We start from the raw sequence: 56,415 nt of genomic DNA, 5'->3' as shown, positions 1-56,415 counted from the left end.
ACCGAGGAGTTCCGCAACGACGGCTTCCGCGGGGGCCGGCTGACCGCGGTCGTCGCGGGCGCCAGTCAGATCGGGGCCGGCCTGTTCCTGACCGCCGGTCTGCTCACGCCCCTGGCGGCGATGGCCGCCATGGGCGTGATGACCGTCGCGGGCACCGTCAAGCGGCCCAAGGGCCTGTGGGTGCAGAACGACGGCTACGAGTACCCCCTGGTGCTCGTCGTCGTCTCCGCGGCGCTGGCCCTGACCGGGCCCGGCCGGTGGTCTCTCGACCGGGTGCTGGGGGTCACCCCGTGGCCGGTGTGGATCGCCGTGGCCGCGATCGTGATCGGCCCCGCCAGCGGGCTGCTGACCCGTCTGGTGCTGCACCGCGCTCCCACGGCCGCGGCGAGGAGGCCCGATGCGCAACTTGCTGACTGACGCCGCACGCACGCTGGTACCGCCCCGCGGCGACCGCCACGGGCCGCTGCCTCCGCTGATGCTGACGCTGACCCTGGTCACCGGTCTGGTCGACGCGGTGAGCTATCTGGCGCTGGGCCATGTCTTCGTCGCCAACATGACCGGCAACGTGGTCTTCCTGGGGTTCGCACTGGGAGGTGCCCAGGGCCTGTCCGCGCTCGCCTCCGTCGTCGCGTTGGCGGTGTTCCTCCTCGGCGCGCTGGCCGGGGGCCGGCTGGGCACGCGGTTCGCGGGGCACCGCGGCCGGCTGCTGACGACGGCCACCGCCGCGCAGACGCTCCTGGTCGCCGTCAGCGTGTTGGTCGCGGCGATCGCCGACGGCCGGGTGACCACCGGTGTCCAGTACACGCTGATCGTGTGCCTGGGGCTCGGCATGGGGCTGCAGAACGCGGTCGCCCGGCGGCTCGGGGTCCCGGACCTCACCACGACCGTGCTGACGCTGACCCTCACCGGTCTGGCGGCGGACTCCCCGGCGGCGGGCGGCGCGGCGCCGAGGCCCGGCCGCCGGATCCTGTCCGTGCTCACCATGCTGCTCGGTACCTTCGTCGGAGCGGAACTCGTCCTGCACGGCCACCTCGTGCTCACGCTGGGGCTCATGCTGCTGCTCCTCGCGGTGGTCTCGGTGGTGGCACACCGCCTGTCCACGACCGACGCGGCCTGGACCCGGCCGCCGTCCTGACGGACCGCGCCCTCCGGCGACGGAGGCGCGTCCGTACCGCACCGGCCGAGGCTTCCCGATGTCCGGGGGAGCCTCGGCCGGTGCCGTTCGTTTCCCGGCGGTGCCGGCCGCCCCGGCGGTGGGCGGACGCCGGGGCGGTCACGTTCGCCCGGCACCGCGGGTGTGCGGGCGCGCCGGCACTCGGCCGGCACGGCACCACCGGATCACACCCCGTGCGCTCACGGGCAAGACCCGGTCGCCGACGGCTCCTACGGTCGTGAGCGACTGCACCCAGGGAGCAGGCGTCCCCGGACCGTCCGGACCGTCGCCGCTCCCCCGCACCCGGTCTGGACGAGCATGAGCATCGCACCGTCGTCATCCGCACCCGCGCCCGCCGCGACCGACTCGCCGTGGGCGCCGCTCGCGGCACGTGTGTTCCGGGCGTTGTGGATCGCCCAACTGGTGTCGAACATCGGCAGCTGGATGCAGACGGTGGGCGCTCAGTGGCTGCTCGTCGGGCACGGTGCCGCGCTGGTGACGCTCGTGCAGACCGCCGCGAGCCTGCCCGTCGTCCTCCTGGCCCTGCCGTCCGGAGTGATCGCCGACCGCTTCGACCGGCGTTCGGTGCTGCTGGCCGCGCAGTTCACGATGCTCGCGGTGTCCACGACCCTGGCCGTGCTGGCGTTCGCGGACGCCCTGACCCCGACGGTGCTGCTCGTCCTCACCTTCCTGCTGGGCTGCGGCACGGCGCTGATGGGGCCGGCCTGGCAGGCGATCCAGCCGGAGCTGGTGGAGCGCCGGCGGCTCGGTCAGGCGGCGGCGCTCGGCGCGGTGAACATGAACCTGGCCCGTGCCGTCGGCCCGGCGATCGGCGGGGCGGTGGTCGCGGCGGCGGGCGCGGGGTGGGTGTTCGCCTTCAACGCGGCCTCCTACCTGGGCATCGCGGCCGTCCTCGTGGCCTGGCGGCGACCGGAGCCGGCCACCGCCCCCGCCGCGGGCGGCGAAGGGCTGCTGGCGGCCCTGCACGCCGGGCGCCGCTACGTGTGGAACGCGCCCGGGGTCCGCCGGGTCCTGCTGCGTACGATCCTGTTCATTCCCGGCGGCGCCGCCTTGTGGGCGCTGCTGCCCCTGACCGCGAGCCGTACCCTCGGCCTCGGCTCCGGCGGATACGGACTGCTGCTGACGGCGGTCGGCGTGGGGGCCGTGGCGGGGGCCTTCGCCCTGCCCCGCCTCCGGAAGGCGCTGGGTGCCAACGGCATGCTCGCCGCCGGTGCGCTGGTGTTCGCCGGGGTGCTCGCGGTGCTGGCGACGGTTCGCTCACCGTGGCTGGTCACGATCGCCCTGCTGCCCGCGGGCCTCGCCTGGATCGCCGTACTGTCCACGCTCAACGCGGCCGTGCAGACACGGCTGCCGGGCTGGGTCAGGGCGCGTGGGCTCGCCGTCTACCTCCTGGTCTTCCAGGGCGGCCAGGCGCTGGCGGCACCCTTGTGGGGTGCGGTGGCGGACCGGGCCGGGCTCAGGGCGTGTCTTCTGACGGCCGGCGGCGTGATGCTGCTCAGCGCCGCGAGTGTGCGCCGGTGGCCGCTGCGGGACGCCGAGGGCATCGATCCCGAGCCGTCCGACCACTGGCCCGCTCCTCCCCTGGTGTTCGAGCCCGGGGAGGCCGACGGCCCGGTCCTGGTCTCGGTCGTCTACCGCGTACCGGTGGACCACCGCGCCGCGTTCACGGACCGGATGAACCACGTCGCTCGCTCCCGGCGCCGCACCGGAGCCCTCTCCTGGGGGCTCTACCAGGACGGCAACGACCCGGAACGCTTCATCGAGAACTACCTCGTCTCCTCCTGGGCGGAGCACCGCGCCCAGCACCATGTCCGGCTGACGGCCACCGACCGCCGCTTCGAGGAGGAGGCCCGTGGGCTGCTCACCCCGGGCACACGGCCCGAGGTGATCCATGCCTTCGACTCGTCGGCGGGGCCGGCGGTGCCGAGCTGAGCGCCCGAGGGCTCAGGGGCGGGGGATGTTGCGGAGGTTGGCCCGGGCCAGGTGGACCATGCGCCCGACGCCTCCGCTGAGGACCGTCCGGCTCGCGGACAGGGCGAAGCCGCTGAGCTGCTCGGCGGTGATCTTCGGCGGCACGGCCAGCGCGGCCGGGTCGGTGACGACGTCCACCAGGGCGGGTCCGTCGTGGGCGAAGGCCTCGCGCAGCGCGTCACGCACCTGGTCCGGCTTCTCCACGCGGATGCCGAGCGCCCCGGACGCCCTGGCGATGGCGGCGTAGTCGGCGTGCGGATACGTCGTGCCGTGCGGGGGCAGGCCGTCGACCATCATCTCCAGGTCGACCATGCCGAGGGAGGAGTTGTTGAAGACGACGACCTTCACCGGCAGGTCGTACTGGACGAGCGTGAGGAAGTCGCCCATGAGCATGGAGAACCCGCCGTCGCCGGAGAGGGAGACGACCTGCCGGCCGCGGTCCAGGAACTGGGCGCCGATGGCCTGGGGCAGCGCGTTGGCCATCGAACCGTGCACGAACGAGCCGAGGATGCGACGGCGGCCGTTCGGCGTCAGATAGCGCGCCGCCCACACGCAGCACATGCCGGTGTCCACGGTGAACACGGCGTCGTCCGCGGCCTCTTCGTCGAGCACCGAGGCCACGTACTCGGGATGGATCGGGGTGTGCCGGCCGACGTCACGGGTGTAGGCGTTCACGGCGCCTTCGAGCGCGTGCGCGTGCCGCTCCAGCATGCGGTCGAGGAACCGGCGCGACGGCTTCTCCCGCACCGCGGGCGTGAGACACCGCAGGGTCTCGCGTACGTCTCCCCAGACGGCGAGGTCGAGCGGGGTGCGCCGCCCCAGCCGTTCGGGCTGCACGTCGACCTGGACGGTGCGCACATCGCGGGGCAGGAAGTCGCTGTACGGGAAGTCGGTGCCGAGGAGCAGCAGCAGATCGCACTCGTGCATGGCCTCGTACGCGGCTCCGTAGCCGAGGAGACCGGACATCCCGACGTCGTACGGGTTGTCGTACTGGATGTGCTCCTTGCCGCGCAGCGCGTGGCCCACCGGGGCCTTGACCTTGCCGGCGAACTCCATGACCTCGGCATGGGCTCCGGCGACGCCCCGGCCGCAGAACACCATGACGCGTTCGGCGGCGTCCACCAGTTCCGTGAGGCGGGCCAGTTCCTGGTCGCTGGGCCGGATGGCGGGCCGGTCCAGCGGCATGGCGAGTTCGGGGGCGGCGTCCGGGGAGTCCTCGGCGGCGGTGTCGCCGGACAGGGCGACGACCGAGACGCCGCGCCGGCCTACGGCGTGCTGGATCGCCGTCTGCACCACGCGCGGCATCTGCCGGGGCGAGGAGATCAGCTCGGAGTAGTGGCTGCACTCGGCGAAGAGCCGGTCGGGATGGGTCTCCTGGAAGTAGCCGGTGCCGATCTCGCCGCTGGGTATGTGGGCGGCCAGCGCCAGCACGGGCGCCATGGAGCGGTGGGCGTCGTACAGTCCGTTGATCAGATGGAGGTTGCCCGGTCCGCAGGACCCCGCGCACGCGGCCAGCCGGCCGGTGAGCTGGGCCTCGGCTCCGGCGGCGAACGCCGCGACCTCCTCGTGGCGGACCTGGATCCACTCGAGGTCGGCGTGGCGTCTCACCGCGTCCACGACGGGGTTCAGGCTGTCACCGACCACGCCGTACATGCGGCGCACACCGGCGCGCGCCATGAGGTCGACGTACTGTTCGGCGATGGTCTGCTTGGCCATGGCACTCCTCGGATTCCGGCATCGCGCACGGCCCTCCGGGCGAGGGCACGGCGCGTCCGCCTCGCGTCCCGGTCACGTTATGGAGGAGTGAGCACGGCACTTGCCCGTCCGCGCACGGGATCGGTTCCGGGAGCGCACCGGTGCATCTCGGCGCCGGGCGATCCGTGGCCGTGGTCGTGGTGCGCGGGAAGTGACGGAATGAAATCCGGGAACGGCACCGCAAGCCGTACGGAATACGGCTCACCGAATATGTGCCCCGTCGCGAGGGAATCCACTCCGGCGAAATGCGGAATGCCCGGGATTCACGCTCGGCGGTGGCTGCGGAGCGAGTGCGACGGGCGCGCATCGTGCACGGATGGAACAGGAGCAGTGCGCTGGGTGCACAGCCGGCCGTCACCGGGGGGCGACGGCCGGCCGGGGCGATCGTCAGCCCAGTTCGCGCTCCAGCCACTGAAGGATCTCGGGCGTCACGGTGTCGACCAGGTCGGCGAACTCGTCATGCCGCTTCAGGAACTTGGCCACGTACGGGCAGACGGGCACGATCCGCTTCCCGGAGGCGCGTACGTCGGTGAGCGCCTCCTGGACCAGCTGGGAGGCCAGGCCCTGGCCGGCGAAGGCGTCGTCGATCTCGGTGTGGTAGAAGACGCGCTGCGCGTCGCGGTCGCGGTAGGCGGTCAGCCCGGCTCGTTTGCCGTCGACGGAGATCTCATAGCGGTTCTTTGCATCTATGCGCTCGACGACCGGAGCGACGGAAGGCTGGCTCATGGGGTGCCTTTCGGATGAAGTCAGTGACGCGGCGGATTGCGGCGCGGAGTGATGATGGCATGCGGCAGGGCGGGCGCGGGAAGACGGTCTCCCGGATATCCCTCCACGGCGCCGAAACGGTCGGAAGAGTTTTGCCAGTCCTCCCGGGCTTTGGCAATGTCCTCGTGGCTCCGGCCGATGAAATTCCACCACATGACGATCTCTTCCTCGAAGGGGGTTCCGCCGAGGAGGACCGTCCGCGCGATCTCGTCCGACTCGTTCGTCAGGGTCAGCGTGCCGGGACCCGGGTGGACGTAGCCCAGTTCGGCGGGGCCGAGGACGGCGTCCGCGAGGCGGACGGTGCCCTGGTCGACCAGGAGGCCGTGCTCGAAGGCGGGGTCCACGGCGAGGGTGACGGCCGCGTGGGGCCGGAGCAGGATCTCGGCGCCGAGCAGGGGGGTGAAGGTCGGCACCGGGGAGGCGGCCCCGGCGAGGGAACCCAGGAAGACACTGATCTCGGCGTCCCCGGTCCGTACGGGTTCGGGGACGTAGTGCTGGAAGTTCCGTGCGGTGTCGCGGTGCTGTTCCGGCAGTGCCACCCACAGCTGGACGCCGTGCAGGATCGTGGTCCGCGCAGTGGAGACCTCCGTGTGACTGATGCCGTGGCCGCCGGTCATCAGGTTCAGCTCGCCGGGCCGGACGAAGGCATGGCTGCCCAGGCTGTCGCGGTGCTCGATCTCGCCGCTGAAGAGCCAGCTCACCGTCTGCAGGCCGGTGTGGGGGTGCGGGGCCACGTCCATGCCACCGGTCGCGGCGACGTCGTCGGGGCCGTAGTGATCGGCGAAGCACCAGGCACCGATCAGGGTCCGGGAGCGCTGCGGCAGCGTGCGCCGCACGGTCATCGCGCGCGGGCCGCCCAGGGGCACATCACGCGGGGTCAGCACCTCGACCCGCGCGGTCCCGGCCGGCGGCTCGGCGTCCGTCTCGCTGCCGCAGCGCACTTCCGCGGGTTCCGTCTCGACATTGCTCATCGTGGATCACCTCTCAGGCCACACAGCGACACTAATTGTTTCACATTCAACCATCTCGCGTCCGGGCGGGCGCGGGGTGCCCTCGCACTTCTTCTGCGGACAACACCTCGTGCACTCGTCGGCTATCCGCTCCCCCGGCCCCGCCCTACGGTCGTCAGCACCATGGCCCGTCGGTGCCCGCACCGGCGAGCCTGCCGAACAGTCGCAGACAGGGGGGCGGCATGAGATGTGATCCCGCCGGGACCACGGACGAAGACCCGATCGTATGCACCACCGGCATCCGCGTCACCGTGGCCGGCGAAATCCCGGTACCGCTTCCGGCCGAGCTGCGGTACTCCGCCGCGGACCCGTACGCCGTGTGCCTGTCCGTGGGCGCGCCCTCCGCGCTCTCCGTCGACTGGGTCTTCGCCCGGTCGCTGCTCGCCCGGGGACTGCGCGGACCCGCCGGGTCGGGGGACGTGGTCGTGTACCCCAGACGCCGGCACCATCCGGACGCGATCCGCATCCTGCTCAGGACACGCACCGGGAAGGCCGTCCTGGAGGTCGCGAGCGCCGCCGTCGTGGCGTTCCTGCACCGCACCGACGCGCTGGTGCCGCCGGGCACCGAGCACCGCCACATCGATCTGGACCGCGTCGTCGAACAGCTCACAGCCGGCAGCGAGTGATTGCCCGCCCCGGCGCCCGGTGCGCTGACGTGCGCTCACGCGTGCGCTACCGGGCAACGCGGCTCCCCGCTCAGCCCCTAGCGTCGCATCCGTACTCACAGCACACATGCACAGGAGACACACCATGACCACCAGCACCACGCCCGCGAGCAGCCAGCCGTGGCTGCACCAGAAGGGCGCCGTCATCCAGGAGTTCGGGACCGTCAAGCAGTTCCCGCTCGCCCTGTCCTACGAGGCGCGCATGTACTCCTGCCAGCGCCTGAACAAGGTCCTGGCGGACACCCAGATCCTCTACGGCCTCTACAAGAAGCACCACTGGAACATGCGGGGCGCGACCTTCTACCAGCTGCACCTGCTCCTGGACAAGCACGCCGCCGAGCAGCTGGAGCTCGTCGACACCCTCGCCGAGCGGGTGCAGACCCTGGGCGGTGTCGCCGTGGGCGACCCCCGGCACGTCATCGAGATCACGTCCATCCCGCGCCCGCCGGACGGTGTGGAGGAGGTCCCGGCGATGCTCTCGCGGCTCCTGGAAGCCCACGAGACCATCCTGACCGAGGCCCATGACGCCGCCGCCCGCACCGCCGAGCTGGGCGACGACGGCACCAACGATGTGCTGGTCTCGCAGATCATCCGCACCGGCGAACTGCAGGCCTGGTTCCTGGCCGAACACCTGGTCGACACCCCGCTGGTCCGCTCCTGAGCCCAGCGGGGCCGCCGACGGCGGAACGGGACGGGGCGTCCGCGATCCCGCTGGGGGTGTCTGTCCCCGCGGTCCCCGCCCGGCGCCCCGTCACGTCCTCTGCTCCCTGGAGTACTCATGGCTTCGTCCACCGTCGTCGAGCTGTCCCGCTGGCAGTTCGCGATCACCGCGATCTTCCATATGACCTTCCCCGCGCTCACCGTGGGGCTCTCCGTGCTCCTCGCCGTCGTCTACACGGTGTACGTCCGCACGGGAAATCCGCTGTACCTGCAGATCTTCCGGTTCTGGAAGAAGATCTTCGCCGTCGGTTTCGGCCTCGGTGTCGTCGCCGGCACGGTGATGACCTTCGAGTTCGGCCTCAACTGGGGCACGTACGCCCATGCGGTCGGACCCGTCATCGGCGTCACCATCGGCATGGAGGTGATCACGGCCTTCTTCCTGGAGGCCGGCTTCATCGGCCTCATGCTCTACGGAGACGGCCGGATCCGCCCGCGCACCATGGCCCTGGCCAGCTGGATGGTCGCCTTCGGCACCCTGCTGTCCACCACCTGGATCCTGTCGGCCAACAGCTGGATGCAGGACCCCGTCGGCTACCGCAGGACCGACGGCCAGTTCCACGCCACGGACTGGGCCGACATCCTGCTCAACCCCGCCTTCGCCCACCGTTTCCCGCACATGCTGCTGGCCGTGCTGATCAGTGCCGCCTGGTTCGTCGGCGGGATCTCCGCCTGGTACCTGGTCAAGAACCGGGTGCACGCCCAGCCCATGGCCCGCCGCTGCCTGTCCATCGCCCTCGGCGTCCTCGGCGTGCTGATGCCGGTCCAGCTGTACGTCGGCGACGGCACGGCGGTCTTCATGGGACAGCACCAGCTGCCCAAGCTGGAGGCGTTCGAAGGCAACTGGAAGAGCGACAACAACGGCTACAACCTGCTCGTCGTCCCCGACACCGACAAGGGCGAGAACCTGCTGCACGTCGAGGTCCCCTACCTCGGCTCGGTCATCGCCCAGGACCTCAGCGGCAGGACGACGACACCCGGACTGCTCCAGACCCCGCCCGACGAACGCCCCAACATGTGGACCACCTTCTACGGCTTCCGCGCGATGTACTTCACCGCGCTGCTCATGTTCGGCACCGCCTTCGCGGGCGTGGTCCTGCGCCTGCGGCGGCGCCTGTTCGACTCGCCGCGCTTTCTGAAGTGGATGGTGTGGATGACCCCGGCCGGGATCATCGCCGTCACCGGCGGCTGGATCGTCGCCGAGACCGGCCGCCAGCCCTGGGTGGTGTACGGCCAGCTGCGCACCGCGGACGCGGTCTCCCACCTCAGCGCCCCCGAGGTCGCCACCACCCTGGCCGGCTTCGTCCTGCTCTACGTCACCCTGCTGGCCGTCTGGGCCCGCTACATCGTCCGTACGGTCAAGGCCGGTCCCGAGGCACTGCCCACCGGACCCGCCTCGCCCGACGTATCGGAGGCCCTCGTTGCTTGAGTACGCCGCCTACGCCCTGGTCCTGTTCTCGCTCGGCATGTACGTCGTCCTCGACGGCTACGACCTCGGGGTGGGCATGCTCAGCCTGGCGGCCGGGCCCGAGCGACGGCGGGAGTACGGCGAGATCGTCGCCACCGCCTGGGACGCCAACGAGAGCTGGATCATCCTGGCCGGAGTCGTCCTGTGGGCCGGTCTGCCCGGCGCCTACTCCGTGGTCCTGCCCGCCGTCTACCTGCCGTTGATCGGCATGCTGATCGCCGTCATCCTGCGCGGCCTCGGTCTGGAGATGCACAGCGCGGCCGGTGGCTACCGGCGCGGCTGGGCGCTGCTGTTCGGCGGGGCGTCGCTCGCGGCGGCCGTCTGCCAGGGGCTCGTGCTCGGCGCCGTGCTCAGCGGCCCGCGGCAGCGGGGCGGAACCTTCACGGGCGGGGCGTTCGACTGGCTCACGCCGTACAGCGCGCTGTGCGCGCTCGGACTGGTCGTCGTCTACCTGCTGGCCGGCGCCGCGTGGCTGCAGGACAAGACCGAGGGCTGGTCACGGTCGCGGGCCCGGCGCACCGGACGGTCGCTGCTGGCGGCCACCGCGGTGACCGCGGTCGTCCTGGGCCTGCTGCTGCCGGGCGCCGACCCGCAGGAGACGCACCTGGGCGAGCCCGTGCGGGCCGTGCTGTTCTGGCTCGCGGTCGCCGTCGCCGTCGCGGCCGGGGCCGTCGCCTGGTTCGGCTTCGGCCGCGCCCCCGACTGGCGGCCGTTCGCCGCCGTGGCCACGCTGATCACCTCGGGGCTGCTGGGCCTGGCGGTGCTGACCGTCCCGGTCGTCGTACCGCCCGGCCTGACGGTCCACCAGGTCGCGAGTCCGCACTCCTCCCAGCTCTTCCTGGTGCTGGGCGTGGGCCTGTGCATGCCGTTCGTCCTGGCCTACAACGTGTACGCCTGGCACAGCTTCCGCGGCAAGCACACCGATCCGGTCGAGCAGGCCCTGCCGCCCCTGCGGACCGTGCCGCGTGCTCCGACGGCCGCTCCCCCGGCCTCCGGCACCGTGCGGACACTGCTGCGCCGGGCCCTGCTGGTGGTGCTCGGCATCCTGGCGACGGCCCTGTCGCAGGACGTGTTCGGCGGGGTGTCCCACTGGATCGGTCCCCTCGGCGTCGCCGTGCTCGCCGCGGCCGCGCTGGCCGCGTGGATCGCCGGCGACCGCCGTGACCTGCGGGACGGGTGCTTCGACGCGGGGGCGGAGAGCACCTCGTGAGCACGTCCGCCACCGTACTGCTGGACGAACTGGCCGAGGACCGCGGTGATGCCCCGGTGGCCGAGCGGCTACGGCAGTGGGCGGCCGTCGGCCGGCCGGAGCTGCGCCGCGCGGGACTCCTGCGTGGCGCGGCCCAGTCGGGCACGGTCGTCTGGGCGGGCGGGCTGGCCTGGGCGGCGCAGCGCGGCCTGGACGCGCTGCACGGCGCCCCCGCGTCCGCCGTGACGGCGCCCGCGCTGGTGGTGGCGGCCGGGATCGCCCTGCGGGCCGCGCTGCTGGCCGCGGGCGAGGCCGCCGCCGCCCGCGGCGCCCGCACCGTGCGCCAGGCCCTGCGCACCCGGCTCGTCGAGGCGGCGCTGCCGGCCCACGGCCCGGCCCCGGCCGACCCGGACGACGCGGCCCTGGCCCAGGCCGTCGACGGTGAGGTCGACGAGCTGAGCGACTGGCTCACCGACTACCTGCCGGCGCGGACCACCATGCTGCTCGGCAGCGGTCTCGTCCTGGCCGCCATCGCCTGGCGCAGCTGGTTCGTCGCCCTGCTGGTGCTGGCCGCGACCCCGCTGCTGCCGGCGAATCTGAAGGTGATCGGCCTGGGGGCGCAGACCGCCGTACGCGCTCAGCTGTCGGCCGTCCGTACGCACCGGGCGCGACTCCTGGACCATCTGCGCGGCCTGCCCACCCTGGTGGGGCTCGGCGCGCACGACGAGGCGGCCGAGGCGCTGGCCGGCCACGACCGGGAGGTGGCCGGGCGCACCGAGAAGGTGCTGCGCATCGCCTTCCTGTCGACCGCGTGGATCGAGCTGCTCATCACCGGCACCCTCGCGGTCGTGGCGACGTACTGCGGGCTGGTCCTCCTCGACTATCTGCGGCTGCCCCTCGTACCGGACCACATGAGCCTGTCCGCCGCGCTGTTCGTCCTGGTCCTGGTGCCCGCGTACTTCGCGCCGGCCCGGGACCTGGCCGCCGGCTACCACGCCCGCGCCCGCGCGAACGCCGCCGCCGGCCTGCTCGCCCCGCTTCTGGACACGCACCGCGCGACCGCGGCACCCGCCGGTCCGCCGGCGCGGGCAGCCACGACGCCGCCCGGGGTGCGTCTGGACGCGGTGACGGTCCGACACCCCGGGCGACTCGCCCCCGCCCTGGACGGTGTGAGCGTGCGTCTCGCGCCGGGTCGGTGCCTGGCCGTCAGCGGGCCCAGCGGGGCGGGCAAGTCCACCCTGCTGGCCGTCGCGGCCGGGCTGTGTCCACCCGACGGCGGACGCGCCTGCCACGTCCTCGACGGCCGGCCCGTTCCCGCCGATCCCGGGCGGGTCGCCTGGGTGAGCCAGCCCGCGCACCTGCTGCCCGGCACCCTGCGCGAGAACCTGCTGCTGGCCCGGCCCGGCGCGAGCGACCACGATCTGCTCGACGCCATCGCCTCGCTCGGCTTCACCGACATCCTGGCCGCGGTGCCCCAGGGGCTCGACACGCCACTGGGCGAACGCGGCACCGGGCTGTCCTCCGGGCAGTCGCAGCAACTCGCCCTCGTCCGGGCGCTGCTGCGGGACGCGCCGCTGCTGTGCCTGGACGAGCCCACCGCGCATCTCGACCCCGAGGCGGAGCAGCGCGTCATCTCCGCCCTGCGCACCCTGACCCGCGACCGGACCGTCCTGCTCGCCACCCACAGCCCCGCGCTGCTGGCCCTCGCGGACCAGGTCGTCACGCTGGACCACGGGAGAGCCCGATGAAACCGGACAACGCCTGGCGGCTGCTGCGTACGGCGGCTCCCCGCCGCGCCCTCGTGACCGGGATGCTCCTCGCCGTCGCGGGGGAACTCGCCGGCGCCGCACTCCTGGGCGTGTCCGGGTGGTTCCTGACGACCTGCGCCGTGGTGACGCTCCAGGCCAACACCACCTGGTCCTGGATGTACCCGTCCGGCGCCGTGCGGGCGCTGGCCCTGGGCCGCACCGGCCTGCGGTATCTGGAACGCCTGGCCAACCACCGGACCCTGCTCTCCGCCCAGGTGGCCCTGCGCGCCCGGCTGGCCCGCGGCGCCGCCCGGCTCACTCCGCGCGAGCTGCGCGCGCAGCGCGACGGAACGCTGCTCACCCGGCTCACCACCGACGTGGAGACCGTGGCGGGCCTGCCCGCGAACGTCTGCGCCCCGCTGGCGGCGGCGGTCACCACGGCCTGCCTCGTGGAGATCCTGCTGCTGGCGGCGATGCCTCTGCTGGGGGCGGCCGAGCTGGTCGTCCTCGCGGCCGGCCTCTGCTGCGCCCGGCGGGCCCATCGCCGTGCCCGGGCCCGGCTGGCCGCCGCCGCCGAGGCCAGGGCCGCACTCCGTACCGCGCTGCTCGGCAGCCGGGCCGCCTTCGACGAACTGCGGTGCCTGGACGCCGTGCCCCGGGCGCGCCGGACGGCGACGACCGCCATGACGGCGGTCGAGTCCGCCGAGTGGGCCGCCGCCCGAGCCGAACGCCTCGGCCGTCTGGCGCTGCGCCTGCTCGCCGCCCTGGGCCAGGCAGCGGTGCTGCTGATCGCCCTGCGCGCGGCCCCGGCCCAGCCGGTCGCGGTCGTGGTGGGCGAGGTGCTGCTGCTGGCCGCCGGATGGGAGCTGCTGGAGAGACTGCCCCGGCTGCTCCAGCAGCTGGCCCAGGCCGGGGACGCGGCGGCACGCCTCGCACCGCTGGCAGCCGGGGAGCACCCCACGCGCCGGAATCGTCCGGCCGGCGACTCCGCGAAGACGCCCGACTCCCCGGCCACGCGGACGCCCGGCCACCGGCCCGCGGAGACGACCGGCCTCCCGACCGCGAAGACGGCCGGCCACCGGCCCGCCGCGACCACCGGCCTCCCGACCGCGGAGACGGCCACCGTCCCGACCGCTGAGACGGCCGACCTCCCGACCGCGGAAACGACCGGCCACCGGTCCGTGGAGGCGACCGGTCGTCCCTCCGTGGGAACGGTCGGCCTCCCGTCCCTGGAGGCCGCAGGTCTCCCGCTTCCCGGCTCGTCCGGGCCTCTCACCGCGACCCTGTCGGGCCCCGGTCTGACGCTGATCACCGGTCCCAACGGCAGCGGGAAGTCGACGCTGCTCGGTCGGCTCGCCGGCCGGCTGCCGGCCCCCGCCGGCACGGTCCTGCTCGGCGGCGCGCCGGTGCACGGGCTGTCGGCCGAGGCCGTCGCCGAGACCGTCACGCTCGTGGAGGCCGACGACTGGCTGGCCGACGACACGGTGGCGGCGAATCTGCGGCAGGCGGCACCCTCGGCCGTCGCCACCGACCTGCGGGCCGTACTGCGCGTCGTCGGCCTCCCGGCCCTGCCGCTGGACACCGCGGTGGGCCCCGGCGGACGTCGGCTGTCGCAGGGGCAGCGCAGACGCCTCGCCATCGCGCGCGCCGTGCTGAGGCGGCCCCCGGTCCTGCTGCTCGACGAACCCACCGCCGGCCTGGACCGCCCCACGGCCGAGGCCCTGCTGGCCGCGCTGCCCCGGGCACTGCCCGGGACCTCGCTGGTGATCGCGCTCCAGGAACAGGACGCCGGCCTGCTGGACCGGGCACCCGCGACCATCGTCCGCCTCGGTCGCGACCCCGTCGCCCCCGACCGGGGCACGGAAGGCGACCGTCTCCTCACATCGCGCTGATCAGCGGGCGCGACATCGCCCGCCGAGCATTCGCGCCCGTCCCCCGCGCACCGCCGGGAGGGACCGGGCGTACGCGCATCGGTCCTGGCCACGACCGGGCCACGGTCCCCTCACTGCCCTTCCAGGCCGCTCCTCCGGCGTGTCCAGCGGGTGCGGGTGGCGCCGAAGCCCGTCTCGTGGTCCCAGATGCGGGTGCACGAAGGGCACTGGAGGTGGAGGAGGCTGCCGGTGTTGGACAGCAGGTAGCGCCAGTGGTCCGGGCACCTGCCGCCCTCTTCGCACCGGGGGCACCCCCGGTGGTCCTGGCAGTGCGGGCAGGTCACCCAGGCCCGGCGCCCGATGTCGGCCTGGGGATCAAGCGGAAGCACGACCGTCCCCGCGCCGGGGGAGGACACCGGCGGCGACGAGGGTGTCGTAGAGCCGCTGCTGTTCCTCGTCGAGGCCGGAATACAGCAGGTCGTACGCCTCCTCCTCGTCGCGCATCACCTTGACGGGGTCCCAGCCGGCGCCGAGTGCCTCCATGACATGGGCGCGTCGGGTCATTTCATGGCCGGTGAGATCGACGGCGAAATCGACCGGCTCGTCGGGAAGGGGGGCATTCTGGGCGGACATATGACCGAACGTAGGGAGCGCTTCCCCGCCACGACAAGTGCACGTGGGCGACATCACAGCAGGTCGGTGCTGCCTTCCGGTACTCCGGGGTTTCACGGGTTCACGCGATGTGGCCGCCCGGACGCACTGGCACGGTGTGTCCGAAAGCGCACTTGCGGAAGGGCGGAATTCATGTCGTCGTATTCATCGACACCGGAACCCGGAAACCCGGGCACCCTCTACACCACGGACGCGGTACCCGCCCACCGCCGGCGCGCCTTCTGGCGCGAGGCCCTCTCCCAGACGTTCGGCGCCGTGGACATGGGCGTTCCCGACGAGGTCGACTGCGGCAGGATCCGCACGTCGCTGCTGGGCCCGATGCAGGTGGTCACCGTGGACGGCGATCCGTTGCAGGCCCTGCGCACCCGGCGGCTCATCGCGGGCAGCGACAACGACGACTTCGTGGTGGTGAAGCTGCTGACCAAGGGGGTCGCCCGCATCCGGCAGGACAGCCGTGACACGTACGTGCGGCCGGGCCAGCTCTTCGTCTACGACATGGCGCGGCCGGTCCAGCTCACTCTCCCCCAGTGCTTCCAGACGAAGTCTCTCGTGCTGCCCCGCGAGGTACTGGGCCTGAGCGAGTCGGACCTCCAGCGCATCACGGCCTCCCCGCTCGGCTCCGACTCGGCACTCGGCGAACTGCTGACGCCCTTCCTGTCCCGGCTCGTGGACACCGCGAGAACGTATCCGCAGCGCACGGGTGACCAGATCGCGCGCAATGTGGTGGACCTGGTGCAGGCGCTGGCCGAGGAGCGACTCGGCGGGGCCTCCGCGGACACGCCGAGCGCCGCCCGGATGTCGCTGCTGCGGATCCGGTCCTACATCGACCAGCACCTCGCGGATCCGGATCTGGCTCCGGAGACCATCGCGGGGGCCCACCACATCTCCGTGCGCTATCTGCACAAGCTGTTCCAGCTGGAGGACATCACCGTCAGCCGGTGGATCCAGCAGCGGCGGCTGGAGCAGTGCCGGCGTGACCTGGCCCGCCGGCAGGTGGGCGGGCAGACCATCGCCGCGGTGGCCCACCGCTGGGGCTTCAGCAGCGCTTCGCACTTCAGCCGGGTGTTCCGGGCCGCTTACGGCGTCTCCCCCGCCGAGTGGCGAAGCTCCGCCATGTGCGGGGCTGTTGTGTCTCAGCTGCCGCCGGTCCAGGCCCTGGGCGGAGCTGCGCATGTGCGCTGAGCTGCCGTTTTTGCCATAGTGGGCCTCCGGAAAGCCGGTGTCGTCGGCGTGTGGGGGCAGGGAGGGCCTAAGTGGCGGGGTCAGGCGGATCGCTGTCCAGGAGCGGTCTGCGCGGCCGGGAGGCCGAACTCGAAGAGCTGGGCATGCTGATCGCGTCGGTGGCCCGCACCGGAGGCGGCGCACTGGCCCTGATCCGCGGGGAACCGGGCATCGGCAAGACGACGCTTCTCACCGAAGCCGTGGCCAGGGCCGAAGCGGCGGAATTCTCCGTCGGCCTGGGCAAGGCCGACGAACTGCATCACCTCGTACCGCTCTCGTCGCTGGCGACCTGTGTCCTGCACGGTGATCAGCCACTGCTGTCCGGCGACGCCTTCGCCGATCTGGCGCAGAACCACGATCAGCGGATCTGGCTGGTCGAGCGGCTGGCGGAGGTGATCGAGGAGCGAGCCGGCAGCGTGCCGGTGCTGATCGCCCTGGACGACGCGCAGTGGGCCGACCCGCTGAGCCGGTTCGCGCTGAACCAGCTGCCGAGACGCCTGCGGACCTCGCCGGTGCTGTGGATCCTGACCGAGCGGCGGGGCGTGGACGGTCCGGCCGGGGAGGTCCTCGCGTCGGTACGTGGCGAACTCCCGGTGAGGACGGTGTCGTTGGGCCCGTTGTCCGGAGCCGCCATCGGCCAGCTCGCCGACGACACCCTGGGGGCCGGGGTGGACGAGCGCGTACGCGGCCTGCTGGAAGGAGCGGGCGGGAATCCGTTCCTGGCGGTCGAGATGCTCGCGGGCCTGCGGACCACCGGTTCCTCCGGCGAGCCGGTGCCCCCCGGACTCGTGACGGGTGTACGCGGCAGGCTCAGGACCCTGCATCCCGACACGCTGCGCTTCCTGCAGATGGGGGCGGTGCTGGGACGGGGTTTCGGCTTCCACGACGCCGCGGCGCTCTGCGGCCGGCCGTCCGTCTCGCTGATCGCGGCGCTGGAGGAGGCGGTGGGCGCGGGACTGCTCGAAGACGACGGCGAGCAGTTGGTCTTCCGGCATGATCTGCTGCGCCAGGCGGTGTACGTGGACATCCCGCCCTCGGCCCGCAAGGCGCTGCACCGGGAGGCCGCGGGTCGGCTCGTCGGCACCGGTCACCGGCCCATCGACGTGGTGTCGCACATCCTCAGGGGCGCCCTGCCCGGCGACGAGGAGGCGGTGGCGTTGCTGAGGCGTGCCGCCGACGACGTCCTGCCGGTCACACCGGGCCTCGCGGCCGACCTCGCGACGCGCGCCCTGGAGCTGGTGCCGACCCCGCGCCCGTTGGCGTACGAGGTGGGTGAGCAGGCCATCGTCTGTCTGACCCGGGCCGGCCGGAACCGCGAGGCGCTGTCGACCGGCGACCGGCTGCTGGCCGGCCGGCCGCCCGTGGAGGCGTTCGGCCGGTTGCAGGCCGCCCTCGGCGGCACGCTGTGGAACCTGGATCTCGCCGACGAGCTGCGCCGCCGGGCCGAGACGGCCCTCGCGGTCGGCGGCGCCTCCCCCGAGGTCGAGGCGCGGCTGGCCGCGCTGCGGGCACTGGCCCTGTCCCGGGGGCACGATCTCGGCCCGGCGCGGGCGGCGGGCGAGGACGCGCTGCGTGCCGCCGTGGCCGTCGGTGACCGGGAGGCCCATGTCCAGGCCCTGTTCGCGCTCGGTGAGATCGCGCTCAACGCGGGCGAGAACGCCGTCGCGCTGGAGCGTTTCACCGCGCTCAACGCCGTCGATCCCGGCTTCTTCCCCGAGGAGATCGTCGCGTACCAGCACATGGACGACTTCGAGACCAGCGAGCGGCTGCTGTCGAAGGCCGCGGACGAGGCCGGCGGGATCCGCGAGGCCATGCTGCTGTGGGCCCAGGGGCAGCAGCAGTTGGGGCTCGGCAGGCTCGACGACGCCGACGCCGACTTCGTGACGATGGAGCGTCTGGAGGACGACGTCCAGGTGCCCGTCCAGCAGGTGAACGCCCGCGTGATCCGCTCCCGGATCGCCCTGCTGCGCGGTGACCGGGATGCGGCACGGCACCATCTGGCGCAGGCCCGGAAGCGGCTGGCGGTCAAACCGAACCCGGGGAACACCGCCGCGGTGCGCTTCCTGGAAGCCGTCCATGCCGCGGCGGACGGGGAATTCGGGCTTGCCGTCGCCAGGATTCGCCTGGTGCAGGAGGAGGGCCCCTTCCTGCGCTGGCGGCTGCTGCGTACCTGGGTCGGCTCCGCGATCCGGATGGCGCTGCGCGGCGCGGACCGTGCGCTGGCCGAGGACCTGGCCGCGCAGGCCGAGGCCCACGCCGCACGCAATCCGGCGGTGCCCACCGCCGTGGGGGTCGCGGCGCAGGCCCGTGGACTGGTGACGAGCGATCCCGTGCTGCTGGAACGCTCCGTCGGTCTGCTCGAGGCGAGTCCGCGTCCGCTGGTGCGCGCGGGGGCGCACGCCGATCTCGGGCGGGCGCTCCTGGCGGCGGGGCGCCAGACCGAGGCGGTGGCGGCCCTGACGCGGGCCCATACCGCCTTCCTGTCATCGGGTGCGCACGCCACCGCGGCCCGCCTGCAGCGTGATCTCCGGAGGGCGGGCGACGGCAGCCGCCGGGCTGCGAACGCGCAGCGTCCCGTCCAGGGCTGGGAGGCCCTGACGGCCTCGGAGAAGAAGGTCGCGCGTCTGGTCGCCCAGGGGCACACCAACCGTACGGCCGCGGAGGTGCTCGTCGTCTCCCCCCACACCGTCAACACCCACCTGACCTCGGCCTTCCGCAAGCTGTCGGTCAACTCCCGGGTCCAGCTGGCCAACCTGGTGACGGCGCTGGCCGAGGACTGAGCCGGTTCCTGGTACGTTCACGCGATGCCGTCGCGATCTTGCTGCGCTTGGCTGGGAACCCCACCCTCTCGGAGGTCGCCGGCGTGCACGGTTCCACCCCCTCTCCGCTGACCGTCGTCCTCGTGCACGGCGCGTTCACCGACGCCTCGTCATGGGCGGCGGTCGTGCGGCGCCTCCAGGCCGCCGGACTGGCGGTGCACGCCCCGGCGAACCCGCTGCGCGGTCTGGCGCACGACGCCGCCTACCTCAGGAGCGTGGTCCGTCAGATCGGCACCCCGGTCGTCCTGGCCGGCCACGGCTACGGCGGCGCGGTCATCACCGATGCCGCGGCCGACGCCGAGAACGTCACGGCACTGTGCTACGTCGCGGCGTTCGGTCTCGACGCCGGCGAGTGCCTCCTGGACGTCACTCAACGCTTTCCCTCCATGCCGGAGGCGGACGCGGCCGTCGCCCCCGCGGTGCCCGCGGATCCGGAGAGCGAGCTGTACATCCACCGGGACAGTTTCCTTCCGGTGTATGCCGCCGATCTGTCACCCCGCGCCACCAGGGTGCTGTCCGTGACGCAACGCCCGATCGCCCCCAGAGCGCTGACCGCCAGATCGGGGCCGCCCGCATGGGCCGCCAAACCGTCCTGGTACGCCATCGCCGCCGCCGACCGGATGCTCAACCCCACCGCTCAGCGCTTCATGGCCCAGCGCATGGCGGCGACCGAGTACGTGCTGGACGGTTCGCACGCCGTGGTTCTCTCGCAGCCCGGCGCCGTGGCGACGATGATCCGGGAAGCGGCCGGACAGAGCACTGACGGGGGCTACGGATACGGGAGTTCGTCAGCCCTTCCGATCGGGTGATCGCCTGAGCGGTTGAATACGGTAATATCCGCGCTCGGACCGTAAGATGCCGGTACGGACCGTCTCGCCCAGTCCTCCCGAGATCGACGCTCCGGCAGCAGACTCCACTCGGGAAGGCACCCTCCATGACCTCAGCGACCAGGCCATCGGCTCGGCGCACCACCGTGCTCTCCGCGGCGCTGGCCCTGATCCTGGCCGCCACCGGCTGCGGCGGAACCGGCTCCGCGTCCGGCGGCCGCGAGGTCACCACCATCACCGCGCTCGACTACTACACCGACGCGGCCGAGCACGCCCAGTGGAGCGAGCGGCTGGGCGCCTGCGGCAAGGCGGCCGGCGTCACCGTCGAACACCGGAGCATCCCGGGGGCCTCGCTCGTACCCACGGTGCTGCGGCAGGCGTCGTCACGGACCCTCCCGGATCTGTTGATGCTGGACAACCCCGATCTCCAGCAGATCGCGCAGACCGGCGCGCTGACCCCGCTGGACCGCTACGGTATCGACTCCGGCGGCTACACCGAGGGCATTCTGTCGGCCGGCACCTATCAGGGGAAGGTGTACGGGCTGGCGCCCACGGTCAGCACGGTCGCCCTCTTCTACAACAAGGACATGCTCGCCGAGGCCGGTGTCGCCGTACCGAAGACCTGGGACGAGCTGAAGACGGCCGCCGCCGAACTGACCCGGCCGGGGCGCTACGGCATGGCGGTGGACGCCAACGCCACGTTCGAGGGCACCTGGCAGTTCCTGCCCTTCCTGTGGTCCAACGGCGGTGACGAGAAGCGGCTGGACACCCCGCAGGCCGCGCAGGCGCTCCGGCTCTGGGTCGACCTGGTGAAAAGCGGATCCATGTCGAAGTCGGTGCTGAACTGGACGCAGGCCGATGTCCACGACCAGTTCGTCGCCGGCAAGACGGCCATGATGGTCAACGGCCCCTGGCGGATATCGGCGCTGAACAAGGCCGGGAAGCTGCACTGGGGCGTGGCTCCCCTACCCGTGCGCCGGCCGGGCCAGACCCTGGTGACGCCGCTCGGCGGCGAGGTGTGGACCGTCCCGCAGAACTCCTCCGAGGCCCGGCAGGCCAAGGCCGCCCGGGTCCTGGCCTGCCTGAACGGTTCCTCGCAGATGCTCGCCCTGGCCCGGCAGTACTTCACCGTGCCCTCCCGCGCCACGGTGGCCGCCCGGTACGCCAAGGAGGTGCCCTCGATGGCCGCCTTCGTCCGGAGCGTCGAACGGTCCCGGCCCCGCACCAGCCGGCTCGGCGTCACGTGGCCCAAGGCGGCGACCGGGATCTACACCGCCGTCCAGGACGCGCTGACGGGCGAGCGGACACCGGAGGAAGCACTCAGGCATGCGCAGCGGATCGCGACGGACTCCTGACCGGCCGGCTCCCCGGCGGACGGACGGCGCGCGGGCCGTGGCCCGGGCGCGCCGGCGGGAGCGGATCGCCCACTGGATGTTCCTCCTGCCCGCCCTGGCCTATCTGCTGCTGTTCTTCGGCTACCCCGTCGTCAAGAACGTCGCGATGAGCTTCCAGCAGTACACGGCCACGACCTTCTACACGGGTTCCGCGCCGTTCGTGGGGCTGCGGAACTACGCGAAGGTCCTGTCGTCGGACCTGTTCGGGCCCGCCCTGCTGACGACGGTCCTGTTCACCGTCGGCTCGGTCCTCGGGCAGTTCGTGCTGGGGCTGGCCCTCGCCCTGTTCTTCCACCGCAAGTTCCCGCTGGGCGGCGTGCTCCGGTCGCTGCTGCTGCTGCCGTGGCTGCTGCCCCTGGTCGTCTCCGGAGCGACCTGGCGGTGGATGCTCGACACCGACTCGGGCGTGGTCAACCGGGCGCTGCGCGACCTCCATCTGCTGCCGTCGGGCGTCCCCTGGCTGACCGGCACCTCCGAGGCGCTGGTGTCGGTGATCCTGGTCAACGTCTGGGTGGGCATCCCCTTCAACACCGCGCTCCTGTACGGCGGGCTCCAGGACATCCCGGCCCCTCTCCACGAGGCGGCGAAGCTGGACGGCGCGGGCCCGCTGGCGTCGTTCCGCCATGTCACCTGGCCGCTGCTGCGGCCCGTGGCCGGTGTCGTGCTGGTGCTGGGCGTGGTCTACACGGTCAAGGTGTTCGACATCATCCTCGTGGTGACGGGCGGGGGACCGGCCGACGCCACCGAGACCCTCGCCACCCGCTCCTACGAGCTGTCCTTCCAGCAGTTCGAGTTCGGGCGGGGAGCCGCGATGGGCAACGTACTCATCCTCATCTCGTTCGTTTTCGCCCTCGTCCACCTGCGCGCCAACCGTCGCGCCCTGACCGCGTGAAGGGCGGTCCGGTGAAGCGCACGCGCGGCTGGCCGTCCACGATCGCGGGCATCGTCCTGCTCGGGCTGATGCTGTTCCCGGTGTACTGGATGGTCAACGTCTCGCTGCAGCCGGCGGGCAACGCCCTCCGGGCGGGCTGGTTCCCCCTCCATCCGGACTTCGGCGGCTGGGCCACCGCCCTGCGCGAGCAGGGAAGCAGCCTCGTCACGAGCCTCGTCGTGGCCCTGGGCAGTGTGGTGCTGAGTCTCGCGCTGGCGGCGCCGGCGGCCTACGCTCTGGCCCGGCTGCCGCTCCGGGGAACCGCCGTCGTGGTCTTCGGCATCCTGGTCACCCAGATGGTGCCGGGCATCGTCGTGGCCAACGCGCTGTACGGCGCCTACAACGACCTGGGGCTCCTGAACTCCCGCCTCGGGCTGATCCTCGCCGACTCGACCACCGGGGTGCCTTTCGCGATCATCGTTCTGCGCGCGTTCATGCAGAGCGTTCCGGGGGAGATCATCGAGGCCGCGCGGGTGGACGGCGCCGGGCGGCTGCGCGTCTTCTGGTCCGTGGTGCTGCCGCTGAGCGTCAATGCGCTGATCACGGCCGGCCTGTTCGTCTTCCTCTTCGCCTGGGGCGACTTCCTCTTCGCTCTCACCCTGAACACCACGGACGCGGTACGCCCCGTCACCGTCGGCGTCTACCGGTACATCGGCGCCCACACGAACCAGTGGAACGCCCTCATGGCCACGGCCGTGCTGGCTTCTCTCCCGGCGTGCGCACTGCTGGTCGTCGCTCAGCGGCACATCGCCGCGGGAGCCACCGGCGGGGCCGTCAAGTGAGTGGCGCCCCGTGGTGTCGCGGGCACACCCCTGCCCCTGATCCTTCCCGGGTGGTGACGGCACCGTAGTGTCTGCCGCACGCCAGCAGCCGGAGCGGCCGGACAGGAGACCGTGTGGACGCCATGAAGATCGAGCCCGTCGAGACCGAGAGGCTGCGTCTCGTGCCGCTCGCCGTGGAGCACGCGGACGAGATGGCCGAGGCGCTCCGCGACCCTGCTCTGCACGACTTCATCGGTGGTGCCCCGCACTCCGCGCAGGCCATGCGCTCCCGGTACGAACGCCTGGTCGCCGGCTCCCCCGACCCCTCGCAGACGTGGTGGAACTGGGTGATCCTGGTCCGCGAGGAGAAGTGCCTGGCCGGGACGGTGCAGGCGACGATCACCGTTGCCGAGGGCGGGTGTGCGGCCGAGGTCGCCTGGGTGGTCGGTACTCCGTGGCAAGGGCGCGGCATCGCCACGGAAGCGGCGCGCGGCCTGGTCTCCTGGCTGCGCGAGCAGGACGTGCGGGTGATCCGCGCTCACATCCATCCCGGTCATCACGCCTCCGCCGCCGTCGCCACCGCCGCCGGTCTGACCCCTACCGCTCACCGGCACGACGGCGAGATCCGGTGGGAGTTCCCGGCGACGCGGTCACCCGCCGACCACGCCTGACCGTCCGGCCCTCTCCACCGTGCTACCGCGGTCCGATGCCGAGGTCCGTGTCGACGTCGTACCCGGCCTCCGCACCGCCGGCCGTGGGACGGGCGATGTCGGTCCCCAGGTCGAACGCCGCGCCGTCGATCGCCTGCTCCAGGTCGGACTCCTCTCGCTCGGCCTGAGCGCGGTGGTGGTGCTCGGCCATCCGTTCCCTGATGTGGCGCAGGTGCGGGTGGCCGTCGTGGTCCGGAGCCGGTCCGGTGGTGTTCATGCGGTCGTCCTCGTCTCGTGTTCCCGGCCGATGCGGGGTGCCGGCAGAGCGCCGGGCCGGAAGGTCAGTAGGTCCAGCCGTCGGGGATCACATGGATCGCGGCCTCCTCCGCCGACGCCCCGGCGCCGTCCAGCCCCCGGTCGGATGCGAACGGGGTGGACTCGGTGATCTCGTGGCTGCCCTCGTCCGGCGCGACAAGGCGTCCGGCGCGCTCGTCACCGACCTCGTCGTCGATGAGTTCGCCGTCCGTGTCCCAGGTGTCGCCGATCCCGTCGCCCTGGGGGACACCGATGTCCGGCTGCTCCTCGGCGAGGCGTTCCGCCAGGCTCTCGCCCCGCCACCGCTCCGCCGCCGTGACACCGGTGCGGTTCACGCCCCAGGGCTTCTCCGGGGGTGAGTAGCCTTCGTCCAGGGCCTCCTCGCCGCCCCGGTAGTCCAGCGTGTCCGACGCGTCGAGCAGGCCGACGTCGTCCTGCACCTCCGCCCCGTCCGGCTGGTAGACGTCGTCACCCATCATCTCGTCCCTCAACTGCGTTTCCTCGTCGTCCTGGTGGGGGGACGGACCGCCGTCCCTCCCCCGTTCGTCTGTCTGCCGGGCCGCTCACCGCGACGCCCTGCCGCCGGCCCGGCGGCTCAGTGATGGCTGTCTTCGTGCAGTTCGGCCACATAGCCGCCCGGGAACCGCACCATCGCGTCGGCGCGGCCGTCGGCGGCGTACGGCCCCCACAGCACCTCGGCCCCCGCCGCCTCGGCCTTGCGCAGCGTCACCGCCAGGTCCCGTACCGCGTAGCCCGTGGTCTCGCGCCCGAACGGGTAGGGAAGATGGCCGTCGGTGACGCTCACGACCGTGTTGCCGAACGGGGACCGGATGGCGATACGGCGGTACGTCCTCCCGGGCAGACCGATGTCACCGGCGTCCGCCGTCCGCTGGTCGGAGACGATCCGGCCACCGGTGAACCGCAGGTAGGAGCCGAGGAAGTCGTGCACCGCGTCGGGCGTGAGGTAGACGCGGTTGTCGGGCACGCTGTCCAGGGGCGCGTACGCGGGCGCCTTGGTGTGCCAGTACAACTGGGCGTTGACGCCGCCCGGGAACTGGACGACCGCGTCCCGGCCGATGGGGTCGTCGAACGGCGCGACGACCACGTGCGCGCCGCTCTTCCGGGCCAGCCGCACGCCCTTGTCGAAGTCGCTCATGAGCCAGCCCGTGCGCTCGGTGCCGAACGGGTACGGGACGGGGGTCTTGAAGTCGAAGACGGACAGGGTGCCGACGGGCGAGAGGACCAGCTCCGACTCGGTGCTGCTGGGCGTCGGGGTGACGGTCGTGACGACCTTGGCCGTGTGGCTGCCGCCGAAGGTCGCCTGCCAGCTGTCGACGAACGCGTCCACGTCACCCGGGGTGACGTAGACGTGCGTGGTGTCGTACTGGGGCCCGACCGCCGTGGTCGACGCCGGTGCCGCGGCGTCCCCGCTCTGCGCCGAGGACGGTGCCCCGGAGCCCACCACGCTCACCGCCACCATTAACACGGGCAGCATCCATGCCATCGCCCTGCGCTTCATTCCCGTTCCCTTCCGCCGGAACCATGTGAACCGAAAGGTAGGGAACGCGGGATGCTCCGACCGTGCCGACAGCGCCCCGGGTGTTGCCTGTCAGGGAACAGTGCGCTCTCCTGCGGGGTCGTGGGGCTGGGCGTCCGTGCCGGCGGCGGCGTTGCGCCACTGCACGGGTGACATGCCGTACGTCTCGCGGAACGTCCGGCTGAAGTGGGACGGGCTGGCGAACCCCCAGCGCGCGGCCACCGCGGCGATCGACCTGTGCACCGCACCGGGCCGGGCGAGTTCCCGGCGGGCGGCCTCCAGGCGCCGGGCCCGCACCCAGGAGTTGACGGTCGTGCCGTGCTGCTGGAAGAGCCGGTGCAGATAGCGCAGCGAGATGCCGTGCTGATCGGCGATGTCCTGCGGGGCCAGACCGGGCTCCCCCAGGCGGTCCTGGACGGACTCCGTGATCCGCTCCCACAGCGCCGGCGCGGGCCCGCTCCCCGCCTGTTCCAGCGCGACGGTGGCCAGGATCTCCGCCGCGGCGCGGGCGAGCTGCTCGCGGCGGGCCGCGGGGGCCCTGGTGACCTCCTCGACGAGCCCGCACAGCACCGGCAGCAGCAGGGCTGCCGCTCCCTCCCCCGACTCGTCCACCACGGTGGCCGTGAGCGCGGACAGCTGGCCTTCGTCCAGGCGCAGCTGAGCCCGGGGCAGCATGAGGACCCGGGCCCGCTGCCGGCCGGGCAGCACGATCCGGAACGGGCGCCGCGCGTCGAGGAACGCCGTGTGGCCGGGCAGGAGTTCGGCGGTGCGGCCGTCCTGGAGCAGCAGCGCGGTGCCCTCCAGCTGCCGGCGCATCAGGATGTGGGTGCGGTGGTCGGCGGCCACCGACCGGGCGCTGCGCACGATCGTTCCCGGGCCGGACCTCTCCGTGGCGATCTGGAGCGGCCCCCAGCGTTCCACGGACAGCTCGCCCGCCCACGGGCGGCCACGCTCCACGGCGACCTCCAGGTCCACGAAGGCCCGTGAGAGCGTGCGCTGCCAGGCGGCGACCCGGTCCCGGGTGGCGAGGTCCCCGGTGGAGAAGGACAGCCCCTGGGCGGGGGTGGTGGACGATCCCGTCAGCACGGCGCTTCTCCCGCCGTGCCGCTCCCGCGCTCCCGGTCGAGCCAGTCCGTGGGGGACAGCCCGAAGCAGCCGCGGAACGCCCTGCTGAACCCGGCGAGGCTGCGGAAGCCCCAGCGTCGTGCGACCTGGCCGAGGCTGACGGCTCCCGGTTCGCGTGCGGCGAGTTCCCGGCGGCATTGTTCCAGGCGCAGCTCGCGGATCCACTGGCACAAGGTGGTGCTCTCGGCCTCGAACAGCCGGTGCAGGTACCGGACGGAGATGCCGTGGACGGCGGCGATGCGCCGGGGGGTGAGGCCGGGGTCGGGCAGGTGCCAGCTGACGAAGTTCCTGATCCGCAGCAGCAGCACCCGGTCGGTGCCCGTCAGCTCCGTGGTGTCCGCGCCCAGGTGATGGGCCGCCGTGGCCGCCGTCAGGTCGATGACGGCCTGGGCCAGCCGCTCGGCCACCGGTGTCGCGTATGTCTCGGAGCCGTCCGCCAGCCGCTCCAGCAACGGCGTGAGCAGGGCGGGCAGACCACGGTCCGGGCCCAGTGCGCGCGCGGTGAGCTGCCCCAGGTCGGCTTCCGGCCGTTCGAGCAGGTCCCGGGGGACCGCGAAGACGTGCATCCGGAAGCGTTCCGGGAAGGTGGTGCGGAAGGGCCGGAGGGTCTCGAAGAATCCGATGTCTCCGGCCCTCAGCTCGGTTGTCCGGCCGTCCTGTTCGACCTGGGCCCGGCCGGTCCTCTGGAGGGCCACGAAGACCTGCCGCCCGTCACCGCGGGCGATGAAGCGCGGCGCCCGGTGGACCCGGCCAGGGTCGCACTCCACCGTGGTGATCCGAAGGCTTCCGAGGTGCGCGGTGCGCAGGGCCGCGTCGTACGTACGGCCTTCGGTGGCGATGTCCATCCCCACGAGCGTCGCGAGCACGGCGTCGTGCCAGAAGTCCAGGCTCTCCCGGGGCGGCACCGAGCGGGTGGTCAGCACGTGGGCTCGCGGGCTCGTGACGGCGGTCGTGCACCAGCGTCTGTCTTCGAAGGATCCGATGACGGTTGGCATACTGTGAGCGTGCTGTGCCGGGGCCCTGCGGCGCATCAGTCGGTCGACTGGTCCTCGGCCCTACCGTGCCCCGTCAGGACAGGCGGTCCCGCAGGAAGGCACAACCGGTCTCCAGCGCCGCCCGCGTGGGCGCGCTGTCGTGCAGGGCGTGCAGCGCCGCGAAGTCGTGGATCGTGCCGAGGAACCGCACGGCGGAGGCGTCGACCCCGGCCGCGCGCAGCTGGCGCGCGTACTGCTCTCCCTCGTCCCGGGCGACGTCGGCCTCCGCGGTGACGACGAGCGCGGGCGGCAGTCCCGCCAGTTCCTCGGTCCGCGCACGCAGCGGTGACGCGGTCGGCTCGTCCCGCAGCGCCGGGTCGGTGACGTACTGCCCCCAGTAGGCGCGCAGCGCCCGGCGGGTGAGCAGGTACCCGGTGGCGAACTGCCGTTGCGAGGGGCTGTCGCAGCGGTGGTCGGTGAGCGGGTAGTAGAGCAGCTGTGCGCTGATCCGCGGGCCGCGCCGGGCCTTCGCCAGCATGGTCACGGCGGCGGCGAGGGTGGCCCCGGCGCAGTCGCCGGCCACGGCCAGCCGGTCCGCGTCGAGACCGAGTCCGCCGGCCCGGGAGACCACGAAGTCCAGCAGGGCGTAGCACTCCTCCAGCGCCACCGGGTAGCGGGCCTCGGGTGTGCGGCTGTACTCCGGGACGACGGCGCACACACCCGCGCCGACGACGAGTTCGCTGATGAGGCGGGCATGGGTCTGCGCGTCGCCGAGCCTCCACCGGCCGCCGTGCAGGTACAGGAGGGTGGGGAGCGGGTCCGTCGTACCGGCCGGGCGCACGGTCCAGAAGCCGAGCAGCCCGGAGGGGCCGACGGAGGCCACCCGGAAGACCGCGTCCACGTCGAAGTCCTCGATGCGGTCCACCTGGGTCTCGCGCAGTGCCCGCCGTCCGGCCTCGGGGGCGAGGTCGTCGAGGGACGGCGGCGTGGCGGACGCGGTGACCAGTCGCTGTACGACGGCGTCGAGGACGATCGCGGCGTGGGAGTCACCGCCCGCTCGGTGTCCGAAGGCTCCCGGCATCACGCACTCTCCTCTGACTGGGCCGCGCCGCTCGTCAGCGGGTCGGCGGGGAGACGGCCGTTCGCCTCACCGCTCCTGAAGGAGGTCACGCAGCTGGTGGCGACGGCTGATGCCGAGCTTGGGATAGACGTTGTACAGGTGTGAGCCGACCGTACGCGGCGAGAGGAAGAGCTGTTCACCGATCTCACGATTCGAAAGGCCGCGTGCGGCCAGCTGGACGATCTGCCGCTGCTGAGCCGTCAACTGCTCCAGCCGGTCTCCGGTGTCGGGGGTGGCCGCCGCTCCGCAGGCGCGCAGCTCGCGCCGGGCGGCTGCCGCGAGGGCGCCGACGCCGAGGCGCTCGGCGGTCTCCAGCACCGTGTTCAGCTGCTCGCGCGCTTCCCGGGGCCGGCGGCGACGGCGCAGCCAGATGGCGTAGTTGAGGCGGACGTGGGCACGCTCCCACGGCCAGCGTTCCGCCTCGTGGTTGACCAGCGCGAGGTGGAAGTGCTGTTCGGCGTCGTGGTCCGGGTCGACCAGGGCGGTGGCATGGTGCAGGAGCAGCGTCATCCTGGTGGTGGGGCGCTCCCCCTGCTCCGACCGGACCCGGGCGAGGATCGGCGCGACCTTCGCCGAGCGGCCGGTGCGCTGGGCCGCGACGGCGAGTTCGGCGATGCTCCGGGACGACAGGAAGGGGTGCAGCGGGGATCCGTCGGCGGTGAACAGGGCGCGCAGGTGCCGCCAGCTCGCGTCCCAGTCCCCCAGCGCGATGGCGGCGAGTCCCCGGGCGCGCAGCAGACGTGCGTGGGTGGCCCGGTTCTCGTCGAGGCAGACGGCGCGCCAGATCGAAGGGGTGAGCCACGGCTCCCGCGGGACGGTTCCGCGGAGCGCCAGCAGGGTGAGGGACTGCGCTTCCAGATCCGCCTGGAGGCGTGGCAGGCGCAGGACCGCGGCCTCGGCCCCGGCCTCCCGGATCAGCTGCTCGGCCTCGGTGAACCGCCCGGTGTTCACGAGGGTGTCCTGGAGGGCGAGGACCGACCAGGCGCGGATGCCGAAGGCGCGCGCGGCCCGGAGGTGGGCGTCGGCCTTGCGCAGCTGGGCCAGGCACACGTCCGCCTCGTCGGCGTGGTAGGCCACCGAGGCGACCGCCATCCGGCAGGCCAGCGCGTCCGGGGCGTCCAGCAGCCCGCTGTGCGGGCGGCCGAGGCCGGGCAGCAGTCGGGCGGCGGTCCGCGGGCGGAGCACCGTGGTGACGAACGCGTCCAGTGCCGCTTCCGCGTCCGGCGTGTCCAGACGGCCCAGCAGCCCGGTCACCGGGGTCGGGCGGGCACCGGGCCGGCCGGCCTGCCGGGCGCCGTCGAGCAGGGCGGCCAGCGCCGCCCGGTGCTCCGGGAGACCGGACTGGAACGCGATGGTGGCGGCCAGGGAGGCCATCGTGAGCGCTACCGGCCGGCCGGCCGCGCGTATGTGCCCCGACACGTTCGTCAGCACGTCGAAGGCCTCCCGCGGGGAGGATTCCTGGGACAGGACCGAGGCCAGGGAAGCGGCGGCGGCGCAGGCGAGGTCAGGATGCGTACGGGCGGGCTCCGCGTCGCTCGCGTGGGCGCGGGGGCGTTGCGGGTCCGACGAGCGCCGGACCGCGGGATCCGGTTCCGCCCCGTCCCGCACGGCCGTTCGCGGATCCGGCGACTCCCGAGCGGCGGGATCCGGATCCGCCGCGTCGAGCCGGGCGGGGTGCGGGTCCGACGACTCGCGGGCGACACGTTCCAGATCCGCCGCGTCCCGTACGAACCGTCCGTACAGGTCCCGCACCCAGCCGGGATCGCCCACGGTGTGCGCGGCCACCAGGGCCTCGGACTGCCGGCGGATGCGGGCCTCGGGCCGGGGGCTGAGCCGGGTCGCGTGCTCCAGGGCGCGTGCGGCGGCCACGGCGTCCCGGCGCCGCCATGCGGAGTCCGCCAGGGCGGCGGCCACGGGTTCGCTGGTGCCGACGGTGGCGGCGGCCAGGTGACGGGCGCGGGCCTCCGGGTGTGCGGCGGCCCGGGCGAGGTCCCGGTGCGCCTGGTGCCGCGCGTCCGCCGGGCACCGCGAGAGCGCGGCCGACCGGGCCAGCGGATGCCGGAAGACCAGGCGGTCCTCGACCAGCGCGACCAGGCCGGCCGCCTCCGCCGGGGCCCACACCGCCAGGTCGTCGGTGCCCAGGGCCGTCATGAGGGCGGCGACGGTCTCGCCGGGTCCGGCGGCGGCCGCGTACAGCAAGGCCCGTGCGGTCTCCGGGGGAAGCGCGTCGAGGCGTGCCGCGAACAGCTGGGCCGTGTGCGGGCGTTGCGCCGGCACGGCGCCGTAGAGTCCCGTCCGGGCGGGCGAGGGGGTACGGCGGCTCAGTTCCACCAGGGCGAGGGGGTTGCCCTCGGCCTCCTCCAGGATCTCCAGCCTGCGCCTGCCCATGGTCGGTGCGGGCTGCCGGTCGAGCAGCGCCGCGGCCGACGGGACGCTCAGCGGGCCCAGATGCAGGGTCTCCGTGCCGGGGGGCGGGACGAGCGGGGGCGCGTCGCCGCGGGCGGTGAGCAGGACCGTCAGCGCGCGGCCGGTCAGGAGCCGGGTGGCCGCGCAGAGGGCGTCGAGGAAGGCGCGGTCGCAGCTGTGCGCGTCGTCCACGGACACCAGTACCGGGCGGAGGGTGACGAGCCGGTCCAGCATCGCCAGCAGTGCCGCCTGCACCTGTGCGTCGTCCGGCCCGACGTGCCCGGCACCGGGGTTCAGGGCGGCACTCAGCACCTGGCCGTGCGGGCCGGGCAGGGCCGGCACGACGTCCAGGACCGGTGCGAGCAGTTGCTGCAGGCAGGCGCGGGTCTGCCGCCGGTCCGCGGCCCAGCCCTGGGCCGACAGCACCAGCATGCCGTTGCCGGCGGCCGCTTCCCGGGCGTGGCGGAGCAGCGTCGTACGCCCGATCCCCTCCTCCCCGAGGAGCAGCAGCGCCTGGGGGCTGCCGGGCTCGCGCGTGACGCACTGCAGGATCCGCTCGATCTCGCCGTCCCGGCCGAGGGGGTGCGCCTGCCCCGCGCGGCGCGGTCGGCGGCCGGCTGCCTCATCGGCCGCCGGCTTGGATGGATGGACCGTCATACACGAACTCCGGACCTGTTCGATCGCCCGCGCTGTGGGCGTGTTCCCTGACCAGGGCCATCATTCGAGGAGCCGGAGCGGCGGCGCTTCTGTCACATGACCAGTCGTGCGCGCTCGCCGGTCCCGGCCCGGAACGGAGGCGGAGGCGCCGGTCCCGGCCGGCAGCGGAGGCGGAGGCGCCGGTCCCGGCCGGCTGCGGAGGCGGAAGCGGGACCGTGAGCGGCCGGTCGTACGGTGGTTGCCGCGCGCTGGGCCGGTCGCGGCTGACAGGATTCCCAGCGGCATGATCATCGGCTTGAGGAGAACGACCGTGATGCACACTGGTGCCGAGCACCCCGCCGATCCGGGCATCCTGGGCAGAGCTGCCGAGCTGTCCCGGGTCGGGGACCTGCTCGGGGCGGTGGCCGGCACCGGCCCGCAGGTGCTGGTGCTGACCGGGGAGCCGGGGGCGGGCAAGAGCACCCTCGTCGACTGGGCGGCCGAGCAGGGACGGGCCCGCGGACTGCGGACCCTGCGCGTGCGCGGCAGCGAGGGCGAGGCCGGTCTGGGCCTGTCCGGCATCCACCAGCTGCTGCATCCGCTGCTGCCCGGTGACACGCTGCCCGCCCCGCAGCGGGAGGCGCTCGACCGTGCCTTCGGGCCGGCGGCGGTGCCGGGCGCGGTGACCCTCGACCAGCTGTCGCTGTGCGTCAGCGTCCTCGCCCTGCTCGGCGACGCCGCGGCACGGCAGCCGCTGCTCCTGCTGGTGGACGACGCCCAGTGGCTCGACCTCGGCTCGGTGGACGTGCTGGGCTTCCTCGCCCGGCGTCTGGAGGGCACCCCCGTGGTGATGCTGCTCGCCGCCCGCGAGGAGGCCGTACCGGCCCGGTTCGACCGGGACTTCCCCCAGGTGACCGTCGGCCCGCTGAGCCGGGCGGCGGCGGGGCTGCTGCTGGACGCGCAGCCCGCCCCGCCCCGCGGCCGGGCCCGCACGCAGATCCTCCAGCAGGCCGCCGGCAACCCGCTGGCCCTGATCGAGCTGCCCCGAGCCCTCGCCCGGGGGCGGAACGGCGCGGGGCAGGACGGTGGTACCGCGGTTCCGCTCACCGCACGTCTGGTGAATCTCTTCGCCGCCGACCTGCCCGGTCTGCCCTCGGCCACGCGTGAGGCCCTGCTCCTGGTCGCCGCCGCGGGCAGCGGACAGCTGGCCGACCTGATGCGTGCCGCCCCTTCGTCGGACGTCGTCGAGGCGCTGGCACCCGCGGAGCGCGTCGGCCTGGTGCGGATCGAGGCCGGTCAGGTGCTGTTGCGTCATCCGCTGGTCCGCTCGGCCGTCTACCAGGCCGCGTCCTTCACCGAGCGTCGGCAGGCCCACCTCGCCCTGGCCGCCGTGCTCACCGGGGAACCGGACCGCCGCGCCTGGCATCTGGCCGCCGCGGCGACAGGGCAGGACGCGGAGGTCGCCGACGCCCTCGCCGAGAGTGCCGAACGCGCTCGTGCGAGGGGCGGCCACGCGGCGGCCGCGGCGGCGCTGGAACGCGCGGCGGAGCTGACCCCGGAGCCGGAGCTGCGTGCCCGGCGCCTGCTGACGGCCGCGCAGTCGGCCATGTTCGCCGGTCACCCGCAGTGGGTCGGCGAGATCAGCGGACGCGTCGGTGACCTGACCGGTGACGGACGGCTGCGGGCCGAGGCCTCCCTCCTGGGCGGCTGGGCCCTGGGGGTCACGCTCCACCACGAGGAGGCGCTGGGGCTGCTGCTCGGTGTCGCCGAGGCCACCGCGACCGCGGCTCCGGATCTGGCACTCGGCACCCTGAGCACCGCCGCGACGTCCGTCTACAACTCCGGGGCGCCGTACTACCGGACCGAGCTGGAGCGGATCAGCGCGCTGATCGACGCACCGGGCGATCCCGCCGCCCTCGCCTGGGCCGCGGCGGTCGTCGACCCGCATCGTCGACGGGAGCGGTCGACCGGGCTGTTGCGGGACGGGCTGGCCGCCATGTCACAGGATTCGCTCGGGGACCTCACGGCGATCGGCGGCGCGACCTGGATCCTGGACGAGACCGAGCAGGCCGTACGGATTCTCCGGCGGACCATGGACGTCCTGCGGCGGGCCGGCAGCGCGGGCACGAACGCCACGGTCACCCAGGCCCTCGCCCTCGCCCTGTTCGAGAGCGGTTCCTGGACGGCGGCCCGGACCGCGGCCGACGAAGCCTTCTGGATGGCGACGGAGGCGGGGGCGGACAACGTCACCGTGGGTGCCTGCGTCCTCCGGGCGACCCTGCGGGCGCTGCAGGGCGACCACGCCGCCGGGCGGGCCCAGGCGATGGAGGCCGTACGCGGCGTGGACCTGCGCGGCTCCCGGAGCCTTCAGGTCCGGCACCGGCACGCCATGGGCATGGCCGCGTTCGTCGCGGGCGACCACGCCGAGGCCTACGACCAGTTGCGCGCGACCTTCACCCGCGACTTCCGCCCGGCTCCCGTCCACTACCACGCCTCCCTCTACTACCTGGGCGATCTGGCGGCCGCCGCCGTGCGCGCCGGCCGGGCGGACGACGCGCGGACGGTGGTCGACGCGATGGAGCACGACCTGACCTCCGACAGGTCCCCCCGGCTGGCCGCCGTACTCCACCGGGCCGCCGCTCTGCTGACCGAGACCGAGGACGCCGAGAAGCACTTCCGGGCCGCTCTCGCCGACTCCGTCACCGACTGCTGGCCCTTCGAGAAGGCGCTGATACAGCTCGACTTCGGTGAGTGGCTGCGCCGACGGCGCCGCAGCGCCGACGCACGACCGCACCTCGGTGCGGCGCTGGAATGCTTCGAGCGGCTCGACGCCCGGCCGTGGACCGAGCGCGCGGCGGCGGAACTGCGGGCGGCGGGGGCCCCGGCGGCGGCCCCGAGCCCGGCGAGCGCACTCACCCCGCAGGAGCGGCAGATCGCCGAGCTGGCCGCGCAGGGGCTGACCAACCGCGACATCGCGGCCCGGCTGTACCTCTCGCCCCGCACGGTCGGCTACCACCTGCACAAGATCTTCCCCAAGCTGGGCATCCGCGCCCGGGCGCAGCTCCGTGACGCGCTCTCCCAGGATCCGCCGCAGTGAGGCAGCGGGGCCGCGGAGCGGCGGCGGGGCCGGGCAGTCCGTCATCGGCGTCGGCGAGCGCCGCGCCCGCTCCCGCCGGTGTACCGGTCGCACTCGGGCGGCCGGATGCACCTCGCTGTACGCGGCGGCCCGATCGCGCGATCATGGGCCGTTCACCGACCCGAGACACCTGAGGAATCGCCGGCCATGCCTGTACCCGCCGACCCCACGGTCCTGCACCCGATGCCCGAACAGCCCCGGGTGGTGCTGCTCAAGCCACTGGTGCAGTCCCCGCTGATCGAGGTCGGCGCGTACTCGTACTACGACGACCCGGACGACGCGACCGCGTTCGAGACGCGCAACGTGCTCTACCACTACGGGCCGGAGAAGCTGATCATCGGCAAGTTCTGTGCGCTGGGCACGGGGGTGCGGTTCATCATGAACGGCGCGAACCACCGTATGGACGGTCCCTCGACCTTCCCCTTCCCCACCATGGGCGGTTCCTGGGCGGAGCACTTCGACCTGCTCACCGGCCTGCCGAACCGAGGGGACACCGTCGTCGGCAACGACGTCTGGTTCGGCCACGGCGCGACGGTGCTGCCCGGCGTCCGGATCGGCCACGGCGCGATCATCGGCGCCGGCTCCGTGGTCACCGGTGACGTACCCGACTACGGCATCGTCGGAGGCAATCCGGCCCGCCTCATCCGCACCCGCTACGCCGAGCAGGACATCGCCCGGCTGCTGGCGGTCGCCTGGTGGGACTGGCCCGCCGAGCACATCACGGAGCATGTGCGGACGATCATGTCGGGGACCATCGCCGACCTGGAAGCCGCCGCCCCGGACATCCCGCGGGCATGACGCCGCCCTGACCGCGCCGACCGTCACGTCATGCCGCGTCACGTCACGTCACCAGCGGACACCCGTGAAGTCGATCGGCCGGGGGCGCAGCAGCCGTGTGCGTTCCGTCAGGCCGTGGAGCCGCCGGGACATCTCGTCGGCCGGCAGGCGGCGCCGGTCTCCGTGGCCCGGCAGGACCCACTCGAACCGCAGCCTGCCCGCCGTCCGGGCCAGGGAGTCGGCCAGTGCCTCGATGGAGTACCAGGTCACGGTCTCGGCGACCTCCAGATCACCGGTCGTACGCGACCAGTAGAAGCTGTCGCCGCTGAAGCAGTAGCGGTCGTCGGCGAGATAGAGGACGCTGCCCAGGGTGTGCCCGGGGAGCGGGTGGACGGTGACGCCTTCGGCGATCTCCTGGGGTTCCCGTCCACGGATCACCCGGTCCGCGTCGGGCGCGGCGTCCAGGTCGCCCTCGTGGATCCACAGCCGGGCGCCGAAGTGGTCGGCGTAGCGGCGGCCGTGTGCCACGTGGTCGCGATGGGTGAGCAGCACGTCGGTGACGGGGCCCGACGCCGCGTACCGCTCGGCCAGTTCCCGGCTCCAGCGGGGCGTGTCGATCATCATGGCGGTGCCGGACGGCCGCAGCAGCAGGTAGGAGTTCGCGCCCGCGGTGTGCGTCGAGTTGTGTCCGCAGATCAGCACGCCGTCGTCCAGGGCCAGCGGGAACGGGTCAAGCGCCTGGTCCGCCCTGCCGGTCACCGGCCGGATCGAGCGGGTGGGACAGGCGAAGACCGCGGCGTGTAAGCGCCGGTTCTCCGCCTCGTCGGCCGGCGAGCGCAGGATCCGTGACTTCCCGTCGGCCTCTTCGATCAGGTCGGGCGCGAACTGCCGGGCCACATCGCAGTTCGTGCAGCGGTCGTCCACATACCATCCGTCCACGGCTGGGCTCCTTCCCCGGGGAAGCGACCTCGGCGGAGGCCGCTCTTCCAGGGGTATCCCGTCGGCCGCCGAACCGGTAGGCCGTGCCGGCCTTGTTTTTCCGCTCCCCCGGCGCTCTCAGCCTGCGGCACTGCCGGCCGCGCCGTCACCTGTCCACGCCGTACCCGCGCCGCGCCCCGCCAGGAGGGTGACCACCTGCGGGCGGACGACGTCCCAGGCGGCGGCCGGCAGTTCGCCGAGGGCCGTGCCGCGCAGAGCGCCGAGGGTGCCGTCGGCGTCGCCGGCACACGGGGTGGTACCGCTGACGACGTCGTAGCCGTCCCGTACGGCGACGCGCAGCCGGTCGGGAGTCCCGTCCCCGGCGTGCAGGGCCGAGGCCACGACGAGGGGCGGCTCCCCGCCCGCCGCGCCGGGCAGCTTGCGGTAGGCCGAGGCGATCGGCGTGCGCCAGCGCAGTCCGATCAGCAGGGGACGCTTGGCGATCACCTCGGCCAGGTCGGCATCGTGGAGGCCGTCGGATTCCAGCACCGTGGCACGCGCGTCCAGGACGAGCGCGGCGGGCAGCAGGCAGCGCAGCGTACTGCCGACGAGGTTGCCGCCGACCGTCGCCGTCCGCCGTACGGCGCCCGTGCCGACCGTGGCGGCGGCCAGCCGCAGGACGTCCGGCAGCCGTTCGTCCAGGCGGTGCAGGACCACGGCGGCGCCGAGGGTCTCCCGCCCCAGGTCATTGGCCTCGGGCAACTCACGCAGGGACATCGCGAGTGGGGGGAATCCGTCCCGTTGCCAGGTCGCCCAGACGAGCGTCGCCCCGCCTATGGGCACAGCTCCGTCGGCCAGGCACTCCTGGGCTTCCGTCACGGACGTGGGCAGACGCAACAGCACGGCGCCGACCTGCCTTTCTGGGGCTCGGACGAGGAACGGGCGGTGCCCGGCCGGCTGCCCGCGACAGCGCAGTCTTGCCGCGGGGCAGGGGGCGCGTACAGGGCTCACACGAGCATGCGGTGTACCTCGCCACCGGCTGTGCGGCACGGGTGACGGCTCCGCGTCAGTGCACATCCGCCTGGAAGGCGTGCCGGTGGTGGCCGGGCAGGGGAAGATCCGCGGCTGCGGCGGGTCACGACCTTCGTGCGGTGCGCCGCAGCGGGCCGGGGCGCCGTCCGGCGGGCGCACGGTCGGCGGGCTCCCGGGCAGCCGACCGGCCGGACGGCCCGTAGGGTGGGTCGGGTGACGGGCGAAACCGATCTGCGCACCCTGCTCGACAGCATGCGGCCGGAGCTGCACCCGGGCCGTTATGTCTTCACCATGGCCGAAGGCGGCGTGCCCTCAGGGGTCTCCCCCGTGGTCACCGTCACCGAGCAGGAGGGGCTCACCCTCGTGGTCCCGCAGGCGGACGCGGACGCGGCCGGGATGGCGTACGACTATGTCGCCGGGTGGATCACCCTGCGCGTCCACTCCGCGCTGGACGCGATCGGGCTGACCGCCGAGGTCGCACGCGCTCTCGCCGACGCGGGCCTGAGCTGCAATGTCGTCGCGGGCTTCCACCACGACCACCTCTTCGTGCCGTACGACCAGGCCCCGCGGGCGGTGGAGATCCTGCAGCGGCTGTCCGGTGCCGCCCGCTGAGCCGGTACCCACCGGGCGCCGGCCTCAGGTGTCCGCCGTCCCGGACGGCGCCAGGACCGCGGCGGCCAGTTGGTCGCGGAACCAACGGTGTCCCGGATCGGCCGAGTTGCGGGGGTGCCAGGCCATGCCGAAGTCGAGCGGGGCCGGTTCGAGCGGGATCGGGAAGGTGCGCAGGCCCAGGGCGGCGATGGTGTCCGGGAGCCAGTCGGCCATCGTGAGGGCGACCAGGTCGGTGTCCCGGGCGAGCAGCATCGCGCTCGTGTGACTGGGCACGACGACCGCGACCCGGCGTCGTAGCCCGCGCTCCGCGAGCGCGCTGTCGATGGGCCCGAGGCGCTTGCCGAGCCGGGAGACGCCGATGTGGTCCGCCGCCGCGAACCGCCGGGCGTCGATACGCCCGGCGAAGAGGGGGTGCCCCCTGCGGGCGACACCGACCAGCGTCGCCCGGGTGAGCTGCCGGGTGTGGATCTCCGGGTCGAGATGGCCGAGGACGCCCAGTTCGACATCCACCCAGCCCTGCCTCAGCCCCGGGCCGCCCTCGATCGCCTCCGGCAGGAAGACCACGTCCACGTGCGGGGCCTCCGCATGGATCCGGTCAGTCAAGGTGCCCGCGAGGCCGGTCAGCAGCAGGTCGGCGGCCTGCACGGTGAAGGTGCGGTGGAGATGGACGGCGTCGAAACCGGCGCCGGGCCGCAGCACGTCGTCGCAGTGCCGCAGCAACAGGCCGACCTCGTCCCGCAGTTCCAGGGCCCGTGGCGTGGGGACCATGCCCTGCCCGGCACGGACGAGCAGCGGGTCGCCCACGGCACGGCGGAGCCGGGCCAGCATACGGCTGACCGCCGCGGGCGACGTACCGAGACGCTCCGCGGCGCGGGTCACGCTGTTCTCCTGCAGCAGGGCGTCCAGGACGCGCAGCAGATTCAGGTCCATTCGGGCTCCCGGCGCCATTCAAGCTGCTGACCTGCATTTTTACGGCTGTGTCAACAATGCCGTGCCAATCCTTGCATGGTTGCGGCGGGCGCGGGTGCGCAGAGTGGAGGTGGCCGTCAGGACGTGCGGCCTCCCGACGCCCCCGTACAAGGAGCGCTCTCACCCATGCAGTTCTCCCCCACCTCCCCGCAGGAGTCCGCCCGTGCCGGGCGGGACGGCGATGTGCTGGCCGTCGTCAGCCAGAGCGGAGCGACCGTCTCGTTCTTCGACGCCGCCTCCGACCGGCTCCTCGGCACGACCGATGTCCCCGCCGAACCGCACGAGTTGTGCTTCGACCCGACGCAGCGGCTGCTCTGGTGCACCACGGCGTACCGCTCGGGGTACTACCACGCGAACGGCGGCCGGCGCACCGAGGTGACCGTCATCGACCCCGACACGCGCCGCGTCGTCGAGGTCGTCGACCTGGCGCCGGAACACGGCCCGCACGGCCTGGCACTGGACCCGGCGCGGCGTCGTCTGTACGTCAGCGTGGAGGGATCGGCGGACCGGCCGGGCGGTGTGGTCGTGATCGACACGGTGACCCGTCGGCCGGTGGGCCGGATCGACACGGACGCGCCCGGACCGCACTGGTTCGCCATCGACCCGGCGGGCAGTACGGGCTACGCCACCAACAAGGAGGCGCCGTTCGTGTCGGTGGTCGACCTCGAACGGGGCACCCTCACGGCCAGGGTCGACGTGCCGGGCAGCGAGGGACTCGCCGTCTCCGCCGACGGCAGCCACGTCTTCGTCGCCGCGCCCTACGCCGGTGCCTTCGCCGCCCCGGCCGAGGAACAGCCGGCCGCGGGCATCCGCGTCATCGAGGCACGCACCGCGTCCGTGGTCGACACGCTGCCCGCGGAGCACGTCGTCCTGCCGGTGCATCTGACCGCGACGGGACGGCTGCTCGCCGGCGAGGTGCGGATGGCGTCCGACCCGGTGTACCGGCTGGGACGGCATGCCCCGGGCCGGCTCACGGTGTTCTCCGCCGACAGCCGGCGGCGGCTCGGCGAACTGGAGGTCGGGCTCGGCCCGCTGACCATCACCTCCTCCCCCGACGGCCGCATCGCCTATGTCGCGTGCGTCGCCTCGTCCACCGTCGACATCGTCGACCTGGAGACATTGCGGGGACTGGCCCGGGGCGCACGGCCTGGCATACGTCCCACGCCCGGCCTGAAACCGCCGCGCCGCGCGGCCCCCGACGGAAAACGGCCCCCTCAGGAAAGCGGGCTCGCCTCAGGACTTCCGTCTCACCTCGAACATTCCGTCTCATCTCAAGGAAGAGCACACCTTTCACATGATCGTGATCACTGCCCCCACCAGCGCCATCGGTCGTCTGCTCGTGGACGATCTGCTCGATCGCGGCGCGCCTCTGCGCCTCGTCGTCCGCGACCCTTCTCGGCTCGCTCCCCAGGTCCGTGACCGCGTCGAGCTCGTCGTGGGTTCCCACGGCGACACCGAGGTGATCGACCGGGCGTGTGCCGGGGCCGAGGCCGTCTTCTGGCTCGCTCCGGGCGACCCGGCCGCGCCGAGCGCCGAAGCCGCCTACGTCGATTTCACCCGCCCCGCGTGCGCGGCCTTCGCCCGGCACGGCGTCGCGCGTGTCGTCGGCATCTCCGCACTGGGCCGCGGTACGCCGATGGCCGGGCACGCCGGTCCGGTGACCGCCTCGCTGGCGATGGACGACCTGATCGCCGCCTCGGGGGTCGCCTACCGCGCGGTCGTCTGCCCGTCCTTCATGCACAACCTGCTTCATCAGGCCGACGCCATCAGGGAGCAGGGCCTGTTCTCCATGATGCTCGACCCGGACCTGAAGAGCCCCACCGTGGCCACGCGTGACATCGCCGCCACCGCCGGCCGGCTGCTGCTGGACGAGGCGTGGGAGGGCGCGGGCGAGGTCGCCTGTCTCGGGCCGGAGGACCTCTCGCCCGGCGAGATGGCACGGATCGTCTCCGAGGTTCTCGGCACCCCCGTCGGCTACCGGCGGATCCCGGGTGCGGCGCTCAGGGAGCGACTCGTCGGTTTCGGGACGAGTGAGGCGATGGCGCAGGCGATGACCGACATGTTCGACGCAAAGAACCGGGGCCTCGACAACGCCGAGCCGCGCACGGGTGCATCGACGACTCCGACGACGTTCCGGCAGTGGTGCGAGGAGGTGCTCGAGCCGGCCGTCAGGGCCTGAACCGGCGGCGGGGGCGCGCGTCCAGGTGTGCCCCCGCCCGCGGTCAGTGGCGAGCGGGGGCGGCCGAGCCGCCCGCTGCCACCGCCTTGAACGCGGTCAGCGCCTCCCGCACCAGCTGCACCATGTCACGTGCCTCGGCGTTCTCGGCCGTGTCGATCCAGCGCTCGAAACCGATCTTGAAGACGGCCACTCCGGCCTCGGCGGCCAGGCTCGCGGCGGGCTCCGGGACGTCCCGGCGGCGCAGGGTGTCGGCGAGCGCGGCCGAGAGCGAGGCGAGTTTGATCAGCTCGCGCTCCAGGAGTTCGGCGTTCGCCGTGATCACGGCGTGGCGCCGGCGCGCGTACGCACGCCGGTCGGCGAAGACCTCGGAGACCGCGTCGAGCCCGAGCGCCAGCGCGTCGATCGGCGCCGCGTCCGGCGGGGCTCCGGCGACCGCCCGCACGAACAGCTTCTCCAGGTCGCCGGCGCCGGCGAACAGCACCTCGCGCTTGTCGGCGTAGTGCCGGAAGAAGGTCCGCTCGGTGAGTCCCGCCCGCTTGGCGATCTCCGCCACGGTGGTCTGTTCGTACCCGCGCTCGCTGTAGAGCTCCAACGCCGCTTCCGCCAGGCGCCCCCGTGCGTTCGGCTCCCATCTGCCCATGCGCAGATCCTACGCGATGACAGTGACTGACATCGAGTGTTACTGTCGATGACAGTCACTGACATCGACACTCTGGGGTTCTTCCATGCGCATCTTCGTGACCGGGGCGTCCGGCTGGATCGGCTCCGCCCTCGTTCCCGACCTCATCGAGGCGGGGCACCACGTCATCGGGCTCGCCCGGTCCGACGCCTCCGCCGCCGCGCTCACCACGGCGGGGGCCGAGGCCGTCCGCGGCACCATCGACGACCTCGACGTCCTGCGGGACGCGGCCGGCGCCGCGGACGCGGTGATCCATCTCGCCTTCAAGCACGACCTGGCCTTCAGCGGCGGCTTCCAGGAGGCCGCCGAGGCCGATCGCCGGGCCGTCGACGTCTTCGGCGACGCTCTCGCCGGCAGCGACCGGCCCTTCGTCCTGGCCTCCGGCCTGGCCGGTCTCACGCCCGGGCGGGTCGCGACCGAGCGGGACATGCCCTCGACCCAGGGATCGCCGGCCGCTGCCCGGGGGGCCACCGCGGAGGCGGTGCTCGCGCTCGCCGCGCGCGGCGTCTGCTCTTCCGTGGTGCGGCTCTCCCCGACCTGCCACGGCGACGGGGACAACGGCTTCATGGCGACCCTGGTCGCCGTCGCCCGCGCCAGGGGCGTCTCGGGGTACATCGGCGACGGCGCCAACCGCTGGCCTGCCGTGCACCGGCTCGACGCGGCCCGGCTGTTCCGGCTGGCGGCCGAGAAGGCACCCCCGGGCTCGGTGCTGCACGGAGTGGCGGAGGAGGGCGTCGCGATCCGTGACGTCGCGGAAGTGATCGGCCGCCATCTCGACGTCCCGGTCGTCTCCGTGGCTCCCGAGGCCGCTGCCGAGCACTTCGGCTGGCTGAGCGGCTTCCTCGGCCTGGACGTCGCGGCGTCGAGCACCCTGACCCGCGAACTGCTGGGCTGGGAGCCGGTCCGGCCCGGTCTCCTCGCGGATCTCGACAAGGGGCACTACTTCCGCGGCACCGCGTGACCGGCGCCGTCCGGCCCTCGGTCCGGGCATGAAAAAGTCCTGCCGGGCCGCACGGCCCGGCAGGACTCACCGATCTCTCCGTGTGCCGCTAACCGCGGCGCCCGGCGGGGTCGTGGGCGGTGTCGAGGTCCCCGTCGCCCCGGACCGGGCCGGAGCCGTCGGTGCCGGGGCCGGCGGCCGGCGTCTCCGCCCGGTCGCCGTGGCCCGGCCACCAGGCGGCGTGGCCGATCAGAGCCGTGAGGCTCGGGGTGAAGAACATCGCCATGACGAACGCGGCCACCGCGATACCGAAGGAGACCGCGAAGCCCATCTCCGTCAGCAGCGCGTTGCCCGCCAGCATCATCGTGGCGAAGGTCGCCGCCAGGATGAAGCCCGCCGCGGCCACGGTCGGCCCGGCGTGCCGGAGCGCCATACCGGCGGCCTCGCGCGGATCCCGGCCCTCTCGGGCCTCCTCACGGAGCCGGGCGATCATGAGGATGTTGTAGTCGGTGCCGATCGCGACCACGAAGAGGTACATGATCACCGGCAGCATGAACATCAGGCCCGAGTGGCCCTGACCCTCCTGGAAGATCCACACGGTGGCACCGAGGGTGGCTCCGAAGCCGAGGCCCACGGATGCCATCAGGTACCAGGGAGCGACCACACTGCGCAGCAGCAGTCCCAGGATGAGCATGATCAGAAGGGCCGCGACGGGGAAGACCGTCCGGTAGTCGTGGTTGACCGCCGCGTTGATGTCCTTGTAGATCGAGGACATGCCGCCGACCAGGGCTTCGGTACCCTCGGGCGCCGAGGAATGGGCGACGTCGCGGACCCGGCCCACGGCGTCTATCGCCTTGTCCGTCGACGCCTCGTACTTCAGCGTGACGGTGAAGTCCGCGGTGGTCCCCTCCTTGTTCACCTGGGTCATACGGGCGTTCGCCACACCGTCCACGGCGCCCAGCTTCTGCGCGTACGCGTCGAAGACGGACTTGTCCAGCGGCTTGCCGTCGACGGCGGACACGTAGACGTCGGTGGGTGCCGCGGCACCCGCCGAGTACGCCTTCTGCATCTCGTCCTGGACGACCATGGACTCCTTGGTCTTGGGCATGGAGCCGGACGCCAGGTCGAAGGTGGCCTTGTAGCCGAAGGTGCCGAGCGACAGAACGAGCAGGATGAGACCGGAGACGAGCGCGGTCAGCGCCGGACGGCGCTGGACGCTCCGGCCGAGGGCGGCGAACCGGGCGTTCTCCGGCTCCTTCTGCCAGGACTTCGAGGGCCAGAAGACCTTCGGCCCGATGAGCGAGACCACGGCGGGGATCAGGGTCAGGCCCGCGATCAGGGTGGCACCGACGGCGATGGCGAGCGCCGGGCCCATCTGCTTGAGGAAGCCGAGCGTGGACAGCGTCAGGGCGAGGAACGCGATGATGACCGCGCCGGCCGCCGACGCGATGGCCTCGCCCACCCGGGCGACGGCGTTGACCATGGCCTGCTTGGGTTCGTCCCCGGCACGCAGGGCTTCGCGGTAACGGAATATCAGGAACAGGAAGTAGTCCGTGCCCACGCCGAAGAGGACGACGATCAGGATGGACGAGATGGAGCTGTTGGCCTGGAGGTCGAACAGCTTGGTGGCGTAGGCGATGAGTCCGTTGGCGACGGCGGACACCAGACCGATGAGCACCAGGGGCAGTACGGCGAGGATCGGTGCCCGGAAGATGATCAGTAGCGTTACCAAAATGATTACAAAGGTACCGATACCGATCAACGCCTGGCCGCGCTTGGACGAATCCTGCTGGTCGAGCGCCTGTGCGGCCGAGCCGCCGAGCTTGACGTCGAGATCCGTGCCCTTGGCCAGCTTCTTGGCCTCGTCACGCAACACCTCGGCGGCGTCCGCCTGTTTGGGCTGACCGGCGTTCTTGCTGTCCATCTGCACCAGGGTCAGGGCGTATTTGCCGTCCTTGGACGGCTGGCCGGGGACGACCTTCTGGACCTGGTCGATGTGCTTCTTGCCCAGTTCCGTGGTGATCCGGGCGACATCCTTCTGGTCGGCGGCGGTGAGCTTGCCGCCGTCGGTGCGCTGGTAGAGCGCGATCGCGGACGGGGTGAAGGCGCTGGGGAACGCCTTCTCCTGAACCTGCGCCGCTTTGATCGATTCATAACTCTTGGGCAGAAAACTGCTCTCGTCACTGTTCGAGGGCAGACTCGGGGCGGTGGCGACAATCGCCACCGCGGCAATCAGCCACGCCACTATCGTCCAAACGGGATGACGGACGACGGTGGCGCCTATTCGTCGGAACATGCGGAGGGTCCTCCTGAGAAGGAAGATCACCGCAGCCCGGGGAGCGGTCCCTGGCATCGGCGACCCCGACCGGCACGCATGGAACGGGCCGGTCGAATGGTTGTCTTGGCCTCACATCCTAGTGACCGCGCACACACTTCCTCGCACCAGACGCGCCCTGCCGGGCCGGAGGAACGAACTCGGCCATTTTTCCGGACACTTCCGGTGCCGGACGGTGAACGGCTCGCAAACGGCGGTTGCTCCGCGGGGGGGGCGGCGACCGAAAGGCACACCGCGCGGAATACCTCCGGCGGACGGGATGAATGCGCGGGATGCGGTGGTTGAAAGGAATGCGGGACCCGACCGGCAGCGTCGTATCGAGGAGTGGGCATGACCGTCCAGGACATCGACCGGGTGGACTTCGTCAAGGAGTGGGAGGAGTGGCACCGGGCCAAGGAGGAGACGCTGGCCGGACCCCACGGCTTTCTCGCGATCACCGGCCTGCACTGGCTCGGTCCCGAACCGGCCCGCTTCGAGGACGCCCCCGGCGCCTGGTCCGCCACCGCCGACGGAGTGGTGGTGGAACTGGCCGAGGACGAGGAACTGACCGTGGACGGCGTGGTGGTGCGCGGCCGGTACGCGTTCGGGGTCGTCCCCGAGCGAGGCAGCCGGTACGCCGACTGGGGCGACGCCCGGCTCGAGGTCGCCCGGCGCGGGGGCCACGACATCCTGCGGCCCCGCCATCCCGGCAACGCGCTGCGCACCTCCTTCCGGTACACACCCGCCTACACGCCGGACCCGCGCTGGACCGTCACCGGCCGCTTCCTGCCCTTCGAGGAGCCTCGACCGGTCACGGTCGGCGCCTCCGTGGAGGGCCTGGAGCATGTCTACGACTCCCCCGGCCAGGTCGAGTTCGAGCTGGACGGCACCCCGCACCGCCTCACGGCGTTCAACGGCAACGCCCCCGGCTCTCTCATGGTGCTGTTCACCGACAGCACCTCGGGCGTGACGACGTACGCCGCGAACCGTTCCCTGCAGATCGCCGCGCCCGGCCCCGACGGCAGGGTCCTCCTGGACTTCAACCGCGCCGCCAACCTGCCGTGCGCCTACACCGACCTGGCCACCTGCCCGCTGCCGCCCACCGAGAACCGGCTGCCGGTGCCGATCGAGGCGGGCGAGCGGATCCCCCTGGAGCGCGGCGGACAGCCCTGACCCCGGGCCCCCACCGCCCCCGTTCCCTTGTCACACGGTGGTGGTCGGTCGCGCGCGCCGGCCCTCGTGCGACATGATCAAGGAAGGAGAAGACCGTACGGGGGGTTTGCGATGTCGTGGTCCGAGCGCGTGGTCGTCCGGGACGGGGTCCGGCTGGTCTGTCGTGACTGGGGCGGATCGGGGCCCGCTGTCGTGCTGCTGCACGGCCTGGCCGGCCACGCCGGTGAATGGGACGTGCCCGCGCGGCGGCTGAGCGGAGCGTTCCGGGTGGTGGCGGTCGATCAGCGCGGGCACGGCGCCAGTGAGCGGCATCCGCACGACGTCTCGCGCGCGGCCTTCGTCGCCGACGTGGCGGCTGTCGCCGAGCAGTTGGAGCTGGACCGGCCGGTGGTGGTCGGCCAGTCGCTGGGCGGTCATACGGCGATGCTCACCGCCGCCGCGCACCCCGCGCTCGTCCGCGCGCTCGTCCTGGTCGAGGCCGCGCCCGGCGATCCGGATCCCCGGGCGCCCGAGGACATCGGCGCCTGGCTCGACTCGTGGCCGGTCCCCTTCCCCTCCCGCGCGGCTGCGGCCTCCTTCTTCGGCGGCGGGCCGGTGGGCGAGGGCTGGGCGGCCGGGCTGGAGCGTCGCGAGGACGGGTGGCACGCGCGTTTCGACCGTGACGTGATGGTCGCCGCCTTGGCGGAGAACGCCGTACGCTCCTCCCGGCCCGCCTGGCGGCAGGTCACCTGTCCCACGCTGCTCGTCCTCGCGCAGTCGGGCATCATCCCCGGCCCGGACGTCGACGCGATGCTCCGGGAGCGGCCGGAGACGCTCGCGGTCAGCCTTCCCGGAACCGGGCACGACCTGCATCTGGAACGGCCCGAGGTCCTGTACGGCCTGCTGGACACGTTCCTCGCGGATCTCGCCTGACCCGAGGCGGGCGCCGCGCACTCGGCGCCGGCCTCTCGGACGAGGCCCCGAAGGGGGTGCACCGGCACGGGTGGGGCGGCTCGGGTCCGGCGCCCGGACGAACACCTCCGAGCGCGATGACGGCGAGTCGGGCCGGCCGCCTCCTGCCGGCGATACGGGTCGGCAGCCCCGGTTCCGTACATTCCCGGTGTAAACCGTCCCAGCGGTTTGCTCCGCGGACGAGGCAGGTGTCCGTCGCGTCGTGCGGGACGCGGTTGTACGGGGGAATCGGTCGCGGCGGTCGGTGTCAGCCGGCGACGCCGGCGAGGGGCGCCGACTTCTGCTGGACCTCGGCGATCACCCGCGCGCCCCGGTCCGGGGCGGTGTCGAGCCGGACCAGGACGGCCGGGGCCGCGATCGCGGGGAGGAGGTGGCCGTACAGCACCGACATGCGCTCGTCCAGGTCGGCCCAGTCGGCCACGGCCTGGGAGACGAACTGCACGCCGATCCAGGCGCCGAGGAAGACCTGGGCGGTCTCCTCGGGCACGACGTGCGGGAGCACCTCGCCGCGTTCCTTGGCCTCCGTCAGGACGCACGAGGTCAGCCGGGCCCAGGCCGGCCAGGCACTGCCGAGGACGTCGTGGCCCTGGAGGTCGGCCGAGAGGCGGACACCGGCGAGGAGCATGGGTTCCTGGGGCAGCCGCTTGGCCAGGGTCATGCCCGCGTCCACCCATTCCTGGAGCTTCAGTTCCCGGGGCAGGTGGTACTCGGTCCGCATCTGCTCCTGCAGCACGCCCCGGGCGAGGGCCGCCTTGGAGTCGAAGTGGAAGTACAGGGCGCCCTTGGTGACGCCGGCCCGTTTGAGGATCTCGGCGATGGTGGCGGCCGCGTATCCGCGCTCCGCGAAGACGGCAGCGGCGGCTTCCAGAACAGCGCGCCGGGTCCGGACAGCTCGCTCCTGCTGAGCCACGGACCCTCCCCCAAGCTGAAAATTAAACCAAACAGCTCGTACCATACCGCACGGAAGGTCGACGAGAGGGCGCGCCGGAACGGTGGCGTGGACTTGGCACATGCTCCCGACACAGGCGCCCGTGCCTCGTCGGCAGGGATGACGGCGTGCCGGACGGTGGTGCCGGGGGGGTGCGCGGGGAAGCGGTCACCGCCCGGATCGCTCCGGGCGGTGACGGGGTGGGGGGCCTCAGGCGACCAGTGCGGCGGCCGGCTGTTCCGCCGCGTCGAGCAGGCCGATCAGGGTCGCCCGGGCGCGGGCCACGCGGGAGCGGACCGTGCCCACGGGACAACCGCTGACCTCGGCCGCCTCGGCATAGGGCATGCCGAGCACCTGGGTGAGGACGAACGCCTCCCGGCGCTCGTCCGGCAGAGCGGCCAACAGGTCCAGCAGGGCGATCCCGTCGTCGAACCCGGGCAGGCCCCGCGGCTGGGCCGATTCGACGGCCAGTTGCCAGTCGGCGAGGTCGGAGAGCCGCGGCCGGGCGGCGGCATGGCGGTAGCTGTCGATCACCGCGCGGCGGGCGATGGACAGCAGCCAGGAACGCGCCGAGGAACGGCCCTCGAAGCGGTGCAGGCTGCCGAGGGCCCGCAGAAAGGTGTCCTGGGCCAGGTCGTCGACGGCCTGGGGGTCGGTGCAGAGGTGGGCGACATAGCGCTGGACGTCGCGGTGCAGGGCGCGGACGAAGTGCTCGACCGCGTCGGCGTCGCCGCCCCGGGCGGCCAGCGCCCACGCGGTTATCGAATCGTCGGCGACCGGCATCCGGTCGTGTGCGGTCCGTACGGCGGGCAGGACAGGAGTGATCACCTGGTGTCCTTATGGGGTCGACCGTGACCGGACCGGGGTGCGCCTGGGCGCGGGCGGTCCGGTGAGTGAGGAGACGGCCCTACGCGGCACGGACGGGCAGCGCGACGGCACCCCCGGCACGGGAGTGCGTCGGCGTCCCGGCACCGGGGTGCCAGGGCATGACGGCGCTGCGGCGCGTGCGTGGACGTACGGCCGTGGGCCGAGGCGCACAGGGGCGGCCTCGGCGTACCGGCTGTCTTCTAGACGACAGCGGTCCCCACGGGCGGCCCGCGCGAGGTGATCGCGTGGATGAGGAGATCGAGGCTCGGTGCCCGGTCCGAGCGGGGCCGGCGCGGGCGGAGGCCGGGGCGGTCGGCGGGGACGGGCAGGGCCAGCAGCAGACGCAGCGGCGCGGCCAGCCATCCGGCCACGGCCCGCAGGATGCGGAAGGCGGCCCGCTCACCGTGGGCCAGCCACAGGCCGGTGAGGAGCGCGGCCAGCAGGTGGGCGGCGAGCATCCCGGACGACGACCAGCCGCCCTCGCCCATGGAGTGCCCCATGTGCGGCAACGGGCTCATGGACATGCGTCCCATGTCCATGGCGTCCGACGGCATCGCTCCCCCGTGCATGCCGTTCATGTCCATGCCGCTCATGTGCATCGCCATGCCCGTATGCCCTGCCGGCACGGGCGCGGTGGGTGCGGTGACGGACTGGGCCAGGGAGAACGCCGAGTGCAGGGCGGCCTGGGCGGCGACCACGAGCGGGACGATCAGCGCCGGTCCCCGCTCCCGGCCGGTCAGGCACCAGCCCACGCCACCGGTCGTGGCGAGTGCGGCGGCCAGCGCCCACCCGGGGACGTCACGGCCGGACATCAGGACGTGCCCGAGGGCGGCGAGTACGACACAGACGGCCGCGAACACCGCGGCCCGTACTGCGCGCACACCCCACCCTGCTGTCATGGCGCCCCATCCTCGCATCCCGGCCGCGGTCGTCATGCGGAGGTACGGAAACTACCCGCCCGGTACTCAACGGGAACGGTCACGCTCCGGTGCCCGGTGCCGGGCGCTCGGTCCGTCGAACGGCCCCGGCACGGCGCTCGGCTCCGCTCTCCTGCCGCGGCGCGCACGACGAGCACCGGGGTGCTCGCCCGGCTCCCCGTGCCAGGGGCCGGTGCGGCGACCGCCGCGGGCAGGTGTCGGACGGGGACGCGGGGGCATCGGCGCTATATGAACACACGGTCGTGGGCACTGCGCGAACGAGCCCGGGGGCGCCGGGTGGCGGACAGCAAGGCGATGGCCGCGGCGGCCCGATCGGGCTTCGCGGCCCGGGGGCTGATCTACGCACTCGTGGCCGTCATCGCGCTGCAGATCGCTCTGGTCGGTGACGGCGACGGCCGGCAGGCCGACCGCGGCGGAGCCCTCGGCGAACTGGCCGACCGGCCGTTCGGGTCGGTGATGCTGTGGCTCGTGGGCCTCGGCCTCGCGGGTATGGCGCTGTGGCGCCTGTCGGAGGCGGTGTTCGGCGGGTCGGGCCCCGACGGGTCCAAGGCGTCCCGGCGGTGGGCGAACGCGTTCCGTTTCGCCTTCTACTGCTTCCTGTCCTACTCGGTGCTCTCCTACGCGGCCGGAGACCGCGGCAGCGGCAGCGGGTCCTCCGACCGGCACACCGACGACGTCACCGCCCGGGCGCTGGAGTGGCCCGGCGGGCAGTGGCTCGTCGGGGCCGCGGCCGTCGGTGTGGTGATCGCCGGGGTGTGGATGTCGGTGCGCGCCGCGCGGAAGAAGTTCCGCAAGGGACTGCGGGTCGGCGCCATGTCCGCGCGGACCCGGCGGGTGGTGGAGTCCCTCGGGGTGGCCGGTGGTGCGGCCCGTGGAGCCGTCTTCGCCACGGCCGGTGTCTTCGCCCTCGTCGCGGCCGTCCAGCACCAGCCGGGCAAGGCCAAGGGCATGGACGACACGCTGCGGGCGTTCCGGGATCTGCCGTCCGGACCCTGGCTGCTCGCCCTGGTCGCGCTCGGCCTGGCCGCGTTCGGCGTCTTCTCCTGGTGCACGGCACGCTGGCTCGAGGTCTGACCCGCGGGCCGGGTGTCCCGGGCCCGCTCAGTCGTCGGAGTCCGGCTTGCTCCGTGCCGCCGCGTACGCCTGGGCCGGGGTCATGGGGACACCGTTGTACGTGACCGTCTTGTAGGGGCTGACCTTGGCGCAGGTCTTGGCCTGGTCGGCGGTGGAGGCGTGGGCGCCGCCGACGGCGGCCTTGGTGTCGGCGGGGGCCGGCGCGGCCGTGGCGCCGCCCGGGTAGCCGCTGCCGCTGGGCCAGTCGCTGCCGACCACCAGGGTCAGGCCGCTCCCGGTGCCCTGCTCCAGCCGGGCGGCGGGCAGGCCGAGCGCCTTGGCGACCGTCCGGGCCGCGCCCTTTTCGCCGGTGCCGTAGGTCAGGGTCGTCCGGGTCGCGGGATTCGGGGCGTTGGCCGTGTTCGTGGCGAAGCTGAAGCCCTTGCCGGTGAGGGCGGTCGCGACGGCGGAGGCACGGCCGGTGATGCCGGTGCCGTTCTCCACCGTCACCGCGATCTCGGACGCGGGCACGGCGGAGGCCGTGGCCTTGGCGGTCGCGGAGGCCGCCACGGACTTCTTTCCGGAGCCGGTGGTCAGCGGCTGGTCGCCGGCGATCGCGGAGAACAGGGACTTCGCGCCCGGGCCCACCACCACGCGGTCGTCGTCAGCCGGGTCGGGGGCCGTCTGCATGGTGGCGAAGGTGATCCGCTTGGTGGGCACCTTGTTCACGTCGTCCGCCAGCGAGACCAGCTTGTTCACCGTGCCGAGCCCGTCGTCCACGGTGAGCGCCTTGGTGGCGGCGTCGGCGAGCTTGTAGACCGCGGTGGGGTCGGTGAGCGTGCCGGCGCTCTTGAACTTGCGGATCATCGCGCTGAGGAAGATGTGCTGCGAGATCGTACGGCCGAGGTCGCTGCCGTCGCCGAAGCCGTGCCGGGAGCGCACGAACTCCAGGGCCGCGACGCCCTTGAGGGTGTGGCCGCCATCGGACAGCTTCAGATGCGAGTAGGTGTCGTAGACGTCGTCGCTGACGCACACGTCGACGCCGCCGACCGCGTCGGACATCTTGACCACGCCCGAGAAGTCGAGCTTGACGAAGTGGTCGATGGGTATGCCGGTGAGCTGGTGGACGGTGGCCACCTGGCAGGCGGGGCCGTACTGGAGCGCGCCGTTGATCTGGCCGTAGTAGCCGGGCGTGGACTGGCCGGTCTCACTGTCCTTGCAGGCCGGGACCTTGGTCATGGTGTCGCGGGGGATGCTCATCACGGTGGCGTTGGAGCGGTCCGCGGCTATGTGCAGCACCATCTGCACGTCCGCGTTGCTGCCGCTCTGCACCCCGGTGGCCGAACAGCCGCCGCCGAGCTTGCAGTCCGTCTTGCTGGTCCGGCCGTCCGAGCCCATGACCAGGATGTTGAGGGGAGTCCGGCCGAAGGCGTCGGCCTTCTCCGTGCCGCCCTTGCCCTCCAGCGAGACGCTGTGGATGTTGCCGTTCAGGTGCTCGTAGAACCACCAGCCTGCGCCGGCGGTGACCACGATCAGGGTGGACAAGCAGATCCCGGTGATCTTCAGTGCCCGCCTGCCGCGCCCCACGGGACGGGCCCTGCGGGACCGATTGCCGCCGCGCGCCCGCGAGGTCGCGCGGGCCGCGGCCCGGCCGCCCGGCCGAGGCGCCTCGTCCGGCTCGGCGGTGCGCTGACCGGGCACCCGTGTGCCGCGGCTGCGCGTGGCCCGGCCGGCCGGCCCGTCCCACGGGTCGCTCATCTCCCACTCCCTGAACGGTCGGGCCTGTGGCATTTCGGTTGCGTAGTTGCGCAATCTAACAAACGCATCGCCGGAACAGCACAGACACACACACGATTCACAGGTGGGACGGCCCCTCGCGGCTCCACGCCCGCACACGGGGCGGGGCAGCCCGGAGTCTACGTGCCCTTGCCGAGTGCCCCGCCGGTCCCGCCGCGGGGTCAGGCGGCGGGGGCCGGGGCGCCGGCGGGGTGCGGGGGTGCCTCGTCCGGCGCCGGGGCCGGGCCGGTCAGCCGGGGGAAGGAGCGGGCGGCCGCGAGGAAGCCCAGGGTCGTCAGCACGAACGGCCAGGTGAACGCGTGACCGCCGGAGGGCGCGAGCAGATGGGCGACGGCCGGTGTCACGGCGGTCGCCGTCGCCGCGCCGAGCAGCGCGTACCCGGCCGTGACCGGGGCCGCCGCCAGGAACACTCCGCAGAGGGCCACGGCGACGAGCACCGCGTTGCAGCCCAGCGTGCCGTCGGCGATCCCGGCCGCCGGCGCACCGAGTGCCCAGGCGGTCAGGATGCCGGTCGCACTGCCGGCGCAGGCCATCAGCCCCACCGTCCGGCCGGCCAGGAAGAGACCCGCGAGCAGCAGCGCTCCCACGTACCACTCGTCCAGGAAGAAGACCTGGGACACGTTGCGGAAGAACGCCCGCCCAAGGTCGGCCGGGCGCAGAGCGGTCGCGCCGGCGGCGGCACGGGGCAGCGCGGCGAGGCTGCCGCCGTGCGGCCGGATCCGCCGGAAGGCGGGTGCGGCGACCGTGACGGCGCTCGCCAGCAGGCAGTACGGCAGGGTGAGCGGCGGCAGCTGCCACACCCGCAGCAGCCGGACCACGGCCGCGGTGGCGACGGCGGTCACGACACAGCCCGCGGCGGCGAGCAGCACCATGGACGGCCGGCCCGCACCCAGGAACACCGCGAGGCACAGGGCGAGGAGGCAGGCGTTGAAGCCCTCCGGTCCCGATTCCACCCGGTCGCGGGCCACCTGCAGCATCCGGGCGGTGCCGGTGCCCAGCGCGGCGCCACCCAGGGCGTAGGCGCCGTACCGCCAGTCGACCGTGGCCAGGGCGAGACAGAAGACGGCACCCGTCCGCGCGTCGGCCAGGAACATCACCTGGGCCGGGCCGCGCAGCAGACGCGGCCCGACGGCCGCACCGCACCCCCGACGCCACCACCGGACACCGCCCGACCGCCGCACGTGCCGCCCCCTCACCCGACCCACACCCCTGCCGCTTTCCGCATGGCGGCATACATCTTCCGTCATACGGTACTGGCTGGGGGGGTCAGGGTGCGAGAGCGGCTCCCGGCCGTGCCGGGAGCCCGGTCACTTCCGGACGGCCCGGCGGCGTACGGCCACCACGACCAGGCCGCCGAGAGCGGTGGCGCCCACCGCGGCGGTGGCCAGCAGCGGCATGTCGTCGCTGCCGGTGCTCGCGAGCGTGCCGCCGGACGCGGTGCCCGAACCGGACGTGGTGGAAGCCGTGGCTCCGGTGGTCGCCGAACCCGAGGTGCCGGTCGTACCGGACGTGCCGCCGGACGTACCCGTGGTGCCGGTGGTGCCGGTCCCCGTGCCGCCGGTCGTGCCCGTCTCGCCGGAGCCGCCGGTCGACTGGCCGTGCGGGTCGTTGCCCCCGTCCTCCGTGCCGGTGCCGCCGCCGTCCGACTCCCCGCCGGTGGTGGTGCCGCCGGTGGTGGTGCCGGTGCCGGACACGTCCACGGCGAGGTAGGCCGTGTCGTTCGCCCGGTTCTTGTCGAACTCGGGGTGGATGCCGTACACGGAGCTGGCCGTCACCTCGCCCTTGGTGTCCCGCGCCGTCTTCCCGATCTCCAGGACGAAGGTGTAGTCGAGGTACTGGTCGACGTCGATGGTGTGGTTGTCCGGCCGGCACACGTACCGGGAGTGACCCGGCTCCGACGGCCCGGTCGGCCCGTCGATCCCGAACGGCTCGCAGTCCTCGGGCACCTCCTTGGCGACGGTTCCCGCGGGGATCCGCACCATCAGGGCGGGCTGGTCGTCGCTCTCCTGGTTCTGGATCCAGCCGGGGCCGTCGTTGCGCAGCGTCGCGGTGACGGTCACCCGGCTGCCGGGCGCGCCCTCCGCGAGGTCCCCCTCCGCCGCCAGGTCGGCCGTGCTGTCCGCGGTCAGGGCGAGCCGCCGGTAACTGTCGTCGAACCCCTCCCCCGGCGCTTCGCCGGTGCGGCTCGTGCCGTACTCGACGGCCTCCATCAAGGCCTGGGGCAGGGCCTTGAACCGTACGGGCGTGGTGATCGAGGCGCCGGGCGGGACGACCGTGTCCAGCTCGCAGAGCGCCTGGCGGACATGGTCGGCGACGGTCGCGTAGGTGCACCCGGCGACCTGGTCCGGGAAGTCCAGTCCCCGGGTCAGCCGGATCCGGAAGGTGAGGCCGTCCGCGGGCGCGGTGCCCTTGTTGGTGACGGTGACGGAGTTGTCGTAGATCTCGCCCGGCTTGGGAGAGGCGGTCGGCAGCGTGGAGATCACCAGGTCGGGAGCGAGATCGTCGGCATGTGCCACGGGGACGGCGAAGACGGGAATGCCGATGCCGATCGCTGCGGCGGCCACGGCCGCGGCGGTGGAACGGAGGGGTGCGCGCACGGTGGATCTCCTCGTCGTCATGCACATCTGTCTGCACATCGGTAGGCAAAAAGAGCGGCGGCCAGGCCGTGTTGGCCCGGTCGCCATGTGCTTGACACACGAGAGGCGCCAGAGGTTGCAGGAACCCACCGGGCAAGTGCCGGAGAGGGGCGGTCGGTCAGCCGGAGATGGTGACCCGGACGTGCTTCATCAGCGGCTGGTCGCTCTGGGCGCTGTAGTCGCAGAGCGCGATCAGCACGTTCGTCTCCGGCATGTAGCCGGCCGCGCAGCCGCGGGCCATGTCGTACGGCACGGCGAGGAAACCGCGGAGGGAACGTGTGCCGCCGTCCTTGGCCGTGCTGGTGATGTCCGCGGGGCGGAGCGATTCCGCAGACCCGGGCGAGCCGGTCCAGGAACTCCTCGGCGGGGCGGTGGTCGATGCCGCAGGTGTCGTTGCCCTGCGCGTTGCTGTGCCCCGGCACCGGAGACGGTCCCGCGCCCTCGCGGCCCGGATTGCCGCGCAGCAAAAGGAGGGTGACGACCTCGCGGACCGTGTCGACGCCGTGCTCGTGCCGGCTGACGCCCAGCCACCAGCTGACGATGGCGCGGTCGGCGTCCTCGTGGACGCGTGCGGCCCGAAGGATGTCGGCGCGGTCGAGGCCGCACTGGCGCTCGATCTGCTCCCAGGAGGTCGCCTCGCACAGCCTGCCCGGGGACCGTCCACCAGCGCGCCCTCACGCACCAGGAACCTGGTCACGCTCTAGGTGTATTGATCACGAGCGTTGTTGACACTTGGCGGGCTTGATCATGGCGAAGACCTCCGGTGTGGTGGAGCTGTCTAGGACTGCACCGCAC

Annotated in this window: 49 protein-coding genes and 1 pseudogene (1 of these 50 only partly in view); 25 read left to right on the top strand and 25 right to left on the bottom strand. The window is 73.1% G+C overall.

What is annotated here, in order from left to right; translation table 11 throughout:
• The 3 genes from ACZ7KF_RS39620 to ACZ7KF_RS39610 all read left to right on the top strand — a co-directional run.
• Positions 1-417, top strand: partial view of a DoxX family protein gene (locus tag ACZ7KF_RS39620; protein WP_471086861.1) — the 3' portion only. 108 nt of this gene lie to the left of the window's left edge; only the last 417 of its 525 coding nucleotides appear in the window; its start codon lies off the left edge, out of view; its stop codon occupies positions 415-417.
• Positions 398-1,135, top strand: coding sequence for a YoaK family protein (locus ACZ7KF_RS39615; protein ID WP_471086858.1), 738 nt, complete (start codon positions 398-400; stop codon positions 1,133-1,135). Before ACZ7KF_RS39620 ends, ACZ7KF_RS39615 begins: the two co-directional genes overlap by 20 nt.
• A 336-nt stretch (positions 1,136-1,471) precedes the next feature.
• Entirely contained in the window at positions 1,472-3,106 is a 1,635-nt protein-coding gene (locus ACZ7KF_RS39610; protein WP_471086856.1) for an MFS transporter, read from the top strand.
• Positions 3,107-3,118: 12 nt separating this feature from the next.
• Here the strand turns inward: ACZ7KF_RS39610 and ACZ7KF_RS39605 are convergent, their stop codons facing one another.
• The 3 genes from ACZ7KF_RS39605 to ACZ7KF_RS39595 all read right to left on the bottom strand — a co-directional run bounded on the left by ACZ7KF_RS39605 (position 3,119) and on the right by ACZ7KF_RS39595 (position 6,636).
• Complete coding sequence (locus tag ACZ7KF_RS39605) at positions 3,119-4,861, bottom strand: pyruvate dehydrogenase (protein WP_471086853.1); 1,743 nt, start codon at positions 4,859-4,861, stop codon at positions 3,119-3,121.
• A gap of 426 nt (positions 4,862-5,287) precedes the next feature.
• Positions 5,288-5,626 carry a GNAT family N-acetyltransferase gene (locus tag ACZ7KF_RS39600; protein ID WP_471086850.1) on the bottom strand — a complete coding sequence of 113 codons (339 nt, stop codon included), beginning with the start codon at positions 5,624-5,626 and terminating at the stop codon, positions 5,288-5,290.
• A gap of 20 nt (positions 5,627-5,646) precedes the next feature.
• Positions 5,647-6,636 carry a pirin family protein gene (locus ACZ7KF_RS39595; protein ID WP_471086848.1) on the bottom strand — a complete coding sequence of 330 codons (990 nt, stop codon included), beginning with the start codon at positions 6,634-6,636 and terminating at the stop codon, positions 5,647-5,649.
• Positions 6,637-6,857: 221 nt separating this feature from the next.
• Between ACZ7KF_RS39595 and ACZ7KF_RS39590 the strand changes: the two genes are divergently transcribed.
• From ACZ7KF_RS39590 to ACZ7KF_RS39565, 6 genes are all read left to right on the top strand, one after another.
• Complete coding sequence (locus tag ACZ7KF_RS39590) at positions 6,858-7,301, top strand: SsgA family sporulation/cell division regulator (protein ID WP_471086846.1); 444 nt, start codon at positions 6,858-6,860, stop codon at positions 7,299-7,301.
• 124 nt (positions 7,302-7,425) lie between these two features.
• Positions 7,426-8,001, top strand: coding sequence for a Dps family protein (locus ACZ7KF_RS39585; protein WP_471086844.1), 576 nt, complete (start codon positions 7,426-7,428; stop codon positions 7,999-8,001).
• Between the two features lie 117 nt (positions 8,002-8,118).
• Positions 8,119-9,486, top strand: coding sequence for a cytochrome ubiquinol oxidase subunit I (locus tag ACZ7KF_RS39580; protein WP_471086841.1), 1,368 nt, complete (start codon positions 8,119-8,121; stop codon positions 9,484-9,486).
• A complete protein-coding gene (locus ACZ7KF_RS39575) occupies positions 9,479-10,735 on the top strand; it encodes a cytochrome d ubiquinol oxidase subunit II (protein ID WP_471086838.1) in 1,257 nt (418 codons plus the stop codon). Before ACZ7KF_RS39580 ends, ACZ7KF_RS39575 begins: the two co-directional genes overlap by 8 nt.
• Positions 10,732-12,462, top strand: a complete 1,731-nt coding sequence (locus tag ACZ7KF_RS39570; protein ID WP_471086835.1) for an ABC transporter ATP-binding protein/permease — start codon at positions 10,732-10,734, stop codon at positions 12,460-12,462. Before ACZ7KF_RS39575 ends, ACZ7KF_RS39570 begins: the two co-directional genes overlap by 4 nt.
• The gene (locus ACZ7KF_RS39565) at positions 12,459-14,354 is read left to right on the top strand and encodes an ATP-binding cassette domain-containing protein (RefSeq protein WP_471086832.1); all 1,896 of its coding nucleotides are present in this window, start codon (positions 12,459-12,461) and stop codon (positions 14,352-14,354) included. Before ACZ7KF_RS39570 ends, ACZ7KF_RS39565 begins: the two co-directional genes overlap by 4 nt.
• A gap of 110 nt (positions 14,355-14,464) precedes the next feature.
• Here the strand turns inward: ACZ7KF_RS39565 and ACZ7KF_RS39560 are convergent, their stop codons facing one another.
• The gene (locus ACZ7KF_RS39560; protein ID WP_471086829.1) at positions 14,465-14,722 is read right to left on the bottom strand and encodes a hypothetical protein; all 258 of its coding nucleotides are present in this window, start codon (positions 14,720-14,722) and stop codon (positions 14,465-14,467) included.
• Positions 14,709-14,966: a DUF6400 family protein gene (locus tag ACZ7KF_RS39555; protein WP_471086827.1), complete on the bottom strand. Its 258-nt coding sequence runs from the start codon at positions 14,964-14,966 to the stop codon at positions 14,709-14,711. Before ACZ7KF_RS39555 ends, ACZ7KF_RS39560 begins: the two co-directional genes overlap by 14 nt.
• A 171-nt stretch (positions 14,967-15,137) precedes the next feature.
• Here ACZ7KF_RS39555 and ACZ7KF_RS39550 point away from each other — a divergent pair, with 171 nt between their 5' ends.
• The 7 genes from ACZ7KF_RS39550 (at position 15,138) to ACZ7KF_RS39520 (ending at position 23,629) form a co-directional block, all read left to right on the top strand.
• Positions 15,138-16,187: a helix-turn-helix domain-containing protein gene (locus tag ACZ7KF_RS39550; RefSeq protein WP_471086824.1), complete on the top strand. Its 1,050-nt coding sequence runs from the start codon at positions 15,138-15,140 to the stop codon at positions 16,185-16,187.
• A 71-nt stretch (positions 16,188-16,258) separates the two neighbouring features.
• Entirely contained in the window at positions 16,259-19,006 is a 2,748-nt protein-coding gene (locus tag ACZ7KF_RS39545) for an ATP-binding protein (protein WP_471086822.1), read from the top strand.
• Between the two features lie 47 nt (positions 19,007-19,053).
• A complete protein-coding gene (locus tag ACZ7KF_RS39540; protein ID WP_471086819.1) occupies positions 19,054-19,854 on the top strand; it encodes an alpha/beta fold hydrolase in 801 nt (266 codons plus the stop codon).
• Positions 19,855-19,979: 125 nt separating this feature from the next.
• Entirely contained in the window at positions 19,980-21,227 is a 1,248-nt protein-coding gene (locus tag ACZ7KF_RS39535; RefSeq protein ID WP_471086816.1) for a sugar ABC transporter substrate-binding protein, read from the top strand.
• On the top strand, positions 21,199-22,158 hold the full coding sequence (locus ACZ7KF_RS39530) for a carbohydrate ABC transporter permease (protein WP_471086813.1): 960 nt from the start codon (positions 21,199-21,201) through the stop codon (positions 22,156-22,158). Before ACZ7KF_RS39535 ends, ACZ7KF_RS39530 begins: the two co-directional genes overlap by 29 nt.
• Before the next feature lie 68 nt (positions 22,159-22,226).
• Entirely contained in the window at positions 22,227-22,979 is a 753-nt protein-coding gene (locus tag ACZ7KF_RS39525) for a carbohydrate ABC transporter permease (protein ID WP_471086902.1), read from the top strand.
• Positions 22,980-23,101: 122 nt separating this feature from the next.
• The gene (locus ACZ7KF_RS39520; protein WP_471086899.1) at positions 23,102-23,629 is read left to right on the top strand and encodes a GNAT family N-acetyltransferase; all 528 of its coding nucleotides are present in this window, start codon (positions 23,102-23,104) and stop codon (positions 23,627-23,629) included.
• 22 nt (positions 23,630-23,651) lie between these two features.
• On the opposite strand, the gene ACZ7KF_RS39515 is transcribed toward ACZ7KF_RS39520, so the two are convergent.
• From ACZ7KF_RS39515 to ACZ7KF_RS39485, 7 genes are all read right to left on the bottom strand, one after another.
• Positions 23,652-23,885: a hypothetical protein gene (locus ACZ7KF_RS39515; RefSeq protein WP_471086810.1), complete on the bottom strand. Its 234-nt coding sequence runs from the start codon at positions 23,883-23,885 to the stop codon at positions 23,652-23,654.
• A gap of 64 nt (positions 23,886-23,949) precedes the next feature.
• Positions 23,950-24,402 carry a DUF5709 domain-containing protein gene (locus tag ACZ7KF_RS39510; protein ID WP_471086896.1) on the bottom strand — a complete coding sequence of 151 codons (453 nt, stop codon included), beginning with the start codon at positions 24,400-24,402 and terminating at the stop codon, positions 23,950-23,952.
• Between the two features lie 116 nt (positions 24,403-24,518).
• On the bottom strand, positions 24,519-25,442 hold the full coding sequence (locus ACZ7KF_RS39505; RefSeq protein WP_471086807.1) for a glyoxalase: 924 nt from the start codon (positions 25,440-25,442) through the stop codon (positions 24,519-24,521).
• 90 nt (positions 25,443-25,532) lie between these two features.
• Positions 25,533-26,546: a helix-turn-helix domain-containing protein gene (locus ACZ7KF_RS39500; RefSeq protein WP_471086804.1), complete on the bottom strand. Its 1,014-nt coding sequence runs from the start codon at positions 26,544-26,546 to the stop codon at positions 25,533-25,535.
• Positions 26,540-27,580, bottom strand: coding sequence for an AraC-like ligand-binding domain-containing protein (locus ACZ7KF_RS39495; RefSeq protein ID WP_471086801.1), 1,041 nt, complete (start codon positions 27,578-27,580; stop codon positions 26,540-26,542). The genes ACZ7KF_RS39500 and ACZ7KF_RS39495 overlap by 7 nt, the downstream gene beginning before the upstream one ends.
• A 73-nt stretch (positions 27,581-27,653) precedes the next feature.
• Positions 27,654-28,640, bottom strand: a complete 987-nt coding sequence (locus tag ACZ7KF_RS39490) for an alpha/beta hydrolase (protein WP_471086798.1) — start codon at positions 28,638-28,640, stop codon at positions 27,654-27,656.
• 66 nt (positions 28,641-28,706) lie between these two features.
• Entirely contained in the window at positions 28,707-31,742 is a 3,036-nt protein-coding gene (locus ACZ7KF_RS39485) for a helix-turn-helix transcriptional regulator (protein ID WP_471086795.1), read from the bottom strand.
• A 313-nt stretch (positions 31,743-32,055) separates the two neighbouring features.
• Here ACZ7KF_RS39485 and ACZ7KF_RS39480 point away from each other — a divergent pair, with 313 nt between their 5' ends.
• Both ACZ7KF_RS39480 and ACZ7KF_RS39475 read left to right on the top strand, forming a co-directional pair.
• Positions 32,056-34,818 carry an ATP-binding protein gene (locus ACZ7KF_RS39480; RefSeq protein WP_471086893.1) on the top strand — a complete coding sequence of 921 codons (2,763 nt, stop codon included), beginning with the start codon at positions 32,056-32,058 and terminating at the stop codon, positions 34,816-34,818.
• Positions 34,819-35,004: 186 nt separating this feature from the next.
• On the top strand, positions 35,005-35,655 hold the full coding sequence (locus ACZ7KF_RS39475; protein WP_471086792.1) for a CatB-related O-acetyltransferase: 651 nt from the start codon (positions 35,005-35,007) through the stop codon (positions 35,653-35,655).
• Between the two features lie 48 nt (positions 35,656-35,703).
• Here the strand turns inward: ACZ7KF_RS39475 and ACZ7KF_RS39470 are convergent, their stop codons facing one another.
• On the bottom strand, positions 35,704-36,573 hold the full coding sequence (locus ACZ7KF_RS39470; RefSeq protein ID WP_471086789.1) for an MBL fold metallo-hydrolase: 870 nt from the start codon (positions 36,571-36,573) through the stop codon (positions 35,704-35,706).
• Between the two features lie 117 nt (positions 36,574-36,690).
• Entirely contained in the window at positions 36,691-37,455 is a 765-nt protein-coding gene (locus tag ACZ7KF_RS39465; protein WP_471086786.1) for an FAD binding domain-containing protein, read from the bottom strand.
• A 342-nt stretch (positions 37,456-37,797) separates the two neighbouring features.
• On the opposite strand from ACZ7KF_RS39465, the gene ACZ7KF_RS39460 reads away from it, so the two are divergent.
• Complete coding sequence (locus ACZ7KF_RS39460; RefSeq protein ID WP_471086784.1) at positions 37,798-38,196, top strand: ACT domain-containing protein; 399 nt, start codon at positions 37,798-37,800, stop codon at positions 38,194-38,196.
• Positions 38,197-38,220: 24 nt separating this feature from the next.
• Here ACZ7KF_RS39460 and ACZ7KF_RS39455 read toward each other — a convergent pair whose 3' ends face one another.
• Positions 38,221-39,126 carry a LysR family transcriptional regulator gene (locus ACZ7KF_RS39455; RefSeq protein ID WP_471086781.1) on the bottom strand — a complete coding sequence of 302 codons (906 nt, stop codon included), beginning with the start codon at positions 39,124-39,126 and terminating at the stop codon, positions 38,221-38,223.
• Positions 39,127-39,291: 165 nt separating this feature from the next.
• On the opposite strand from ACZ7KF_RS39455, the gene ACZ7KF_RS39450 reads away from it, so the two are divergent.
• Positions 39,292-40,584: a YncE family protein gene (locus ACZ7KF_RS39450; protein WP_471086778.1), complete on the top strand. Its 1,293-nt coding sequence runs from the start codon at positions 39,292-39,294 to the stop codon at positions 40,582-40,584.
• On the top strand, positions 40,466-41,344 hold the full coding sequence (locus ACZ7KF_RS39445; protein ID WP_471086890.1) for an NAD(P)H-binding protein: 879 nt from the start codon (positions 40,466-40,468) through the stop codon (positions 41,342-41,344). The genes ACZ7KF_RS39450 and ACZ7KF_RS39445 overlap by 119 nt, the downstream gene beginning before the upstream one ends.
• Positions 41,345-41,387: 43 nt before the next feature.
• Here ACZ7KF_RS39445 and ACZ7KF_RS39440 read toward each other — a convergent pair whose 3' ends face one another.
• Positions 41,388-41,984, bottom strand: coding sequence for a TetR/AcrR family transcriptional regulator (locus ACZ7KF_RS39440; protein WP_471086775.1), 597 nt, complete (start codon positions 41,982-41,984; stop codon positions 41,388-41,390).
• Between the two features lie 85 nt (positions 41,985-42,069).
• On the opposite strand from ACZ7KF_RS39440, the gene ACZ7KF_RS39435 reads away from it, so the two are divergent.
• Entirely contained in the window at positions 42,070-42,984 is a 915-nt protein-coding gene (locus ACZ7KF_RS39435) for an SDR family oxidoreductase (RefSeq protein WP_471086772.1), read from the top strand.
• A gap of 88 nt (positions 42,985-43,072) precedes the next feature.
• Here the strand turns inward: ACZ7KF_RS39435 and ACZ7KF_RS39430 are convergent, their stop codons facing one another.
• Entirely contained in the window at positions 43,073-45,259 is a 2,187-nt protein-coding gene (locus ACZ7KF_RS39430; protein WP_471086770.1) for an MMPL family transporter, read from the bottom strand.
• Positions 45,260-45,628: 369 nt separating this feature from the next.
• On the opposite strand from ACZ7KF_RS39430, the gene ACZ7KF_RS39425 reads away from it, so the two are divergent.
• Complete coding sequence (locus ACZ7KF_RS39425) at positions 45,629-46,450, top strand: DUF1684 domain-containing protein (RefSeq protein WP_471086767.1); 822 nt, start codon at positions 45,629-45,631, stop codon at positions 46,448-46,450.
• Positions 46,451-46,561: 111 nt separating this feature from the next.
• Positions 46,562-47,362 (top strand): alpha/beta fold hydrolase, encoded by an 801-nt coding sequence (locus ACZ7KF_RS39420; protein ID WP_471086764.1) that lies wholly within the window; start codon positions 46,562-46,564, stop codon positions 47,360-47,362.
• Between the two features lie 286 nt (positions 47,363-47,648).
• Here ACZ7KF_RS39420 and ACZ7KF_RS39415 read toward each other — a convergent pair whose 3' ends face one another.
• The 3 genes from ACZ7KF_RS39415 to ACZ7KF_RS39405 form a co-directional block, all read right to left on the bottom strand.
• A complete protein-coding gene (locus ACZ7KF_RS39415) occupies positions 47,649-48,311 on the bottom strand; it encodes a ScbR family autoregulator-binding transcription factor (protein ID WP_471086762.1) in 663 nt (220 codons plus the stop codon).
• A gap of 228 nt (positions 48,312-48,539) precedes the next feature.
• Positions 48,540-49,157: a sigma-70 family RNA polymerase sigma factor gene (locus ACZ7KF_RS39410; RefSeq protein ID WP_471086759.1), complete on the bottom strand. Its 618-nt coding sequence runs from the start codon at positions 49,155-49,157 to the stop codon at positions 48,540-48,542.
• Positions 49,158-49,396: 239 nt separating this feature from the next.
• Positions 49,397-50,095: a hypothetical protein gene (locus ACZ7KF_RS39405; RefSeq protein ID WP_471086756.1), complete on the bottom strand. Its 699-nt coding sequence runs from the start codon at positions 50,093-50,095 to the stop codon at positions 49,397-49,399.
• A 267-nt stretch (positions 50,096-50,362) separates the two neighbouring features.
• Here ACZ7KF_RS39405 and ACZ7KF_RS39400 point away from each other — a divergent pair, with 267 nt between their 5' ends.
• Complete coding sequence (locus ACZ7KF_RS39400; RefSeq protein ID WP_471086753.1) at positions 50,363-51,208, top strand: DUF1206 domain-containing protein; 846 nt, start codon at positions 50,363-50,365, stop codon at positions 51,206-51,208.
• Positions 51,209-51,235: 27 nt separating this feature from the next.
• Here the strand turns inward: ACZ7KF_RS39400 and ACZ7KF_RS39395 are convergent, their stop codons facing one another.
• From ACZ7KF_RS39395 to ACZ7KF_RS39375, 5 genes and pseudogenes are all read right to left on the bottom strand, one after another.
• Positions 51,236-52,945, bottom strand: a complete 1,710-nt coding sequence (locus tag ACZ7KF_RS39395) for an LCP family protein (RefSeq protein WP_471086750.1) — start codon at positions 52,943-52,945, stop codon at positions 51,236-51,238.
• A gap of 200 nt (positions 52,946-53,145) precedes the next feature.
• Positions 53,146-54,165: an urea transporter gene (locus ACZ7KF_RS39390; RefSeq protein WP_471086747.1), complete on the bottom strand. Its 1,020-nt coding sequence runs from the start codon at positions 54,163-54,165 to the stop codon at positions 53,146-53,148.
• Between the two features lie 126 nt (positions 54,166-54,291).
• Entirely contained in the window at positions 54,292-55,581 is a 1,290-nt protein-coding gene (locus ACZ7KF_RS39385) for a hypothetical protein (protein WP_471086744.1), read from the bottom strand.
• Between the two features lie 157 nt (positions 55,582-55,738).
• Positions 55,739-55,873: a hypothetical protein gene (locus ACZ7KF_RS39380; RefSeq protein ID WP_471086741.1), complete on the bottom strand. Its 135-nt coding sequence runs from the start codon at positions 55,871-55,873 to the stop codon at positions 55,739-55,741.
• Between the two features lie 52 nt (positions 55,874-55,925).
• Positions 55,926-56,264, bottom strand: a pseudogene (locus ACZ7KF_RS39375) (FdhF/YdeP family oxidoreductase); the annotation flags it as partial.
• Positions 56,265-56,415 lie beyond the last annotated feature (151 nt).

The sequence above is a fragment of the Streptomyces sp. NPDC038200 genome, from assembly GCF_055600785.1.
The sequence above is the reverse complement of the archived record's forward strand: the minus strand, read 5'-3'. Positions and strand labels throughout refer to the sequence as shown.

Bases quoted from the DNA above. Each gene is read 5' to 3' on its own strand.
- ACZ7KF_RS39615 (WP_471086858.1), top strand. From the start codon at position 398: ATGCGCAACTTGCTGACTGACGCCGCACGCACGCTGGTACCGCCCCGC.
- ACZ7KF_RS39400 (WP_471086753.1), top strand. From the start codon at position 50,363: ATGAACACACGGTCGTGGGCACTGCGCGAACGAGCCCGGGGGCGCCGG.
- ACZ7KF_RS39430 (WP_471086770.1), bottom strand. From the start codon at position 45,259: ATGTTCCGACGAATAGGCGCCACCGTCGTCCGTCATCCCGTTTGGACG.
- ACZ7KF_RS39580 (WP_471086841.1), top strand. From the start codon at position 8,119: ATGGCTTCGTCCACCGTCGTCGAGCTGTCCCGCTGGCAGTTCGCGATC.
- ACZ7KF_RS39605 (WP_471086853.1), bottom strand. From the start codon at position 4,861: ATGGCCAAGCAGACCATCGCCGAACAGTACGTCGACCTCATGGCGCGC.
- ACZ7KF_RS39455 (WP_471086781.1), bottom strand. From the start codon at position 39,126: ATGGACCTGAATCTGCTGCGCGTCCTGGACGCCCTGCTGCAGGAGAAC.
- ACZ7KF_RS39395 (WP_471086750.1), bottom strand. From the start codon at position 52,945: ATGAGCGACCCGTGGGACGGGCCGGCCGGCCGGGCCACGCGCAGCCGC.
- ACZ7KF_RS39600 (WP_471086850.1), bottom strand. From the start codon at position 5,626: ATGAGCCAGCCTTCCGTCGCTCCGGTCGTCGAGCGCATAGATGCAAAG.
- ACZ7KF_RS39475 (WP_471086792.1), top strand. From the start codon at position 35,005: ATGCCTGTACCCGCCGACCCCACGGTCCTGCACCCGATGCCCGAACAG.
- ACZ7KF_RS39525 (WP_471086902.1), top strand. From the start codon at position 22,227: ATGCTGTTCCCGGTGTACTGGATGGTCAACGTCTCGCTGCAGCCGGCG.
- ACZ7KF_RS39565 (WP_471086832.1), top strand. From the start codon at position 12,459: ATGAAACCGGACAACGCCTGGCGGCTGCTGCGTACGGCGGCTCCCCGC.
- ACZ7KF_RS39550 (WP_471086824.1), top strand. From the start codon at position 15,138: ATGTCGTCGTATTCATCGACACCGGAACCCGGAAACCCGGGCACCCTC.
- ACZ7KF_RS39440 (WP_471086775.1), bottom strand. From the start codon at position 41,984: ATGGGCAGATGGGAGCCGAACGCACGGGGGCGCCTGGCGGAAGCGGCG.
- ACZ7KF_RS39515 (WP_471086810.1), bottom strand. From the start codon at position 23,885: ATGAACACCACCGGACCGGCTCCGGACCACGACGGCCACCCGCACCTG.
- ACZ7KF_RS39420 (WP_471086764.1), top strand. From the start codon at position 46,562: ATGTCGTGGTCCGAGCGCGTGGTCGTCCGGGACGGGGTCCGGCTGGTC.
- ACZ7KF_RS39495 (WP_471086801.1), bottom strand. From the start codon at position 27,580: ATGCCAACCGTCATCGGATCCTTCGAAGACAGACGCTGGTGCACGACC.
- ACZ7KF_RS39485 (WP_471086795.1), bottom strand. From the start codon at position 31,742: ATGACGGTCCATCCATCCAAGCCGGCGGCCGATGAGGCAGCCGGCCGC.
- ACZ7KF_RS39555 (WP_471086827.1), bottom strand. From the start codon at position 14,966: ATGTCCGCCCAGAATGCCCCCCTTCCCGACGAGCCGGTCGATTTCGCC.
- ACZ7KF_RS39425 (WP_471086767.1), top strand. From the start codon at position 45,629: ATGACCGTCCAGGACATCGACCGGGTGGACTTCGTCAAGGAGTGGGAG.
- ACZ7KF_RS39490 (WP_471086798.1), bottom strand. From the start codon at position 28,640: ATGCCGGGAGCCTTCGGACACCGAGCGGGCGGTGACTCCCACGCCGCG.
- ACZ7KF_RS39590 (WP_471086846.1), top strand. From the start codon at position 6,858: ATGAGATGTGATCCCGCCGGGACCACGGACGAAGACCCGATCGTATGC.
- ACZ7KF_RS39610 (WP_471086856.1), top strand. From the start codon at position 1,472: ATGAGCATCGCACCGTCGTCATCCGCACCCGCGCCCGCCGCGACCGAC.
- ACZ7KF_RS39585 (WP_471086844.1), top strand. From the start codon at position 7,426: ATGACCACCAGCACCACGCCCGCGAGCAGCCAGCCGTGGCTGCACCAG.
- ACZ7KF_RS39405 (WP_471086756.1), bottom strand. From the start codon at position 50,095: ATGACAGCAGGGTGGGGTGTGCGCGCAGTACGGGCCGCGGTGTTCGCG.
- ACZ7KF_RS39530 (WP_471086813.1), top strand. From the start codon at position 21,199: ATGCGCAGCGGATCGCGACGGACTCCTGACCGGCCGGCTCCCCGGCGG.
- ACZ7KF_RS39505 (WP_471086807.1), bottom strand. From the start codon at position 25,442: ATGAAGCGCAGGGCGATGGCATGGATGCTGCCCGTGTTAATGGTGGCG.
- ACZ7KF_RS39595 (WP_471086848.1), bottom strand. From the start codon at position 6,636: ATGAGCAATGTCGAGACGGAACCCGCGGAAGTGCGCTGCGGCAGCGAG.
- ACZ7KF_RS39450 (WP_471086778.1), top strand. From the start codon at position 39,292: ATGCAGTTCTCCCCCACCTCCCCGCAGGAGTCCGCCCGTGCCGGGCGG.
- ACZ7KF_RS39510 (WP_471086896.1), bottom strand. From the start codon at position 24,402: ATGATGGGTGACGACGTCTACCAGCCGGACGGGGCGGAGGTGCAGGAC.
- ACZ7KF_RS39480 (WP_471086893.1), top strand. From the start codon at position 32,056: ATGCACACTGGTGCCGAGCACCCCGCCGATCCGGGCATCCTGGGCAGA.
- ACZ7KF_RS39435 (WP_471086772.1), top strand. From the start codon at position 42,070: ATGCGCATCTTCGTGACCGGGGCGTCCGGCTGGATCGGCTCCGCCCTC.
- ACZ7KF_RS39535 (WP_471086816.1), top strand. From the start codon at position 19,980: ATGACCTCAGCGACCAGGCCATCGGCTCGGCGCACCACCGTGCTCTCC.
- ACZ7KF_RS39520 (WP_471086899.1), top strand. From the start codon at position 23,102: ATGAAGATCGAGCCCGTCGAGACCGAGAGGCTGCGTCTCGTGCCGCTC.